This window comes from Paraburkholderia sp. SECH2, from assembly GCF_030464795.1.
GTDB classification, from domain to species: domain Bacteria; phylum Pseudomonadota; class Gammaproteobacteria; order Burkholderiales; family Burkholderiaceae; genus Paraburkholderia; species Paraburkholderia aspalathi.
On record NZ_JALPRH010000025.1, the window covers coordinates 454 to 57,943 of the forward strand.

Annotated in this window: 52 protein-coding genes (1 of these 52 cut by a window edge); 35 read left to right on the forward strand and 17 right to left on the reverse strand. The window is 62.1% G+C overall.

Annotated features, from left to right (window positions below):
• Positions 1-429: 429 nt before the first annotated feature.
• Positions 430-681, reverse strand: a complete 252-nt coding sequence (locus tag M0D66_RS30125; protein ID WP_093634903.1) for a hypothetical protein — start codon at positions 679-681, stop codon at positions 430-432.
• 177 nt (positions 682-858) lie between these two features.
• On the opposite strand from M0D66_RS30125, the gene M0D66_RS30130 reads away from it, so the two are divergent.
• Positions 859-1,383: a DUF6496 domain-containing protein gene (locus M0D66_RS30130; RefSeq protein WP_200653814.1), complete on the forward strand. Its 525-nt coding sequence runs from the start codon at positions 859-861 to the stop codon at positions 1,381-1,383.
• A 77-nt stretch (positions 1,384-1,460) separates the two neighbouring features.
• Here M0D66_RS30130 and M0D66_RS30135 read toward each other — a convergent pair whose 3' ends face one another.
• Positions 1,461-2,789 (reverse strand): aspartate aminotransferase family protein, encoded by a 1,329-nt coding sequence (locus M0D66_RS30135; protein WP_200619260.1) that lies wholly within the window; start codon positions 2,787-2,789, stop codon positions 1,461-1,463.
• A 224-nt stretch (positions 2,790-3,013) separates the two neighbouring features.
• Here M0D66_RS30135 and M0D66_RS30140 point away from each other — a divergent pair, with 224 nt between their 5' ends.
• Positions 3,014-4,429 (forward strand): PLP-dependent aminotransferase family protein, encoded by a 1,416-nt coding sequence (locus M0D66_RS30140; protein ID WP_211707473.1) that lies wholly within the window; start codon positions 3,014-3,016, stop codon positions 4,427-4,429.
• Positions 4,430-4,441: 12 nt separating this feature from the next.
• Here the strand turns inward: M0D66_RS30140 and M0D66_RS30145 are convergent, their stop codons facing one another.
• The 6 genes from M0D66_RS30145 to M0D66_RS30170 all read right to left on the reverse strand — a co-directional run bounded on the left by M0D66_RS30145 (position 4,442) and on the right by M0D66_RS30170 (position 11,166).
• Complete coding sequence (locus tag M0D66_RS30145; protein WP_054040326.1) at positions 4,442-5,065, reverse strand: LysE family translocator; 624 nt, start codon at positions 5,063-5,065, stop codon at positions 4,442-4,444.
• A gap of 124 nt (positions 5,066-5,189) precedes the next feature.
• Positions 5,190-6,746 (reverse strand): DHA2 family efflux MFS transporter permease subunit, encoded by a 1,557-nt coding sequence (locus M0D66_RS30150; RefSeq protein WP_093634900.1) that lies wholly within the window; start codon positions 6,744-6,746, stop codon positions 5,190-5,192.
• A 73-nt stretch (positions 6,747-6,819) separates the two neighbouring features.
• Complete coding sequence (locus M0D66_RS30155; protein WP_200619261.1) at positions 6,820-7,980, reverse strand: HlyD family efflux transporter periplasmic adaptor subunit; 1,161 nt, start codon at positions 7,978-7,980, stop codon at positions 6,820-6,822.
• A 65-nt stretch (positions 7,981-8,045) separates the two neighbouring features.
• The gene (locus M0D66_RS30160) at positions 8,046-9,554 is read right to left on the reverse strand and encodes an efflux transporter outer membrane subunit (protein WP_211707474.1); all 1,509 of its coding nucleotides are present in this window, start codon (positions 9,552-9,554) and stop codon (positions 8,046-8,048) included.
• Between the two features lie 129 nt (positions 9,555-9,683).
• Entirely contained in the window at positions 9,684-10,118 is a 435-nt protein-coding gene (locus M0D66_RS30165; protein ID WP_093634897.1) for a MarR family winged helix-turn-helix transcriptional regulator, read from the reverse strand.
• 139 nt (positions 10,119-10,257) lie between these two features.
• Positions 10,258-11,166, reverse strand: coding sequence for a LysR family transcriptional regulator (locus tag M0D66_RS30170; protein WP_200619310.1), 909 nt, complete (start codon positions 11,164-11,166; stop codon positions 10,258-10,260).
• A 245-nt stretch (positions 11,167-11,411) separates the two neighbouring features.
• Here M0D66_RS30170 and M0D66_RS30175 point away from each other — a divergent pair, with 245 nt between their 5' ends.
• The 4 genes from M0D66_RS30175 to M0D66_RS30190 all read left to right on the forward strand — a co-directional run bounded on the left by M0D66_RS30175 (position 11,412) and on the right by M0D66_RS30190 (position 14,573).
• Positions 11,412-11,978, forward strand: a complete 567-nt coding sequence (locus M0D66_RS30175; RefSeq protein ID WP_054040330.1) for a TetR/AcrR family transcriptional regulator — start codon at positions 11,412-11,414, stop codon at positions 11,976-11,978.
• Positions 11,979-12,197: 219 nt separating this feature from the next.
• Positions 12,198-12,623, forward strand: coding sequence for an organic hydroperoxide resistance protein (locus M0D66_RS30180; RefSeq protein WP_200653811.1), 426 nt, complete (start codon positions 12,198-12,200; stop codon positions 12,621-12,623).
• 37 nt (positions 12,624-12,660) lie between these two features.
• On the forward strand, positions 12,661-13,689 hold the full coding sequence (locus M0D66_RS30185; RefSeq protein ID WP_211707475.1) for an alpha/beta hydrolase: 1,029 nt from the start codon (positions 12,661-12,663) through the stop codon (positions 13,687-13,689).
• Between the two features lie 173 nt (positions 13,690-13,862).
• Entirely contained in the window at positions 13,863-14,573 is a 711-nt protein-coding gene (locus tag M0D66_RS30190; RefSeq protein WP_211707476.1) for a hypothetical protein, read from the forward strand.
• A 255-nt stretch (positions 14,574-14,828) separates the two neighbouring features.
• Here the strand turns inward: M0D66_RS30190 and M0D66_RS30195 are convergent, their stop codons facing one another.
• The gene (locus tag M0D66_RS30195) at positions 14,829-17,309 is read right to left on the reverse strand and encodes a phospholipase D-like domain-containing protein (protein WP_211707477.1); all 2,481 of its coding nucleotides are present in this window, start codon (positions 17,307-17,309) and stop codon (positions 14,829-14,831) included.
• 162 nt (positions 17,310-17,471) lie between these two features.
• On the opposite strand from M0D66_RS30195, the gene M0D66_RS30200 reads away from it, so the two are divergent.
• From M0D66_RS30200 to M0D66_RS30210, 3 genes are all read left to right on the forward strand, one after another.
• Positions 17,472-18,062: a TetR/AcrR family transcriptional regulator gene (locus M0D66_RS30200; protein ID WP_200619267.1), complete on the forward strand. Its 591-nt coding sequence runs from the start codon at positions 17,472-17,474 to the stop codon at positions 18,060-18,062.
• 176 nt (positions 18,063-18,238) lie between these two features.
• Entirely contained in the window at positions 18,239-19,216 is a 978-nt protein-coding gene (locus M0D66_RS30205) for a zinc-binding dehydrogenase (RefSeq protein ID WP_200619268.1), read from the forward strand.
• Between the two features lie 163 nt (positions 19,217-19,379).
• On the forward strand, positions 19,380-19,991 hold the full coding sequence (locus M0D66_RS30210; RefSeq protein WP_211707478.1) for a glutathione S-transferase family protein: 612 nt from the start codon (positions 19,380-19,382) through the stop codon (positions 19,989-19,991).
• A 53-nt stretch (positions 19,992-20,044) separates the two neighbouring features.
• Here the strand turns inward: M0D66_RS30210 and M0D66_RS30215 are convergent, their stop codons facing one another.
• Positions 20,045-20,386, reverse strand: coding sequence for a hypothetical protein (locus M0D66_RS30215; RefSeq protein ID WP_211707479.1), 342 nt, complete (start codon positions 20,384-20,386; stop codon positions 20,045-20,047).
• 222 nt (positions 20,387-20,608) lie between these two features.
• On the opposite strand from M0D66_RS30215, the gene M0D66_RS30220 reads away from it, so the two are divergent.
• The 3 genes from M0D66_RS30220 to M0D66_RS30230 are packed head-to-tail and all read left to right on the forward strand — an operon-like array spanning position 20,609 to position 23,522.
• Positions 20,609-21,436: a MipA/OmpV family protein gene (locus M0D66_RS30220; protein WP_200619271.1), complete on the forward strand. Its 828-nt coding sequence runs from the start codon at positions 20,609-20,611 to the stop codon at positions 21,434-21,436.
• 10 nt (positions 21,437-21,446) lie between these two features.
• On the forward strand, positions 21,447-22,142 hold the full coding sequence (locus M0D66_RS30225; protein ID WP_200653804.1) for a response regulator transcription factor: 696 nt from the start codon (positions 21,447-21,449) through the stop codon (positions 22,140-22,142).
• A gap of 21 nt (positions 22,143-22,163) precedes the next feature.
• The gene (locus tag M0D66_RS30230) at positions 22,164-23,522 is read left to right on the forward strand and encodes an ATP-binding protein (RefSeq protein WP_093634886.1); all 1,359 of its coding nucleotides are present in this window, start codon (positions 22,164-22,166) and stop codon (positions 23,520-23,522) included.
• 51 nt (positions 23,523-23,573) lie between these two features.
• On the opposite strand, the gene M0D66_RS30235 is transcribed toward M0D66_RS30230, so the two are convergent.
• The gene (locus tag M0D66_RS30235; protein WP_054040413.1) at positions 23,574-23,903 is read right to left on the reverse strand and encodes a helix-turn-helix transcriptional regulator; all 330 of its coding nucleotides are present in this window, start codon (positions 23,901-23,903) and stop codon (positions 23,574-23,576) included.
• Between the two features lie 87 nt (positions 23,904-23,990).
• Between M0D66_RS30235 and M0D66_RS30240 the strand changes: the two genes are divergently transcribed.
• A complete protein-coding gene (locus tag M0D66_RS30240) occupies positions 23,991-25,088 on the forward strand; it encodes an NADH:flavin oxidoreductase/NADH oxidase (protein WP_200653802.1) in 1,098 nt (365 codons plus the stop codon).
• A gap of 140 nt (positions 25,089-25,228) precedes the next feature.
• Here the strand turns inward: M0D66_RS30240 and M0D66_RS30245 are convergent, their stop codons facing one another.
• Both M0D66_RS30245 and M0D66_RS30250 read right to left on the reverse strand, forming a co-directional pair.
• A complete protein-coding gene (locus M0D66_RS30245) occupies positions 25,229-25,999 on the reverse strand; it encodes a DUF4410 domain-containing protein (protein ID WP_200653801.1) in 771 nt (256 codons plus the stop codon).
• Positions 26,000-26,591: 592 nt separating this feature from the next.
• Positions 26,592-27,038: a hypothetical protein gene (locus M0D66_RS30250; RefSeq protein WP_211707480.1), complete on the reverse strand. Its 447-nt coding sequence runs from the start codon at positions 27,036-27,038 to the stop codon at positions 26,592-26,594.
• Between the two features lie 354 nt (positions 27,039-27,392).
• Between M0D66_RS30250 and phaP the strand changes: the two genes are divergently transcribed.
• The 3 genes from phaP (at position 27,393) to M0D66_RS30265 (ending at position 30,139) form a co-directional block, all read left to right on the forward strand.
• Complete coding sequence (gene phaP, locus M0D66_RS30255; RefSeq protein WP_093634883.1) at positions 27,393-27,821, forward strand: phasin family protein; 429 nt, start codon at positions 27,393-27,395, stop codon at positions 27,819-27,821.
• Positions 27,822-28,403: 582 nt separating this feature from the next.
• Positions 28,404-28,853: a DUF2844 domain-containing protein gene (locus M0D66_RS30260; protein WP_093634882.1), complete on the forward strand. Its 450-nt coding sequence runs from the start codon at positions 28,404-28,406 to the stop codon at positions 28,851-28,853.
• 11 nt (positions 28,854-28,864) lie between these two features.
• Complete coding sequence (locus tag M0D66_RS30265; RefSeq protein ID WP_211707481.1) at positions 28,865-30,139, forward strand: DUF3443 domain-containing protein; 1,275 nt, start codon at positions 28,865-28,867, stop codon at positions 30,137-30,139.
• Between the two features lie 113 nt (positions 30,140-30,252).
• Here the strand turns inward: M0D66_RS30265 and M0D66_RS30270 are convergent, their stop codons facing one another.
• A complete protein-coding gene (locus tag M0D66_RS30270) occupies positions 30,253-31,503 on the reverse strand; it encodes a putative zinc-binding metallopeptidase (protein WP_211707482.1) in 1,251 nt (416 codons plus the stop codon).
• Between the two features lie 313 nt (positions 31,504-31,816).
• Here M0D66_RS30270 and M0D66_RS30275 point away from each other — a divergent pair, with 313 nt between their 5' ends.
• The 19 genes from M0D66_RS30275 to M0D66_RS30365 all read left to right on the forward strand — a co-directional run bounded on the left by M0D66_RS30275 (position 31,817) and on the right by M0D66_RS30365 (position 54,051).
• Complete coding sequence (locus tag M0D66_RS30275; RefSeq protein WP_093634878.1) at positions 31,817-35,290, forward strand: DUF2126 domain-containing protein; 3,474 nt, start codon at positions 31,817-31,819, stop codon at positions 35,288-35,290.
• Positions 35,291-35,335: 45 nt separating this feature from the next.
• Positions 35,336-38,002, forward strand: coding sequence for a circularly permuted type 2 ATP-grasp protein (locus M0D66_RS30280; protein ID WP_093634877.1), 2,667 nt, complete (start codon positions 35,336-35,338; stop codon positions 38,000-38,002).
• Positions 37,999-38,889, forward strand: a complete 891-nt coding sequence (locus tag M0D66_RS30285; RefSeq protein ID WP_093634876.1) for a transglutaminase family protein — start codon at positions 37,999-38,001, stop codon at positions 38,887-38,889. The genes M0D66_RS30280 and M0D66_RS30285 overlap by 4 nt, the downstream gene beginning before the upstream one ends.
• 213 nt (positions 38,890-39,102) lie before the next feature.
• A complete protein-coding gene (locus tag M0D66_RS30290; protein WP_200619279.1) occupies positions 39,103-39,852 on the forward strand; it encodes an IclR family transcriptional regulator in 750 nt (249 codons plus the stop codon).
• A gap of 82 nt (positions 39,853-39,934) precedes the next feature.
• Positions 39,935-40,690, forward strand: coding sequence for a transporter substrate-binding domain-containing protein (locus tag M0D66_RS30295; protein ID WP_211707483.1), 756 nt, complete (start codon positions 39,935-39,937; stop codon positions 40,688-40,690).
• 17 nt (positions 40,691-40,707) lie between these two features.
• Positions 40,708-41,376, forward strand: a complete 669-nt coding sequence (locus tag M0D66_RS30300; RefSeq protein ID WP_175048863.1) for an amino acid ABC transporter permease — start codon at positions 40,708-40,710, stop codon at positions 41,374-41,376.
• Positions 41,373-42,146 carry an amino acid ABC transporter ATP-binding protein gene (locus M0D66_RS30305; protein ID WP_244869818.1) on the forward strand — a complete coding sequence of 258 codons (774 nt, stop codon included), beginning with the start codon at positions 41,373-41,375 and terminating at the stop codon, positions 42,144-42,146. Before M0D66_RS30300 ends, M0D66_RS30305 begins: the two co-directional genes overlap by 4 nt.
• The gene (gene hutG / locus M0D66_RS30310) at positions 42,143-43,147 is read left to right on the forward strand and encodes a formimidoylglutamase (protein ID WP_211707484.1); all 1,005 of its coding nucleotides are present in this window, start codon (positions 42,143-42,145) and stop codon (positions 43,145-43,147) included. Before M0D66_RS30305 ends, hutG begins: the two co-directional genes overlap by 4 nt.
• A gap of 117 nt (positions 43,148-43,264) precedes the next feature.
• Entirely contained in the window at positions 43,265-43,687 is a 423-nt protein-coding gene (locus tag M0D66_RS30315; protein ID WP_054040360.1) for a MarR family winged helix-turn-helix transcriptional regulator, read from the forward strand.
• An 80-nt stretch (positions 43,688-43,767) separates the two neighbouring features.
• A complete protein-coding gene (locus tag M0D66_RS30320) occupies positions 43,768-44,190 on the forward strand; it encodes a MarR family winged helix-turn-helix transcriptional regulator (protein ID WP_093634869.1) in 423 nt (140 codons plus the stop codon).
• 87 nt (positions 44,191-44,277) lie between these two features.
• Positions 44,278-45,366, forward strand: coding sequence for an HlyD family secretion protein (locus M0D66_RS30325; protein ID WP_211707485.1), 1,089 nt, complete (start codon positions 44,278-44,280; stop codon positions 45,364-45,366).
• Between the two features lie 6 nt (positions 45,367-45,372).
• On the forward strand, positions 45,373-46,944 hold the full coding sequence (locus M0D66_RS30330) for a DHA2 family efflux MFS transporter permease subunit (protein ID WP_211707486.1): 1,572 nt from the start codon (positions 45,373-45,375) through the stop codon (positions 46,942-46,944).
• 10 nt (positions 46,945-46,954) lie between these two features.
• On the forward strand, positions 46,955-48,385 hold the full coding sequence (locus tag M0D66_RS30335) for an efflux transporter outer membrane subunit (RefSeq protein ID WP_211707487.1): 1,431 nt from the start codon (positions 46,955-46,957) through the stop codon (positions 48,383-48,385).
• 48 nt (positions 48,386-48,433) lie between these two features.
• The gene (locus tag M0D66_RS30340; protein ID WP_200619311.1) at positions 48,434-49,618 is read left to right on the forward strand and encodes a thiolase family protein; all 1,185 of its coding nucleotides are present in this window, start codon (positions 48,434-48,436) and stop codon (positions 49,616-49,618) included.
• A 199-nt stretch (positions 49,619-49,817) separates the two neighbouring features.
• A complete protein-coding gene (locus tag M0D66_RS30345; RefSeq protein WP_093634865.1) occupies positions 49,818-51,095 on the forward strand; it encodes a NupC/NupG family nucleoside CNT transporter in 1,278 nt (425 codons plus the stop codon).
• 20 nt (positions 51,096-51,115) lie between these two features.
• The gene (locus M0D66_RS30350; protein WP_054040364.1) at positions 51,116-51,505 is read left to right on the forward strand and encodes a cytidine deaminase; all 390 of its coding nucleotides are present in this window, start codon (positions 51,116-51,118) and stop codon (positions 51,503-51,505) included.
• Entirely contained in the window at positions 51,502-52,467 is a 966-nt protein-coding gene (locus M0D66_RS30355; protein ID WP_200652524.1) for a nucleoside hydrolase, read from the forward strand. Before M0D66_RS30350 ends, M0D66_RS30355 begins: the two co-directional genes overlap by 4 nt.
• Before the next feature lie 289 nt (positions 52,468-52,756).
• Entirely contained in the window at positions 52,757-53,692 is a 936-nt protein-coding gene (gene panE / locus M0D66_RS30360; RefSeq protein ID WP_200652523.1) for a 2-dehydropantoate 2-reductase, read from the forward strand.
• Positions 53,693-53,751: 59 nt separating this feature from the next.
• Positions 53,752-54,051, forward strand: a complete 300-nt coding sequence (locus M0D66_RS30365) for a hypothetical protein (RefSeq protein ID WP_093634862.1) — start codon at positions 53,752-53,754, stop codon at positions 54,049-54,051.
• Here M0D66_RS30365 and M0D66_RS30370 read toward each other — a convergent pair whose 3' ends face one another.
• The 3 genes from M0D66_RS30370 to M0D66_RS30380 form a co-directional block, all read right to left on the reverse strand.
• Complete coding sequence (locus M0D66_RS30370; protein ID WP_200652522.1) at positions 54,052-55,098, reverse strand: ABC transporter substrate-binding protein; 1,047 nt, start codon at positions 55,096-55,098, stop codon at positions 54,052-54,054.
• Positions 55,099-55,183: 85 nt separating this feature from the next.
• A complete protein-coding gene (locus tag M0D66_RS30375) occupies positions 55,184-56,311 on the reverse strand; it encodes an FAD-binding oxidoreductase (protein ID WP_211707488.1) in 1,128 nt (375 codons plus the stop codon).
• A protein-coding gene (locus tag M0D66_RS30380) for an NAD(P)/FAD-dependent oxidoreductase (protein ID WP_211707489.1) crosses the window boundary here: on the reverse strand, positions 56,304-57,490 show its 3' portion. It continues 247 nt past the right edge of the window; the window shows 1,187 of its 1,434 coding nt (coding positions 248-1,434); the start codon falls outside the window, past its right edge; it ends in the stop codon at positions 56,304-56,306. Before M0D66_RS30380 ends, M0D66_RS30375 begins: the two co-directional genes overlap by 8 nt.

Below are 57,490 nucleotides of genomic sequence, written 5' to 3' on the forward strand. Positions count from 1 at the left end.
ACACCCACACCCACACCCACAGCCACACCCACAGCCACACCCACAGCCACACCCACAGTTGCGGTTGCAATCACAGTGGCTGTGCAATAACGAGCCGCGGCTCGTTGGCAAGGCATGAGCGCCAAAACGCAGCGATCGGTTTTAAGAAGTACTCTTCGGCGCGCGCAGCGCCGCCGGAAGTATGACGCCCTTGTCACTGGCGTATGCACGGGCACGAACACAGATTCCAGATGCACCACTACCCGTAGCAAACCACGGTGCCCACTTAGCAGGGGCTTCTAGCCGCTTTCTTTGCTTATCTTTCTTTGCGGCGGCAAAGAAAGTAAGTGCCGCCCCGCACAGGGGCAACGCTAATAGACCACTAACAATTCAAGGAAAGGCCAAAGCCCCAGGAACACGGCCAAACAAGCGCCGCGCAGGCAAAAAAACCTACTCCTCCGCATCATGCTCAATCACAAACCGCCGCAAATAAGCCAGCACAGCGGCTTCCATCCCTCGATGATCAGCGGTGCTCTTAGACCCCGCATTTTCCTCATCGCCGAACAACGAGGATGGCGCATTATGCACATCCACTTCCTGGCCTTCGCGGAACACACGAATCTCGTGAACGTCTTCAGCGTACTCGGCAACCCAATGCACGCCTTCGATATGCGCGCCTGCGCGAACGGTAGGTATCTTCATGGACGTCTCCCGTCGGGCCGGACCAAGGCGCCAACCCTTGCTCTCACCATACGCCGTCCAGTTGCCAGGCGCGAGCCTTGTCGCCCAATTTCCTGAAGTTTCGCTGCGCCGCAGCAAACGCCCCCCGGCACACGCGTTGCTGCATGTCCAAAGCCAACAGCCAACCGGAGGACCGTCATGCCCGAACAGAAAACCATCAAGCGTGCCCAAGCCGACAAGCGTGCCGGCAAGGCATCGAGCACCCAGGCAGGGGAATTCGTCAAGGAACAGATCGATAAGGTGCGCGCCGGCAAGCACGGTGTCAGGTCGGCCAAGCAGGCGATTGCAATCGGCCTGTCCGAAGCGAGGCGTGCAGGCGTCGCCGTGAAGTCGCCAAAAAAGGGCGCCGCGAGTGAGGCGACCCGCAAGAAAGCGCAGAAGGACAACGCCGCGGGCCAGCACAAGAGCACGGCGAAGAAGAGCGCGAGCAGCGAATCGACAGCCAGGCGTTCACGTGCCGCGACCAATGCATTGAAGCGCGAAAGCACCGAGGGGGCATCGCACAAGGCTTTGTCGAAACAGACGAAATCGGCAGCGGCCAAACGGCCGGCGGCCAGTCGTTCTGCCGCTGCGAAGAAGGCCGCAGCGACCAAGGGTGCTTCAGGGCGCTCGGCCGCAGCTAAAAAGGCCGCACACACGAGAGTTTCGCGCGCGCATCGCTGACGCTATCGCTTGAGAGGGTGTGATACGGGCAACCAAAACGCGGCGCGCGCCACCCACGCGCGCCACATCTCTCAGTCTTACTGCACCGTCGCCAGCACGTCGCCCACCGTCTTGAAGATGTGCGCGATCTGCTCTTCATCGATGATGAGCGGCGGCGAAAACGCGAGGATGTCGCCGGTAAAGCGCACCAGCACACCCGCCTCGAAGCACTTCACGAACGCTTCGTAAGCACGCGCGCCCGGCGCACCGTCGCGCGGCTCGAGTTCGACGCCCGCGATCAAGCCGAGGTTGCGAACGTCCTTCACATGCTTCGCGCCGCGCAGCGAGTGAGCGGCGGCTTCGAACTTCGGCGCCATCGTTGCCGCGCGCTCGAACAGGCCTTCGCGGCGATACAGGTCGAGCGTCGCGACGGCGGCCGCGGCCGCAGCCGGGTGGGCCGAATACGTGTAGCCGTGGAACAGTTCGATCGCGCCCTGTGCGCCGGCGTTGACGATCGTGTCGTGGATCGTGCGGCTCGCAGCCACTGCGCCCATCGGGATCGCAGCGTTGTTGATTGCCTTGGCCATCGTGATCAGGTCCGGCGTCACGCCGAAGTATTCGCTTGCCGTTGCTTTGCCGACGCGGCCGAATGCGGTAATCACTTCGTCGAAAATCAGCAGGATGCCGTGCTTCGTGCAAATTTCGCGCAGCTTCTGCAGGTAGCCTTGCGGCGGAATCAGCACACCCGTCGAGCCGGCCACCGGTTCGACGATCACGGCGGCGATCGTCGATGCGTCGTGCAACGTGACGATGCGCTCGAGTTCGTCGGCGAGATGCGCGCCCCAGGCGGGCTGGCCCTTCGAAAACGCGTTGTGTTCGAGGTTATGCGTGTGCGGCATATGATCGATCGCCGGCAGCAGCGCGCCGGAGAACGTCTTGCGGTTGGGCGCGATGCCGCCGACCGAAATACCGCCGAAGCCCACGCCGTGATAGCCGCGCTCGCGGCCGATCAGACGCGTGCGCTGGCCTTCGCCGCGCGAACGGTGATACGCCAGCGCGATTTTCAGGGCGGTGTCGACCGATTCCGAACCGGAGTTCGTGAAGAAGATGCGGTCGAGGCCGTTCGGCATCAGTTCGGCGACTTTGGTGGCCGCTTCGAACGCCAACGGGTGGCCCATCTGGAAGGTCGGCGCGAAATCGAGCGTGGATAGTTGCTCGGTGATCGCGGCGACGATTTCGTCGCGGCCGTGGCCGGCGTTCACGCACCAGAGACCCGCGCAGCCGTCGAGCACTTCACGCCCGTCCGTTGTGCGGTAGTACATACCCTTGGCCGATTCCAGCAGGCGCGGCGCAGCCTTGAACTGGCGGTTGGCGGTGAAGGGCATCCAGAAAGACGACAGGTCGTCGATGACGGGGCGCGAAGTCATGATTTTCTCCTCGAAGTGATAGCGAAACTGTAGCGTCCGCGGTTTAATGGCGGCATAAACAGTTGACGCAGTGTGGTGCTAACTGTGTTGGTGGATTTGCGCTAACTGTGTCGATCGCGCGATGATGCAATTCGACGCTTAAATTCCACGCTAAGTCTGGCGCCTTCCGGGCCATCTTTCTGGCAACGCAGCCGGCCGTCGCGACCGGCCTTTCAGTCCGAACCATGATCGAACTACAACTTGAGCGCGACCGACGCGCCGCTCCCACGCTCGTCGAGCAGGTCGTGCAGGGCTTCGCGCGCGCCATCGAGGCGCAGTCGCTGCGTGCCGGCGCGCTGCTGCCCTCAGTGCGGCAGTTGGCGCAAAGCCACGAACTGAGTACTTTCACGGTGACCGAGGCCTACAACCGTCTCGTTTCGATGGGGCTCGTGGTAGCGCGGCGCGGTTCCGGTTATCGAGTGGCGGCGCGCGCGCAGTCCGCGCGGGCGGCCCCGACCGACTGGCAGCCGCCGAGCCTGACCGCGACCTGGCTGCTGTCGGACGTGTTCGCCGATCACTCGGTGCCGATCAAGGCAGGCGGCGGCTGGCTGCCGAACGAGTGGATCAACGAGACGGGTTTGCAGCACGCGCTGCGTGCAATGAGCCGCGTGCCGGCGGCGCGACTCGGCGACTACGGGCATCCATACGGCTTCGCGCCGCTGCGCGAACGGATCGCCGAGCAACTTGACCGGCGCGGTTTGCCTGTGGATGTCTCCAACGTACTGCTCACGCAGGGCGCGACGCAAGGGCTGGATCTGATCGTCCGCACGTTGCTGCGCGCGGGCGACGCCGTGATCGTCGAAGATCCCGGTTACTGCAATCTGCTGCAGATTCTCAAGCTGGCGGGGCTGGTGGTGCATGGCGTGCCGCGCACCCCGGCCGGCGTCGATACGGACGTGCTCGAAGCGCTGGTCGCGCAGCACAAGCCGAAAGCGATTTTCGTCAACACCACGCTGCAGAATCCGACCGGCGCGACCTTCGGCATGTCGGCGGCGTTCCGTCTGTTGCAGATCGCCGAGCGTCAACGCATGTGGGTGATCGAAGACGACGTCAGCCGCGAACTGGCGCCGTCGGGCGCGCCTTTGTTTGCCGCCATGGAAGGCTTGCAGCGCGTGCTCTACGTGGGCGGTTTTTCGAAAACGGTGACGCCGGGGTTGCGTTGCGGCTACGTGGTCGCCGAGCGGGCAGTCCTGCGCGAACTGGCGCGCACGAAGATGGCGGTGGGACTGACTTCGTCGGAAGCGATCGAGCGGATCGTCGACAAGGTGTTGCTCGAAGGGCGCTATGCGCGTCACGTGGAAGCCGTGAACGAGCGGCTCAAGCTCGCGCATGCGACCGTCGAAGAGAGGCTCGATTCGCTCGGCCTGGAACTGTTTCACCGGCCGCGAGCCGGTCTGTTCCTGTGGGCTCGCCTGCCGATCGAAGCGGAGCGTGCGGGCGAGGTGGCGACCGCCGCGCTCCAGCATGGCATCTGGCTCGCGCCTGGCTCCTATTTCCGTCCCGACGACGCCCCGAGCGCGTGGTTCCGCTTCAACGCGCCGCACTCGACCGACGACGCGTTGTGGCGCTTCATCGAGCGAGTCGGGCAGGGTGCGATCTAGCCGGGCTCGATCTTAAACGGACTGGCCTAGCAGCTTGAGCGCGATCGGATACAGCGAGAGCACCAGCAGCAGCGCCATCGCCACATTGAAGATGCGCAGCCGCTTCGGGTCCGACAGCACTTTGCGCATCGCGGTGCCGAAACCCGCCCACAGGCAGATGCACGGAAAGCCGATCACGTAGAAGATCACCGCCATCGCGATGGCATTCACGCTGGCGCTCTCGCTAAGGTGGATCGTGGTGGCGGCGGTCAGCACCATCATCCACGCTTTCGGGTTGACCCACTGGAAGGCAATGGCTTCATGAAACTTCATGGGCCGGCGCTCGCCTTTCTTGACCTTCAATTCACCCGACGTGCCGATTTTCCACGCGAGATACAACAGGTACGCGACGCTCGCGACTTCGAGCACCGTGTACAGCACGGGGAAGTGTACGAAGGCTTCGCCCAGACCAATCCCAACCGACAGCATCAGCAGCACGACCCCGGCGCTGATTCCCGAAAGATGCGGCAGCGTGCGGCGAAAGCCGAAGTTGACGCCCGAGGCGAGCAACATCGTGTTGTTCGGACCAGGCGTGATCGTGGTGACGAGCGCGAACAGAATGCCGGCGGGGAGCGCGCTGAGACTGAGGTAGGACATGGACATGGGTGGCTCCGAGGTTGGTCGACAAGACCCTCGGAGCATTCTAGCGAACCACGCCGGTACAGTACCTATACGGTTTGTGGGATGGTGCCCGGTACGGACGACGGTACCCAGCCGTCTTTCAATGCGCAGCCGCGGCCGCGTCGCTCGAACCGCCCGCCTTGCCTGGCTTCGTGATCCAGATGAGCGGAATAATGATGATCATGATGAGCGCGGCTCCGTAGAACACGTCATTCAGCCCTAACATGGCCGCCTGCGACTGCACCGTATGGTCGAACAGCGCATACGACGCTTGCTGGCTCAGGCCAAGCGCTGAGTGGTAGGTGTTCATTTGCGCATTGAATATCGGGTTGGTCGGACTCGACTGCTGCGTCAGGATTTCATGGTGCATGATCGTCCGGTTGTTCCACACGACGCCCGCGATCGATGTGCCGATGCCGCCAAAGAACATGCGTCCGAAGGTGGACAGGCCGGCAGCGGCTGGCACTTTTTCGGGCGGTTGCCCTGACAGGATGATCACGGTCAGCGGCGCGAAGAACAGTGCCATCGGAATACCCTGCAGGAGGGTCGGCAGAATGATGTACCCCTCGCTGAGATCCGTATAGAAATACGAGCGCATGTAGTAGACGATCGCGAAGCCAATGAACGCGAATGTGCCGATGATGCGCGCATCGGAGCGCGGCAGGATCTTACCCATGATCGGTGCACCGATCACCGCGAAAATGCCCAGCGGCGCCGTTGCGAGTCCCGCATCGACTGCCCGGTAACCCAGGTACTCCTGCATCCACTGCGGAAGCAACACCAGCGTGCCGAAGAAGATGCCATACGCGACAGCAATCGAAACCGTGCCTCCAAGAAAGTTGCGCTGCTTGAAGAGGGTAAGGTCGACGATAGGGTTTTTCTCTGTTAGCTCCCAGACAATGAAAAGCGCAAGGCCCACCGCGGCAACGATAGTCAGAACGATGATTGTGTTCGAAGAGAACCAGTCGAGATCTTTGCCCTTGTCCAGCATCACCTGAAGCGACGCGACCCAGACGATCAGCAGCACCAGCCCGACAACGTCGATCGGCAGCTTTCTGGCCGGCGTATCGCGCTTGCGATAGAGAAGCCAGACCATCGCGGCAGCGAATAGGCCGACCGGGATGTTGATATAGAAGATCCATGACCAGCTGTAGCTGTCCGTGACCCACCCGCCAAGTGCCGGACCCACAATCGGCCCGGTCACCACAATCATTGAGAATAGCGAAAGTGCCAGTGAAGATTTCGCTTTCGGCCACGAACTGAGCAGCAGTGCCTGGGACATTGGAATCAGCGGTCCGGCCACGGCGCCCTGCAACACACGCGCAAGAAGCAGGATCGGCAAGGTTGGCGCGATGCCACACAGCCAGGATGCGAACACGAACAGCAGTATCGAGCCGACGAACAGCCGGACCTGCCCCAGCCTCTGCGTCAGCCAGCCAGTCAAGGGAATCGCGATTGCATTCGCAGCGGCAAAGACGGTGATGACCCACGTGCCTTCGTCGACTGATACGCCGAGGTTGCCGGAAATGGTTGGAATGGCGACGTTGGCGATCGACGAATCGAGCACGGTCATGAAGCCCGCGAGACCAACGCTCAGGGAACCCAGAGCGAGTGTCGCCCCGGTCAGCGGCGGGTGATTGGGATGGTTGGTGGTCATGGTGATACGGCTGTCCTGTGTCTGGCGAGAAAGGCGCGGCATCTTTCACGTGCCGCGGTCCAATGAGCGGCGGTCATTCGTTTTCGGCGATGATTCGTGCGATCGCGGCATCGGCCTCGTCGCCGTACTTCGCGAAAACGTCGGTCTTATAGGCGGACGTAGACTGCGTACCGAGTTGGGCGCCGGCAGGGTCCTTGACGTTGACATCCACGTTCATAGAAAGACCCACACGCAGCGGATGCTTTTCCAGTTCCGCAGGCGGAATCTCGATGCGTACCGGGAGCCGCTGCACGACCTTGATCCAGTTACCGGTCGCGTTCTGCGCAGGCAACAGCGCCAGTGCCGATCCGGTGCCCGGCGTAAAGCCCGCCACCTTGCCGTGATAAACGACGGAGGAGCCGTAGACATCGGCTGTCAGCTCAACAGGCTGGCCAACCCGGATGTGACGAAGCTGCCATTCCTTGAAGTTCGCATCGACCCAGACCTGTTCCAGCGGCACTACCGACATCAGCGCTGCGCCGGGTGACACGCGCTGCCCGACCTGAACCGAGCGCTGTGCGATATATCCGGTCACGGGGGCCGGCAACGTGGTGCGCGCATAAGCCAGGTAGGCGTCGCGAACGTGGGCGGCGCTTGCCAGTACGTCCGGATGCTTCTCGACCGACGTGTTGGCCGTCAGCGCGCGATTGGCGCCAAGCTGCTGCCGGGCTGCTTCAAGCGAGGCCTGAGCCGAGCGGACCGCGTCACGTGCGTGTGAGATTTCCTCGTCCGACACCGCCCCCGTCATGCCAGTGGCAAGCCGGCGCTTCAGATCGTCCTGCGCTTTCGAAAGATCCGATTGGCGTTCAGCGATATCGGCGCGGTATCTGTCGTCGTCGGCATACAGGCCATGCACTCTGCGAACGGTTTGGCCCAGATTCGCCTCGGCCTGTTGCAACGCAATCCTGGCGTCCGCGGGATCGATCTGGACGATCGGTTCGCCCTTCCTGACGATTTGCGTGTTATCCGCATTGACCCCGATGACGGTTCCCGTGACCTGCGGCGTAATTTGGACGACGTTGCCGTTGACGTAGGCGTCGTCCGTATCCACGTGATGACGGGCTTCGACGAAATAGAAAGCGCCATACGCAGCGCCTGCGATCGCGAGCGAAGCGGCAAGCAGCGAGAGCAGGAGTTTGCGTTTGCCGGGCTTCTTTTCCGGCTCTTTATCCGACGATGACTGAGGTGCGTTCATGGGTAGCTCCAATAAAGTTTGATGGTCGCGCTCAGGCCGATACGCCCGAGTGCCGATCTGGTCGTTCAGTGAGTTGCCGTGCTGCCGGACGGCGCAGGAATCGGTGTCTCCGTGTTTGCGGCAAGGCCAGCCTGCGAAGCATCGAATCCGCCGCCTAGTGCCTTGATCAGCCCGATTTGCATGCCGCGGCGATTCATTTCGAGGTTCACGACAGCTGTTTCGGCTGCGAGCCGGTTGTCGTCGGCGTTCAGTACCTGCAGTTGCTGATTCAAGCCAGCCTTGTATCGAACGAGCGCCAGTTGGTAGGCTTTGGTCTGTGCATCCAGGGCCTGCTGCGCATCGACCAGTTGACGGTCGGCCGAGTGGATCTGCGTGACCTGCGTGGCAACATCGGATAAAGCGCTGATCAACGTCTGGTTGTACGTCGCGACGTCGTAATCGAAGTCCGCGTAGCGGCCCTTCAGTTGGGCGCGCAGCGCACCAGCGTCGAAGATAGGAAGATGAATCGCGGGTCCTGCCTGAAGTTGGCCGCTTCCAGCCGTCAGGAATCGCCCCCAGCCAAACGCGTCCAGTGCAGCTGATGCGGAAAGATTGACGTCCGGAAAGAACTCGGCCTTTTTTTCCTTTACATCGTGGATTGCTCCATCCACCTGCCAATAGGCCGCAACGATGTCCGGGCGCCGCGAAATCAGGTCGGCGGGCAGGTTGTCGGGAAGCGCGACGCCGGCGCCCTCTCCAAGCGATGGGTTGGCGATCTTGAGGCCGCCATCCGGTCCTTCGCCGAGCAGGGCACCCAATTGGTAGCGGACGGTTGTGATCTGTCCATCGAGGTCACTGACGCTGGAGCGGCTCGTTGCGGTTTCGCCGTTTGCGGTCTGCCGCTCAACGTTGGTGTCGAGCCCCGCACCCACGCGCCCATCCGTGATTCGGCCGATATCCTCGCGATTCTTCACTTCGCGAGCCTCGATATCACGCAACGCATAGAGCTGCGCAAGATGGTTGTAGGTGCTGGCCACCGACGCGGCCAAAGAGATGCGCACCTGCTCGGCTTCGGCTTCGGCGACCTTCTCCTGCGAGACAGACTGACGAAGCCGTTCGCGATTCTTGCCCCACAGGTCGAGATCAAACGAAGCACTGGCGAGCACGTTGTTCTCGCTCTGCCAGGTGCCGTTGACCGGCGGTGGAGCGGACCCATTGTCGCTATAGCGCTCGCGCGTCCATGAATAGCTTCCCGTCACGTTTGGATAGAGTGCGGAATGGGCCGTGCCGACTGAGGCAGAGGCTTTCTCAATGCGTGCACGTGCCTGATCGATCGTTGGATTGCCGGCCAGTGCCTCGTCGATCAGCCTGGGCAACTGCGCATCGCCGAACTGCTTGGCCCAATCCATTGCAGGCCACTGTCCGCCCTCGGCAGGCAAGCTCTCCTTCGTTTCATACTGGGTGGGCGGGGCAATCTGCTTGTCGCTCTTGATGCCGGCGTAGTTGACGCATCCGGCGAGGCCAAGCGCCGCCACCGCCGAGGCTATCGTGGCAGCCCATGCGCTCGTTCGGAGCTGGGGTCGGTCGTGGTTCATGATGGTTTCCGTTTTCCTTTGGCTGATCTGGGTTGTATGGCTTTGCATTGCTTAAAGTGCATATGCACACAATAGCGTTCAAATATTTGCGTATCGATCTACGAGGTGAATAAGTCTGTTGCGTTGTGGTTATCTTTCGGACAGGTAGCTCGTCATGCGAAACAGTTCACTTCGCAGATGCGCTGCCTGTTGCTGGCCAAAACTACGTTCGAAGCTGGCCTGCGCTGTTGCCCAATGAGCGGCCGCTTCGTCGAGCTTCGTCAGTCCTCTTCGGGTGAGTACGACTCGCAGTCGCCGATTGCTTTGCGGTTCGGCAGGAGCAAGCACGAGGCCGCGCCGGAGCAGGGGTTTAAGCGCTCGAACGAGAGTCGTTCTGTCCATCACCATCGCTTTGGCCAACTCGGCCATCGTCAGATTCGTACAACGACTCAGTGTTCTGAGGACGCTGAACTGCGTGGGCGTGATGCCGGCCTCAGACAAATGACGCTCGTAAAGCTTCGAAATATGTCGGGAGGCTTGACGAAGAGCAAAGCAGTCGTCGTCCGGAAGATCGTTTGAGTGCATACGCACAGAGTAATGCGGCCCCCGTCTGGAAGCGATGCTGGCCGGATTATCAGTTTGTTGTCGTTTCGTGCACCAATCGACTCATCCCGCCCTTTTATTCTTCCGGCGCGCTTCGCCGGTTGTTTTCGTCGGCGCTGAATTAGCGCGATGTCGCCAGCGTTTCGAAGAAGGCAGCCGCATAGTCAATAAACGCACGCACTTTGGCAGGCAGCAGGGTCCGGTTGCTATAAGCGAGCTGGATTTCGACGCTGTCGTCGACAAGCTGCGAACCGGTGAGCAACTGGACGAGCTTTCCCGAGGCCAATTCGTTCTCTACAAGGGCCGCCGGCACGACACCGATTCCGAAACCCTGCAGCACCATTTCCAGGTTGAAGGCGGGGCTGTTCGACGAAACATCGAAACGAAGCGGAACGCTCAGCTCGTCCTCGCCAAGCCGGAAGCCGATGGCGGGGCGACGAATGGACGGCGACATCGGCACGAAAAGGTGGCTGGCCAGTTCCGACGGATCTCCCGGCGTTGACGACGCCTGCAGATACTGCGGCGTCGCGACGATGACAACCGGAATGCGTTCGAGCAGACGCACGACCGTCGTTTCGCTCGTCAGCATGTACGGAAGAATGAGGCCAAGGTCGAACCCGTCGCCGACCAGGTCGACGGGCCGTTCAGTCAGCGTCACGTCGAGCGTGACCTTCGGATGGGCCCGCTTGAATCCGGCGATCAGGGGAACCAGCCGGCTTACCGTCGCCGTCGTATGAGCGACGAGGCGTAAGACACCACCCGCTTCGCGTGTCTGGTTGGCCACGTCCGCTTCGAGTACATCCAGGTCGTCCAGGATACGCACGCAGCCTTCGTAGAATCGTTCCGCGGCTTCGGTGAGTGAGACCTGCCGGGTCGTCCGGTTTAACAGCCGGCATCCGATCCTCTCTTCCAGCCCCGCGATTGCCCGCGACACTGCCGGCCGGGCCAGCCCATGAATATCCGCCGCGCGGGTGAAACTCTTCAGTTCGACCACCGACCGGAAAATGCGTAGGCTTTCGATATATTCCATGATGAGATCTCGTCGACCAACTGGAACAAAGGATGGACGGAATGCCGTTTTCGACGCCACCGGCGGCGCCGGTGGCGGGCTCTGTCTCCCACGGTGCTTCGCAGGATAGGCAACGGTTGAGCCGGCGACAGAAAACAGTCTATGCCACAGCGGCTCTGCCTTCATGTCTGATAACCACGTCGCATCGACTGAAAAAAGTGCGAAGTCGCTTGACAGTCTATCTACGAGTAGATAAAGTTCAGTCCATGGAACCGACAACGACAGTGCGCGAACAGATCCTCGACCACGCAATCACGCTCATCATGCTGCGTGGTTACAACGGGTTCAGTTACCGTGATCTGTCCAGTCTGGTCGGCGTCAAGACCTCGAGCATCCATTACTACTTTCCGTCGAAAGACGATCTGGTTCTGGAGGCGGTGAACGCGTACAGCAACGAGGTATTGGGCGCGCTCCATGGCATTAACGCTTCATTGGCAGCGGACACAAAGCTGAGCAAGTACGCGAAGCTGTTCGGCAGGACTCTCGGTGATGGCAATCAGATCTGCCTGTGCGGCATGCTGGCTGCAGACATCGAATCACTGCCCGACAACATCCGCCAAGCCGTGCAGGCGTTTTTTAAAGCGAACGAAAACTGGCTCGCCAAGGTTCTCGCGCAAGGCGTGCAGGAAGGGACGCTGGCGGTGAACGGCAAACCGGAAAACGCGGCGCGGGCGTTGTACGCGGCTTTTCAGGGCAGTGTGCTCGCAAGCCGTCTGTTTCACACCAAGGCCCGGCTCGAAGACGTCGAGGCAACGGTGCGGATCGCGAAGTGAAGCTCACACCGCGATAGTCAGGTAATCAGGTATGAGGCGGTACGCCGCCTCTTTGTTTGACCCACTTATCTATCTTCAAGTAGATAGATGGATGGGGAATAAAGCGGGGAATATGAAGTAGCCAGGAAAAGCCTGGTTTGTCTGTTTAATTTTTTGCGGATGAATCTATCTAGTAGTAGATAGCAAGTCCAGTCACTCACTCTTGTAAGGAGCCTCACCATGTCACTCGAAAAAGTCCTCTACCGTGCCCACGCTCATGCCACCGGTGGCCGCGATGGCCGCGCCGTGGTGCCCGCAGGCAACCTCGATTTCAAGCTGACCACGCCGAAAGAACTGGGCGGTGCGGGCGGCGAGGGCGCCAATCCGGAACAGCTCTTCGCGGCCGGCTATAGCGCCTGTTTCCTCGGCGCGATGAAATTCGTCGCCGCCCGCGACAAGATCGCCATCCCCGCGGACGTCTCGATTGATGGCAGCGTCGGCATCGGCCAGATCCCGAATGGCTTTGGCATTGAAGTGGAACTGAAGATCTCGCTGCCCGGCATGCCGCGCGATGCGGCACAAACGCTGGTCGACAAGGCGCACGTCGTTTGCCCGTACTCGAACGCGACCCGCGGCAACATCGACGTCACCCTGACGATCGTCTAAGCCTCAGCCTCTCACCGTCACGAACCTGGAAAACATCATGAAGACCCTCAAGCCTTTGCTGCTGGCCACTGTACTTGCAATCAGCGCGACCCTCGCCGTTGCCGCAAGCCCGGCAACACCCGCCTCGCCCGATCTGGTGACCAGCCAGTTCCTGCATGCGTTGAACAGCGGCACAGGACCGGCAATCAACACGTTGACACCAGCGCAGGCGCGTCAGGTGCTGGTCGGTGCGCAGAACAGTGTGAAAGTTGATCTTTCCGGCATCGATGTGTCGAACAAGACCATCGAGCAGGACGGCATCAGCGTGCCGATCACGATCGTACGGCCGCAAGGCGCAACGGGCACGTTGCCGGTGTTCATGTTCTTCCACGGCGGCGGTTGGATCCTTGGGGACTTCCAGACGCACGAGAGGCTGGTGCGCGACCTCGTCGTGCAATCCGGGGCTGTGGCGGTGTTTGTCAATTACACGCCGTCGCCCGAAGCGCGTTACCCGGTAGCGATCAATCAGGCGTACGCGGCCACCAAATGGGTCGCGGAACATGGCAATGAAATCGGTGTGGACGGCAGCCGCCTTGCAGTAGTGGGCAACAGCGTCGGCGGCAACATGGCCGCGGTTGTATCCCTGATGGCGAAGAACAAGCAGGGCCCTGCAATCCGCTTTCAAGGCCTGATGTGGCCCGTGACGGACAACAATTTCAGCGACGGCTCGTACAACGCCTATCCGGAAGGCCACTTCCTGACCCGGCCGATGATGAAGTGGTTCTGGGACGCGTACACCAAGGATCCGAAGCAGCGCAATGAGATCTACGCGTCGCCGCTGCGCGCGTCAGTGGAGCAGTTGAAGGGTCTGCCGCCGGCGCTCATCCAGGTCGCGCAATTCGACGTACTGCGCGATGAAGGCGAGGCCTATGGTCGCAAGCTCGATACAGCGGGCGACGAAGTCACGACGGTTCGCTACAACGGCACGATCCACGACTTTGGCTTGCTCAACGCGCTCGCCAACGACGCGCCGACCAAGGCTGCAACGAGACAGCTTGCCAACGAATTGCAAGCGCGTCTGAAGTAAGCCGTCCCGCCTTGATCGCGGCGTGTTGCATGACAGCACCGCGCCGCGGTTACCAGCGGTATTTCCCACCGTATGCAAGTCGATTGCCGAACCGGCAGCCTATGGCGCTCCATGTTCGATAGCAAAATAAACGGTATATACTGTTTATACGGTTATCAACACGGAGAGACCACATGACAACACCCGTTACGAAAGAGCACACCAAGAAGGCGTTCCACTTCCCCAAGAGTTCGTCCAGGCACGCAGTAGATGGCGCCGAGCCGGTAGTCGCGGCGGAGCAGCCGGCGCAAGCGGCGCCTGCCGTCGAAAAGGCGCCCAAAGCGAAGCGCGCGGCCGCCGCGGAAGCAACGCCTGTCGTCAAGAAAGCAGTCAAAAAGGTGAAACGCGCGGCGACTGCGGAAGCGAAGCCCGCTGTCAAGAAGCCGGCCAAAGCAAAGCGCTCGGCAACTGCGGAAGCGGCCCCTGTCGTCAAGAAGGCGGCTAAAGCGAAGTCCTCGGCAGCGGCGGAAGCAAAGCCTGTCGTCGAGAAAGCAGCTAAAACCAAGCCCGCGGCAACTGCGGAAGCGGCGCAAACCACCAGGAAAGCAGCCAAGCCGAAGCGCTCCGCAACTGCGGAAGCCGCGCCTGCCAGCGCTCCGGAAGCCAAGAAAGCCAAGCAGCCGAAGAAAGAAAAAGTCGTGCGCGACAGCTTCACGATGCCGAAATCGGACTACGACATGATCGCGTCGCTCAAGCAGAAGTGTCTCGACGCTGGCGTGCCGGTGAAGAAGAGCGAGTTGTTGCGAGCAGGCCTGATGATGCTGGAGTCGGCTTCGCCGCAGCGCCTGCTTGCCGCGGTGTCGTCGCTCGAGACGGTGAAGACGGGGCGTCCCGCGAAGGGTTAAACCCTGCCGATGCAGGGTTTAGAAGAAAGCGTGCCCGCCCGGGCGGTGTCGGACTGCAGCACATCCGGCTGCAAGTTCTCGAGCCGCAGGGGCGGGTACGAAGCATCATCATGCCATCGCCAAATTGTTGGTAGGTGACGGACAAATTACGTCGAATCGCCAGCAGCTTGCCACCGAATCCGCCTGGCACGTTGTGCCGCCTCCGTTTTACAGAGCCGGTTTCCAGAACCGCATAGGCGTGCGTCGCCAGTCTCCTCAGCTCCCCACCGGCGAAGCCAGATAATTCCAGTCGTGCAGGAAAATCTGCTCGAAGTAAGCCGCGGCATCGGCGCTATGAATGATCAGGCCCGCATCGCGATTGCGCAGCGTGCCGTCCGCCGACCAGTTCTGGCTGCTGACCATGACGACATTTCCATCGACCACGATTCCCTTGTTGTGAACGTTCGCCTGCCGGCGCAGCACCGACGACGGGACGCCCGCCGCGACCAGCTTTTCGACCCATGCGTCGTTCTGAAACTGACTGGTGATGAGACGCACGTCGAGTTTGCGGTCGATGAGCGCCTTCACCGCCGCAATCAACGCATCATGTTGTGCATCGTCCGGGCGTCCGCTCGGATGGATATATTGGGTCTGCATGTAGAAGCGCTGCTGGGTGGACTCGATGAGCGCCTGAACATGCGGCTGATAGTTATCGGGCGTGAGTAGCGGCTGGATTTGTACGGTATCGCTCAACGTTCTGGGCGCGAAGAACTGGCGCGGGGCTTTGCCGGCTGCAAACGCTTCGATCGGAACGTCGAGAGCGGCGTTTCCGGCTCCCGGAATATCCAGCCCCTGTGCCTTGGCATCAGTTATCGCGTCGTGGGAGACCGCATAGTCGTGCTGCAGGAATGCGCGGAACGTGCTGGCCAACGCCTTGCTCGTGACAATCACATGCCAGTCGCGATCGCTTTTCTCGGCGAGCTTGCGCGCGGCTGCCACGTCCGACAGATCGATCTCCGGCTGATTGCTGTTGTTCCAGTTGCCCGAGGAGAGCCAGAAGGTATCGTCTTCGCGCACAGCGACCTTAATGTGATACGCGTTTGGATAGATCCAGACAGGTGCCTTCGGGTCGGCATTGGTGAGCGCCCATGTGCCGGCGAAGCGTTCGCCGAGCTTCTTCGATAGATCGGTCTGGGTTTGCTCGTCGGTCTGGTCGGCGGTGGGATTCTTCGCGGGATGATCGAGCGTGAGCGTCAGCTTCTGGTCCCCGGCAAACGCGGACTCGACTGCGGTAAGAATGTGCTCGGACGTGAAGTCGTACATTCCCACCACCAGTTCTTCGCGAACGCCGGCGATGAAATTCGATAGCTCCGCCCATCCGGCATCGGGACTCGCGTGCAGGACCAGGGAGACCTGCTCCGTCACCGCATCGAGATTCGCATCGGGCGCCGGTGTGTACGGAATCTCCACCTTGCGCGCGCGGGCAGCGACGAACGCCTGGAGCGGCGCAGGCGGACTCGCGAGTGCGTTGCCTTGTCTATCGAAGAACACCTGGTCCGCGAAATCGGGTTGCCGCAGTTCATGGCGGGCTTCAGCTAGTGCGCAATATCGCGACGGATCTAGCGTCTGCATCGATTCCATGGTGTCGGCTGCGCGTACATCGACGGGTACGCCGTCGATCTGCTTCGGCAGTGCGGCTTGTAGCGCTGTAAGCTTGTCCGCCGACACGGTGACGACAATGGCACGCATCACAGCGCGCCCAGGCGTCGCCCATTGCAAGCCGCTACGCACGGACAGCACGCCCTCTTGCCGGAACGACTCGGCGTGCGTGTCGAGCATGGTCCGGATGTTGATCGCTGGGGTTTCCCGCGCAGAAACGGTGGTGTCGGCAGGGTCCGTCTTGAGGCGAGCGAGCGCCGCCGAGAAAAGAGCCGCGCCGGTTGGCAACGCACTGGCGAATATCATGCGGCGCGCGTCCCGCCGTTCCACCGCCGGTGCGCTGGCTTTCAATTGCGAGAGCGGCTGGGGCAACTGTGTGAGGCCGTCGACGAAGCTGCGCAACGACCGTCCCCCCGTCAGCGATCCGCCACCGGGTTGCCCGGATGCGAGATCGATAATTTCGGGCGCGCCGAAATGCCTGACCTGCTGCAACTTGTTGTGCTGCGGGTTGAACCAGGTGAGATAGCCATTAGGCAGCACCTGACGGGGCCGCGTGATCTTGCCACTGAAACTGTAGCGTGCGCCCGACGTGCCGGCAGGGTCGAAATAATTGGGCGTGTAGAAGTCCGAGACCAGCACGTCGTCGATCAGATAGGCGCAGGTTGCGTCTTCGGGCGGATCGCAAATCTCGACCAGGTATTCGACCTTGCCGTCACCGTCCTGCACTTCGTTGTCGATGATCGTCACCGCATTGGCCGCGGTGAGGCGGTTGCCGCCCGGATCGACCAGCATTTCAAGTATCTCGTGACTCGCCGATAGCGACCACGTATTGCCGGCCAGGACAACCGCGAACGGCTGGTTGTGTTCGGTCAGGTGAAAGCCGGCGGCCCCCGCTTGAACCTCGTCCACTACGTAAACCGGCCAGACGCCTGGATCGAGATGGTCAGTGGACTCGAGCGCGACGACCGTGCCCGACACGTTCCAGATCGGGGCGAGATCGCGGCTGATCTGCAGGTTGAGTGCCTGCGCGACACGGACGACATCGGTGTAAGGTACGGCGGCGGATTGCGATACGATTCCAACGCGGGCGGTCAACATGGCATGTCTCCTGGGTGAGGACGGAACAGCTCATGCCCAGCGTGACGCGTTGTTATGGCGTGGCCATGACAGCAGTGTGTCCGTCCCGCAAAGCGGACACGAACGAGTCACACATTTTGCGCTCTAGACGACTGGTCTAATTGAGGCCATAATCCGGTTCCTATGAGAGCTAGCCACCCCCACATTCGCCGCCACATCCTCGACGCCGGGCGCGCGCTGATCGCGCGCAAGGGCTTTGTCGCGGTCGGGTTGAACGAGATTCTGACGACTGCCGAGATCCCGAAGGGCTCGTTCTATCACTACTTCGGCTCGAAGGAATCGTTCGGCAGCGAGTTGCTGCAGCAATACGTTGCCGACTACGCGGTGCGTCTCGACGAGCTGTTCGGTCGGCCGGGCGTCAACGGTCGTGACAAGCTGCTGAGCTACTGGGCTGCCTGGCAGCAGGAGCAACTGGATCAGGACGGCGACGAAAAGTGCCTGGTGGTGAAGCTGAGCGCGGAAGTCGGCGACCTGTCCGATGAGATGCGCGTGGTGCTGCGCGACGGCGTCGACCGCCTGATGGTGCGTCTTGCTTCCGTGATCGAAGAAGGCCAGGCAGACGGCTCGCTTTCGCCGGAGATCCGGGCTCGGGAGGCGGCGGAACTCCTGTATCACATGTGGCTCGGCGCGGCGCTCGTCACCAAGCTGCGGCAGGATGGAAGCGCGATGGCGCAAGCCATGGCGGTCACGCAGAGCGTCCTGCGCGCCGCATGACATGGTCGCGGCCGAGGCGGTGATGTTGATTAGGTTCTTCGAACAGCAGCATCAACCGAAGCACTCAGAAAACCATTTGCAGAAGCACCCAGAGAAGCACCCAAACAAGCACTCGCAGAACCCCTCACTCCGCGCAGAACGGAGCCCTCATCGTTGCACATTCCAGGAGATCGACTTTGCGTAGCGTTATCTATTCCTCTTTCGGCAATCCCGCCGAGGTACTGCAGGTCGCGGAACGTCCCACGCCGAATCCCGGCGCGGGCCAGGTGCGCATCAAATCGACCTTGTCGCCGATTCACAATCACGACCTCTGGACGATTCGCGGTCAGTACGGCTACAAGCCGAAATTGCCGGCCGTGGGCGGCACGGAAGTCGCCGGCGTGATCGACTCGATCGGCGAAGGTGTCGAACACCTGAAGCCCGGTCAACGCGTGGTGGTGGCCGGCATCTACGAGGGCTGGGCCGATTACGTTCTGGCCCCGGCGGCAGCGGTGGTCCCGCTGCCTGACGCGATCAGCGACGAAGTAGGTTGCCAACTGATCGCCATGCCGTTGAGCGCGGTCATGTTGCTCGAATATCTGCACCTCGAACCCGGTCAGTGGTTCATCCAGAACACGGCGAACGGTGCGGTCGGTAAGACTCTGGCGATGCTCGCCAACGCGCGTGGCATCAATGGGGTCAATCTGGTCAGGCGTGAGGCGGGCATTGCGGAATTGGCGGAGGTCGGCATCGGCAATGCAGTGTCGACCGAAAGCGACGGCTGGAAGAAGCGGGTTCGCGAGATCGTCGGCGATGCACCGATTATGGCGGGTGTCGATTCGGTGGGCGGCGACGCCAGCGGTGACATCTTCGGTCTGCTTGGCGAAAACGGCACTTTGGTGTCGTTCGGCGCGATGTCCAATGAACCGATGCGCCTCAGTTCCGGCGATGCGATCTTCAAACAGGCGACCGTCAAGGGTTTCTGGGCGAGCAAGATTTTCGAGGTCACTTCGGGGGCGGATAAAGCGCGAATGATCGGCGAATTGCTGAGGCTCGCTGCGTCGGGTGAACTGAAGCTGCCGGTGGAAGCCGTCTTCGACGTCGAGAACGTGGCGCAAGCTGCAGCGGAGAGCGGGAAGAGCGCTCGCAAGGGCAAAGTGCTGTTGCGGTTCTAACGAGCAGAGGCGTGTTGCTGCATCGACGCACAAGTTTATGCCGTGCAGTGTCACGCTGATGCCCGTTCGCAAGATCCTTCCAATGCCTGCCCACGTGAATCGTCGAACGGTTTCGGGGCAGGCGTTGTCCGCGCTTTCTCTCACCGACTCAACAACCCACTCCATGATCGAAGTCCATCACCTCAACGAATCCCGTTCGCGCCGCATTACCTGGTTGCTGGAAGAACTCGGCCTCGACTACACGCTCGTTCAATACCAGCGGAATCCGCAGACCCGTCTCGCTCCGCCGGAACTGATGGCGATCCATCCGCTGGGCAAGGCCCCTGTGATTCGCGACGGCGAGAAAGTGATTTTCGAGTCGGGTGCGATCGTAGACTATCTGATTCGCCGCCATGGCAACGGCCGCCTCGCCCCTGCATACGGAACCGACGAGTACGATCGTTACGCGCAGTTTCTGCACTATGCCGAAGGCTCGGCCATGCTGCCGCTGATGCTGAAGGTGTACACGGCGCGTCTTGGCGAAGGTGCGGCTCCGTTGCAACCGAGAATCGAAAGTGAGTTGCAGAATCACCTCGGTTTTCTGAATCAGGAATTGGCCGGCCGCGATTACCTGATGGGCGATGAATTGACGGGTGTCGATATCCAGCTCTCGTTCGTCGCGCAAACGTGCCTCAAGTTTTGCGGACGCGACGCGTTCCCGAATATCACTGCGTTTGTCGATCGCATCGAGGCGCGCCCCGCGTACCGGCGTGCGATGGAGAAGGGCGGCGCGTAAGTGATTGAGGGCTGCCGCGGCGCCATCGCTCGCCCGGCGCAGTCCCAGATCAATCAATCGGTGCAGTGACGCCCCTGCAGTTCCACATGTAACTGGACGAGCCACGCACGCGCGCAGTACGCGTCGATCGATGCCTGGTCGGCGGGCTCGTCGAGCAATCTGACCTGGTGTGCCGCTAAAGCCGCATCGAACGCGCGGCGTGCGCCCCATCGCAACGAAAACATGACGAGCAGTGCGAGTGCGATCGTGGCCCCGTGGTAGGGCAGCGAGGGCGGGTTGTCGTCGAACAGGCCGAACAGCACCGAAAGGGTCAGGCTCGGTATGATGGCGACGCACGTCGAGAGGCAGAGGAGCACGGCGTTTGCGCGCAGTGCGGTCGTAGTGGTGAGTTTCATCGAGTGAGATCCCGCAATCGGATAGCGGTCTCGATGCTGAACTCGCATGACTTACCTGATACTTACGGCCGGCGGGCTTTTCTGAGGCATGTGCTGCCGCGATCGTTCCCTATCCCGTGTGCTGCAACCCAATACGTCCGTTCCCACCGCTTCGAGTAAGTAACGAGTAAGTCCAGTGGTTCTAGAGTCGATGCCGCCTCATCCATCAACTCAGGACTCGACGTGAAAAAAACTCTTCGCCGTGAGCGCAGGCTGTTACTGGCTATCGCATCGTTCGCATCATTCTGGGCGTATTCGGGCACGGCCTGGGCCGACGGCCAGAGTCCGGAGCCGCCCACGGCGGACGACACAGGTTTCACCGTGCTGAACAATTCCACCAACGTGACGCATTGGGGTCTGGGCGTGGGCGCGGGCATCGAGCAGGCGCCTTACAAAGGCTACGGCACGAAATACACACCGATTCCGCTGATTTCGTTCGACAACAAATGGGTGCATGCATTTGGCACGGCTGTCGATCTGAAGATCGGCAAGTGGAGCAACGTGAGCCTCGCCTTGCGCGGACAATACGCCATCGGCGACGGCTACAAGGCGTCGGATGCACCGATCCTGAGCGGCATGCAGAACCGCAACGGCGCGTTCTGGTACGGCCCGGCGCTTGCATGGCACACCGCATACGGCACACTCTCGGGCGATTTTCTGGAGGGCGGCAACAAGGGCCAGAAAGCCACGATCGATTTCAGCAAGACCTTCGAGTACGGCAAATTCGAGTTCGAACCGCACGCCGGCGTGGATTGGTTGAGCAGCAAATATGTCGATTACTATTACGGCGTACGCTCGTCCGAAGCGCGCGCCGGGCGCCCGGAATATGCCGGCAAGGCGACCTACGACATCTCGGTCGGAACGCGTATCGACTACAAGTTCACGCGTCATCAGATCCTGATTCTCGACGTCGGCGTCGCGCACCTGGGCAGCGGCATCACCGACAGTCCGCTGGTGGGCAAACGCTATATTCCGCAAGCCAGGGTCGGCTACCTTTACGAATTCAACTGAGCACCACCGCATGTCGCGTGTCGCACTGATCGAAGACCACGAGCGCCTGGCCGGCATGATCCGTCAGGCGCTTTCCGCTGCAGGCATCGAGACCGATGTGTTCGGCACCATTTCGGAGGCGCATTATGGTGTGAGCCGTGCCGACTATGCGGTGCTCATCATCGATCGCGGGTTGCCGGATGGCGACGGCCTGACTTTTCTGCGGACGTTGCGCACGGCAGGGCAGATGACGCCCTCGCTCATGCTGACCGCGCGCGACGCGCTGCATGACCGCGTCGACGGATTGGAAAACGGTGCGGACGACTACGTGACCAAGCCCTTCGCCATGAGTGAACTGGTCGCGCGGGTGCGTACGCTGATGCGCCGGCCGGTAGCGCTGACGGATCTGGTGATTTCGTTCGGCGACGTCACGGTCGATCCGCAGCAACGCGCCATGCGCTGCGGCGCGCAGTCTGTTCTGCTGGCGCCTGCCGAGTTGCAGATCGTGCTGTGCCTCGTGAAGGCGGCGGGCGCCACCGTCCGGCACGCGGCGCTCGAACATGCCGCATGGGGACTCGGCGAAGCCGTCACGCCCAATGCGCTCGAAGTCACGCTGCATCGCCTGCGTAAAAAGCTGACCACGCTCGGCGCGACGACACGGCTCGCCAATATTCGCGGCGCGGGCTTCGCGCTTCAGGTTGCGGCCGGCTCCACCGCGCAGCACTAAATCAACGGCCCATTGCTCACCATGCTCAAACACTGGATTCGCAGTTTGTCCGCGCGGCTTTGGGTGACCAGCATTGTTGCTCTCGCGATCAGCCTGACCGTGCTGGCGACGGCCGCTACCTATGCGTTCAGTCACTTCCCTCAGCAGATGCTCGGGTTGCACGAGGAAATGGAAAGCGCCACGGCGATTACCAGTGGACTCCGGTTCGACGGTGCCGGCCGTCTGGTTTCCGTGGCGCTTCCTTCGCAGAAGGCCTGGCTTTTCGAGGTTGCGCCGACTGAACTGAAGTACCGGGTACTCGACGAACGCGGCAACGTGTTGCTGGCGTCGGAAGGTGCCCAGGGGAGTGAAGCATGGATTGCGGGTGATCTGTCCAGGGCCGTTGGCAATGTTCGGCGGGCGGAGATAGGGGCGAAGCCATTCGAAGTCCTGACGCTGCGGGTTGTGCGCGGCCCGGCAGTTTTCTATACCCAGACCGCAACGTCGGAGCGCTTCGTCGACGCGCTTATCGACGCCAAGGTCAGGCCGATGCCGGCGATCATCAAGACGATCATTGTCGTGGCCACGATCATTTTTGGCCTGACTTTCCCATTTACCGTGCATCGGGTGCTCAAGCCGCTCAGAGAGGCGTCGCGCGCGGCTGCGCGGATTACGCCGCGTAACCTCACGACGCGGCTCTCCGTCGAGGGCGTTCCGAGTGAAATCAAGCCGTTGATCCATGCCTTCAATGAAGCGCTCGACCGACTCGAAAACGGCTTCGCCGTGCAGCAGCAGTTTCTCGCGTCAGCCGCGCATGAATTGCAGACGCCGCTCACCTTGATCCGCGGCCAGATCGAACTGCAGCCAGGGATCAACGACAAGGAATTGCTGTTTCGCGAAATCGATCTGATGGCGCGTCAGGTTCGGCAACTGCTGCATCTCGCCGAAGTTAGCGAGTCGCAGAATTTCAGTTTCGGCGAGGTGAATATCGTCGACGTGGTGCAGGACGTTGTGGCTTATCTTGCGCGCAAGGCCGACCGCAAGCACGTGACGCTCCGGCTCGAAACCACGGTCGCGTCGCCGTCGATCTGGGCGGATCGAAGCGCGTTGTTCATTCTGCTCAAGAACATCGTTGAAAACGCGATCAACGCCTCGCCGGCACATAGCTCGGTCGTGCTGATCGTCGATGCCGTCTCGGTGCAGGTTCAGGACGAAGGACCGGGCATCAGGCAGGAGTATCTGCCGTTTCTCTTCAAGCGGTTCTGGCGCGCGCCGGATGCACGGCATGACGGCGCCGGACTCGGTCTCGCGATCTGCAAGGAGATCGCGACGGCTCACGAATGGCGCCTGACCGTGAGCAGTCTGATGTCAGGCACACGCTTCGCAGTGTGGTTCTCGTAGCGCCGCGCTTGTTGCGCTTGTATCGATCTTCAGCCGATTTTCAACCGGCCATCAAGCCGGTTCGCTCAACGCCGGTTCATTAGCGATCTGTTTGATGATCGCCTCCATCAAGCCCGGAAAGCGGGCATCCAACTCGTCACGCCTCAGCGAATTCTGATGCACGGTGCCGGCAACGCGCGTGCGCACCAGTCCCGCCTCACGCAGGATCCGGAAGTGATGGGAGACGCTCGACTTGGGGCGGCCGCCGTCAAGGTCGCCGCAGGTGGCCTCGTCGACCGTTGAAAGCTGACGGACGATCTCGAGGCGCACGGGGTCGCTAAGAGCATGAAAGAGCCGTCCGAGCGTGAAATCCTCGGCGGCAGGATGGGTATAGGTGCGCATTGTGCAGATGATAAAGGTTTCTGCCATACTCCATAGTTCGATGTTTGTCGAACTACCGTACAAGCATGTTCACAGGAGTTTAGCCCGATGTCAGCATTATTTCAGCCCTACAAGCTCAAGGACGTTTCCTTGCGCAACCGGATCGCCATTCCGCCGATGTGCCAGTACACCGCCGAAGACGGCCTGATCAACGACTGGCACCGCGTCCACCTCGCCGGTCTGGCGCGCGGCGGTGCGGGGCTGGTGATCGTCGAGGCGACGGCGGTGTCGCCCGAGGGCCGTATCACGCCGGGCTGCGCGGGCATCTGGACCGACGAGCAGGCGCAGGCTTTCGCGCCGGTCGTTGCGTCGATCAAGGCTGCGGGCGCCGTGCCGGGCATCCAGATCGGTCACGCGGGCCGTAAAGCCAGCGCCAACCGCCCGTGGGAAGGCGACGACCACATCGCAGAAAGCGACTCCCGCGGCTGGCAGACCATCGCACCGTCGGCGATCGCCTTCGGCGGCGGGCTGCCGAAAGTACCGAAAGCGATGACGCTTGACGACATCGCCCGCGTGCGCGAAGACTTCGTCGCCGCTGCCAAGCGGGCCCGTGATGCGGGTTTTGAATGGCTCGAACTGCACTTCGCACACGGCTACCTCGGCCAGAGCTTTTTCTCGACGCACTCCAATCAACGCGATGACGCGTACGGCGGCAGCCTCGAAAACCGCAGCCGCTTCCTGCTGGAAACCCTGGCCGCTGTGCGCAAGGTGTGGCCTGAGCATCTGCCGTTGACGGCGCGTTTCGGCGTGATCGAGTACGACGGACGCGACGAGGAAACACTCGCCGAATCGATCGAGCTCGCGAAGAATTTCAAGCGCGAAGGGCTGGATATGTTGAGCGTCAGCGTGGGCTTCTCCACGCCTGCCGCACGTATTCCATGGGCGCCGGCGTTCCTCGCGCCGATCGCAGAGCGTGTGCGCCGCGAAGCCGGTATCGCCGTTTCGTCCGCGTGGGGCATCGATACGCCGGAACTGGCGGACCGCTCCATCAAGAACGAGCAACTGGACCTGGTGATGGTCGGCCGCGCGCATCTGGCCGATCCGCACTGGCCGTACCATGCGGCGCGCAAGCTGGGTATCGAACGTCCTTCGTGGACGCTGCCGGCACCGTACGCGCATTGGCTCGAACGTTACGCTGTCGCCTGAACGTTGCGGGACGCGTACGCTAAGCGAAGGCTCTGAAAACGTAAAAAGCGCGTAAAAAGCGCGTAAAAAGCGCGTGGCAGGGTGTGAATTTCATTCACTCTGCTACGCGCTTTTTGTCGTTCAGCCCTGCTGCGGATTGCTTATCCTTTGACGTGCTCCGTCGAGAGCCAGCCGCCGCTGACACCGATCTGCGCCACCTGTTTTGCCACCGCGTCGGCGAGGCGTTTTGCGTCCGCTGAAACGCCAGCCTTCTTGGTTTCGGAGACAGCGTGCAAGCTGCCGCCCACAGCAGCCGAAGTCGCGATGCTTCCGGCGGCTGCACCCACGCCGGCTGTTTCGACCATGCCAGGTGCTTTGCCGCTGTCGCCGGTGGCATTGAAACTTTGCACCAGCCGCGCGGTGCCGCCAGCCGGCTTGTAGAGAATCTGCACGGAGCTGCTTACCTCGCTCTTGCCGGCGCCGAGTCCAATCAGCACGCGGCGGCGGCGATTGCCCGCGTCGATCGTGTCGAAGCTGCCTTGCACGAGCAGGACGTTCTGGTCGGCCGGGGCGGGGATGTCCGAACGAATCGCGCGCAACCCCATCGATTGCAATTGATGCACGATTTCGTTAGCCACCTGCTCACGCACGGCGATCGCATCGGCTGATTGTTTTTCCGCGGCGGACGAACCGTCGAGTTGCGCCTTCAATTTCTTCAGTATGCCGCCGTTGTCCAGTTTCACCTGATCCGGATTGGAGTCGAAGGTGTAGACATAAATATTGTCCGGACGCACTTGCGGCTGTGCGCTGGTCTGGGTCGCGTTGTTGATGCTGCCGCCGGCGCAACCGGTCAGGAGCGCGCTACCGCAGACCATCGCAACGCATGCAAAACGGGCGGCATTCTTTTTGAGGAAACTCACTGAAGTGAACATGTTCATCCTGTCGTCGGCACGCGGTGCCGTTAGCTTCGAATGCATCTTCCGATGATCGGGCAACCGTGGGATCGTTGATCATCGGGGTTGCATTCGCACACGCGTTTTCACGCAAAGCACCCTTGATCTCATGCGTCTTTTTTCGTACGCACCGGCAGCGAAACGAAGTATGGGCGAGTCACTTCCCGAACTCCATTCAACAATTATTTCGCGCAATGTCACGGCGAAACATGCAGCCGTGGGGCAGGTTTGGCATGGGGTGAATGCGACGGCAGAGTGTCAACTCAAGGCAAGTTTGACGATGCAGCAAAGAACGAAGACAAGAAGAATGGCGGCGACGGCCATATTGAGCGGATAGCGCATTGTTCACCAGGCACTAGCGTTACGGTGCTCTCATCCTAATCACCTGAGGGAAGATGAAAAGTGGGCAGTGAGGCGGCAATGTGCGACAGCTAACGCAGCGCGCCGATCGGCTGCGCTGCTTTTCGACGGAAGCGCTTCCAACCGATTTTCTATCGGGACGAATTGCCGTGTCCCTTGCTTTGGGTTGGAATTACCGGCCGTTCGACTGCGTGATAATCGAGTCCGCGCTTTATTGCTGAGCAGCCGGTTGCACCTCTGCCGGCATGCCATGCGGCTGCCTGTTCGTCGCAACGAGATCTTCCGACAGACTGGTGCGCAGCGTCGCAATCGCCTGGTCAGGATTGGCCGGCTTCAATTGCTCGCGGGCCAACGAGTCGTACACGTAGTGACGCAGCATCGGATCTTGCGTCTTGCTCAACACCTCGTGATACACGGCGACGATCTCGCCTTCACGCCCGCTCATCGCATACAGGCGGCGCAACTGTTCCAGATCGTTGACTACCGCGAAACCCGGACCCATTGGCCCATGCGGGAAAGATGGCCCGTCGCCGTGATGCGGCTCGCCGTGCGCGGGGGCTGAAGCGGGCGGCGGTGCGGCCGCTTCCTGTGCCAGCGCGCCAGTGGCGGCTGCGGTCAAAACGGCGGCCAGTGCCGCGCTCAGCATTCCTTTTTTCATGATGTCGCTCCCATTGAGACAGCACCGGGGCAACGTGCGCCGGTACATGGGAAACGATAGTCGACATGCCGTTTTGCCGGGTTACTGAAGCTATCTTGTAACTTACAGGGCCTTGCATGCTTCGTGGCCTAAACCCGTCGAACGTTCCGGCAAAGAGACGCCCGACGCCAGGGTGTGCCCGCTGGCGCAATGTGGCCGGATGGCGCATGATTGACGCAATGTGCCGTCCGACCCCAGAAGCAGCACGCCTCGACGGGAGACGCGGCGCACGCGACGCCACTGCTGCCTATGCCGGAGAAACCTGTCGCGGCGAGGCACCGCGGGCGAATATTTAACCGTTAAGGAGGATTTCGCATGAGCCAACCTGACGCCACCAATCCGTTTGGCGACTTCACCAAAATGCTGGAGCAGTTCAAGCTTCCCGGCTTCGACGTACCCGCCATCATGGAAGCGCGACGCAAGGACGTGGAAGCACTGGTTCAGGCGAATCAGACGGCATTCCAGGGTATGCAGTCACTTGCGCAGAAACAGACCGAGATGCTGCGCACCACGTTGGGCGAATTGCAGTCGCTCACCGGGCAGTTGTCGGCCGGCGGCGCCGCGCCTCCGGCGAAAGCTGCTGAACTGATCCAGCAAAGCCTGCATAAGTCGCTCGCCGACATGCAGCAGTTGGCGCAAGCCGCGTATCAGACGCAGGCTGAGTCGTATGCGGTGATCGCAAAACGCGTAGAAGAAAATGTGCAGGAGCTTAAATCGCTCTTGCAACAGCAGCAGAAAAAGTAACGGACGCGGCTTACTGAAGCCGCAATGAATTAGCACCGAAGTACCCGATGCCGCGGATGACCATCAAGTTATCCGCGGCATTTTTTTGCCGCTTCGAACCGTATAAGTACGCGATTTTCTCTTCACACAAAAGCAGTCCGCACGTGCCGCAATGATCAGATGAAACAGGTCCGCAGACGCGAATTATTCTGCGAACGCTTACATTATTGGTGACATGCGACACGCATTAATATTTTTCTACTGTGGCCCCGTTATTTAATGCGTGTGTTCGCTTTAAACAGGACGTGTCGGCAAAATCTGCGCTCAAGCGACGTCCCTTGGTGATCCTGTCCTCAAATATCAAACAGGTTCAAACGGCGTCGAGCAAGCAGAAGGTTTAAATCATCCCGCAAACGATTGCCATGCCCTTGCGCGGTCACTAAAGTTTCGCGCAGCCACTCCGTAGACGCATTCACGCAACCCAACCGGTGTGAATGCAGAACCGGCACCGCCGGTCAGGAGTGCGCCCCTGGATTCCCCGTTCGTGATCGGCTCATCCGCTGGCCACGAGCGTTTCACCTCGAAGGAAATCTCTTGAAACCGATGCTTTCTACAAGCATTGCTCGCGCAATGCTCGGGGCAGGCTGCGCGCTGTCGTTTGCCGCGCACGCCACGCTCGGCCAGAACGTCAGTTCTGTCGACAGCGATCAGACGAGCCTTCACGCCGTGGCTCATACGGTCACTACGCAAAGCGCGTATTCGGTGCACCTGGTGACGATGCCGTCCGGCACGCTGGTGCGCGAGTACGTCGCGCCCAACGGCATCGTCTTCGGTGTCGCGTGGCAGGGCCCGACGCTGCCGGATCTGAAAACCATGCTGGGCGCGTCGTTCGACCAGTACGTCGCCGCTACCGCAACCCGGCGTGGCACGCCGCTCGCGGTGTCCGGCAGCGATCTGGTGGTGTTCTCCGGCGGGCACCTGCGCGCGTTTGCCGGCTACGCCTATCTGCCGCAAGCGGTGCCTGCGGGCGTCGATGTCGGCGTCATTCAATAACGGAGCGAATCATGCGTCATACGTCTTCGTTCGTTACCCTCCTGTGCGCGGCGCTGCTCGCGTTGCTCGTCAGTGCCTGCGGCGGTGGAGGCGGCGGCTCCGGCGGTTCCAGCTCCTCATCGAGTTCCGGCACAACGAGCCTTTCAGCTGGTCCCACCGTCACCAATACCTCGCCTTCGCCGCAAGTGGTGGCCGCCAACGCGGTGCGCGTAACGGTCGACGCCGGCGTGAGCAATGTGCCGAACATGCCGTTCGTCAGCATCACGATTTGTGCGCCCGGCACCAGCCAGTGTCAAACCATTGATCACATCCTGGTGGATACCGGTTCGTGGGGCGTGCGCGTGTTCGCCTCGCAACTGCCCGCCTCGATGGCGCTGCCGCAACAGAAGGACGCCGCGGGCCATCTGGTTGCCGAATGCATGCAGTTCTTCGACGGCTACACATGGGGTTCGGTGAAGCTCGCCGACCTGCAGATCGCCGGTGAAAAAGCGGCCTCGCTGCCGATCCAGGTGATCGACCCGAACTACGCTTCGGTGCCGTCGGATTGCGCGAGCGTCGGCGCGTCGCGCAACACGCCGGGTACGTTGCAGGCCAACGGCATTCTGGGCATCGGCGTGTTCAAGCACGACTGCGGCGCGAATTGTGTGCAACAGGCAGTGGCCGGCACGTATTACGGCTGCAGCGGCACGACCTGCACGTCGATTCCGCTTGCTGAAGCGCTGCAAGTCGCCAATCCGATTCCGTACTTCGCCACCGACAACAACGGTTCGATGTTGAGCTTGCCGACGGTGTCGGGCGGCGCGCAGTCGGTCAGCGGGCAACTGGTGTTCGGCATCGGTACGCAGACCAACAATGCGCTGGGCAGCGCGCAGGTGATCGGCGTGAGTCCGTCGAACGGCACCTTTACGACGGTACAGAACGGCACGACGTATTCGAGCAGTATTCTGGACAGCGGCTCGACGGGTCTGTTCTTCCAGACCAGTGTGATGCCGGCATGCGCGAGCCCCAATAGCGCCTACTACTGCCCGGCGTCGACCGAGTCGTTGAGCGCGATGATCCAGGGGGTGAACGGCACGACGAGCGCGGTGAGCTTCAGCGTCGGCAATGCCACGACGATCTCGCAGACGTATAGCGGCGATTCAGCGTTGCCGCTGCTGGCGGGGCCGGCATTTGTAACGTCGTCGATTTTCGACTGGGGCCTGCCGTTCTTCTACGGGCGTAACGTGTACGCCGCCGTCGAGCAGCAGACGACGCCTGGCGGTACGGGGCCTTATGTCGCGTATTGAGTGATCGGCCAGGTTTGGCTCCGATGAAAAAAACCCGCTGCCGGTTGATCCTGCAGCGGGTTTTTTTATAGATTCTCGAAGCGGTCCACGTGCGGGGGGTGTGACTGACTGGACTAACGCCGGCGTGCGGCCCGCTTGGCGGGTGCTGCTTTGACGGCGGCGGGTTCGGATTGCAAGGGCGGCGCTGACGGCGCGGCTGTCTGCATGACGGGCGCCTGCATGGGTTCTTGCGACGTGACAGGTTGAGCGACGGGTTGTGGCGCAGACAGCGGCGCCGGCTTCGCCGCTTCACGCGGTTGCGTTTTATCACCGGCTGCCGCAATCACCCGATGCACGAATCGCAGCTTATCCACGACCGGCGAGGCCAGCGTGAACGGATACCCGTCGGGCATGCCGAGACTGCGATTCAGGCTGTTCAACGCATACGTGAGCGGAAACCAGCGTTTCATCAGATTCTCGAAGCTCGCGTCTTCGATGGGCGTGCGGTCGGTCAGCGTCGGCTCGCTCGGGTCGTCGGGCAGCAAGGCGAGGCCATATGAGGTCGACGTATCCAGTACGTCGACGATCAGCATGTAGTGCGCCCACGTCTCTGCCCAATCTTCCCAAGGATGCATCGTCGCATAGGCGCTGATATACGAACCCTGCCAGTCTTTTGGCGCGCCGTCGCGGTAGTAGGCCGTCAGCGCTTCGCCGTAGTCGGCGCGCTCATCGCCGAACAGCTTGCGGTAGGGCTCGAGCCAGCGCGGGTCGTTCTCGACCAGCTGGCTGAAGTAGTAGTGGCCCGTCTCGTGGCGGAAGTGCCCGAGCAGCGTGCGGTAGGGCTCGCCCATCGCGCTGCGCACCTTTTCGCGGTAGGCGTCTTCGGCTTCGGCGATGTTCAGCGTGATCAGGCCGTTGTCGTGGCCGGTCATGACGCGCTTGCCGTCGCCGCCGTCCTCGAGGAATTCGAATGCCAGGCCGGATTCGGGATCGTCCTTGCGCGAAGGCACGTCGAGGCCGAGCGCGGCCAGCGTGTACAGCAGACGCCGCTTCGCCATCTCCAGCCGGTACCAGTAGAGCCGGTTGTCCGGCGCGCTCAGATTCGGAATCGTGCGCGTGAGCTGGCAGGCGCGGCACAGCGTGTCGGGCGAGTCGGCGGGGATCATCCAGTTGCAGACATTTTCGACCGCGTAGTTGTGGCATTGCCGGAACAATGCACCCTCGCCACGCGGGTGCAGGCTGCGCCAGCGGCCTTCACCGGCGTCTTCGAAAGCGCTGATTTCGGCCAGTTCAGGCACATATCCGAGCAATGCCTCGCAGCGTTCGCAACGAACGTTTTCATAGAACACAAGGTGCGAGCAGCGATTGCAGTGGAAGGTTTTCATTGATCGAACCTGGGTGGTGGGTGGCAGTCTTGGGGCGAAGCTAACGCGCAATCTTCATGCCGCATTTGCCAGACGTCACTGGTTTAACGCACATTACGTGCATGATCGTGCATCGGCGCTGCGCCGCTTTGGTGCGCGGCTGCTGAAAAGGTAAGGGAAAGGCGCGCTGATCGATCGACCGGACGGTCGACAGATGCGGCAAACTTCGCAGCAGGCGGTAATCCGGGCAGTACAGCCAGTTCTCGCGGTTTTTCGATCCACGGCATGAAGCTTGCTTTTTGGCGGGCTGCCATCCCTTGTCCAGGAGTCCGGTGTGTCCATTCGCGTCGCGTTGAATCATGTCACACATTACCGCTACGACAGGCTGGTTGCGCTGTCGCCCCAGGTCGTGCGTCTCAGGCCTGCGCCGCATTGCCGGACCCCCATCCTGTCTTATTCGATGCGGGTCGAACCGGCTGAACACTTCATCAACTGGCAGCAGGACGCGTTTGCCAACTATCAGGCGCGCCTCGTCTTCCCCGAGAAGACGCGCGAATTCAAGGTGACCGTGGATCTGGTCGCCGAGATGGCGGTCTACAACCCGTTCGATTTCTTTCTCGAACCGTCGGCGGAACGGTTTCCGTTCGAGTATGCGCCCGGCCTCGCGCTGGAGCTCGCCCCGTACCTCGTCAAGCGGCCGATGACGCCGCGCTTCGCCGAGTTCGTCGCGAGTATTGACCGCAAGCCGATGGTCACCGCCGACTTCCTCGTCGGACTGAATCAGCGGCTGCAACGCGAGATCCGCTACCTGATCCGCATGGAGCCCGGCGTGCAGACGCCCGAGGAAACGCTGGTCAGCGCCGCGGGTTCGTGCCGCGATTCGGGCTGGCTGCTGGTCGAGACGCTCCGGCAACTGGGGCTGGCGGCGCGCTTTGTCTCCGGCTACCTGCTGCAACTTGCCCCCGACGTCAAATCCATCGACGGCCCGAGCGGCACCGAAGTCGACTTCACCGACCTGCACGCATGGTGCGAGGTCTACCTGCCGGGCGCGGGCTGGATCGGCCTCGACCCGACCTCCGGCCTGCTGGCCGGGGAGGGCCATATTCCGGTCGCCTGCACGCCCGAACCCGGCAGCGCGGCGCCGATCTCCGGCGCGGTCGACGAGTCCGAAGTCGAGTTCGAGCACACCATGTCGATCGAACGGGTCCTGGAGACGCCGCGCGTCACCAAGCCCTTCACCGAAGAAGTGTGGAGCGACGTCGTTAAAATGGGCGAGCAGGTCGACCAGCGCCTGACCGAGATGGACGTGCGCCTGACGATGGGCGGCGAGCCGACCTTCGTGTCGGTGCGCGATCGCGACGCCGCCGAATGGAACACCGACGCCCTCGGCCCCACTAAGCGCGGCTACGCGGTCGCGCTGATGGACAAGCTGCGCTCGCGCTACGGCGCAAACGGCTTTCTGCATATCGGCCAGGGCAAGTGGTATCCGGGCGAACAGTTGCCGCGCTGGGCGATGTCGCTCTACTGGCGCGCCGATGGCGAGCCGTGCTGGCAAGACCCCACGCTCTTCGCCGACGAACGCGAGCCGGGCACCTACACGGCTGCAGACGCCCAGCGTTTCCTCGCTCATCTGGCGACCAAGCTAGCGCTCGACACGGACTGCATCCAGCCCGGCTTCGAAGACGTCTGGTACTACCTGTGGCGCGAGCGCCGTCTGCCGGTCAACGTCGATCCGCTCGACGCGCGTCTGGATGACGAGCTGGAGCGTGTGCGCCTGCGGCGTGTGTTCGACGCGGGCCTGGGCGGCGCGACCGGTTTTGTCCTGCCGCTCGCACGCGAACGCGACGTGCCGAACGAGCCGCCGAAGTGGGTCAGCGGCCGCTGGTTCTTCCGCGACGAACGTATGTTCCTGATTCCCGGCGATTCGCCGATGGGTTATCGCTTGCCGCTCGATTCGCTGCCCTGGGTGTCGAAGACCGACTATCCGTATCAGCACGCGCACGATCCGTTTGCGCCACCGGTGCCGTTGCGTCCGGCCGCGCAATTGCGCATGCAATACGACGGCGAACAGCGCACCTTGAGCGCCGCCGATGCGCGGCGTGCAGCGGCGTTGTCGTCGTCAGCGGCGGATTTGTTGAGCGGCATGGCGGGCAGCGGCGTGGTGGCCTTTGCGCCTCAGTCAGGCGACCAGCAGCCGCCGGAGCGTGGGCAGTCGTCGAAGGAAACGCTGCGTACGGCGATCTGCGTCGAAGCACGCGACCCGAAACGGGCCGCTGGTCCAAAGGCGGAAACCGAAGCGTTCGGCAGCGGCCGCTCGCTGCTGCATGTGTTCATGCCGCCGCTCACCGAACTGGACGACTATCTCGACCTGCTCGCGGCGATCGAAGCGACGGCCGCCGAATTGCAGATGCAGGTGGTGCTCGAAGGCTATCCGCCGCCGCGCGATGCGCGCCTGAAGGTCCTGCAGGTGACGCCGGACCCGGGTGTGATCGAGGTGAACATTCATCCGGCTTCGAGCTGGGAGCAACTGGTCGACAACACGGAGTACCTGTATCAGTCCGCGGCCGAGAGCTATCTGAGCAGCGAGAAGTTCATGACCGACGGCCGGCATACGGGGACCGGCGGGGGCAATCACTTCGTGCTCGGCGGCGCGACGCCTGCCGATAGTCCGTTCCTGCGCCGTCCGGATCTGCTGGCCAGCCTGATCGCGTATTGGCACAACCATCCGTCGCTGTCGTATCTGTTTTCCGGGCTCTTTATCGGGCCGACGAGCCAGGCGCCGCGCGTCGACGAGGCACGCAACGACCAGGTGTACGAGTTGGAGGTGGCGTTCCGCGAGCTGCAGCGGCAGATCGATCTGCTCGGCGGACGCGACAGCGCGAACCTGCCGGCGTGGATGATCGACCGCTCGTTGCGCAACATCCTGATCGATGTGACGGGCAATACGCACCGCGCCGAGTTCTGCATCGACAAGCTCTATTCGCCCGATGGTCCGACCGGCCGCCTCGGTCTGCTGGAATTGCGCGGCTTCGAAATGCCGCCGCATGCGCGTATGAGTCTCGTGCAGCAGTTGCTGCTGCGCGCGCTGGTGGCGCGCTTCTGGCACACGCCGTACACGCAGCGGCTGACGCGCTGGGGCACGGAACTGCATGACCGCTTCCTGCTCGGCACCTTCGCGAAGATGGATTTCGACGACGTGCTCGGCGAACTCAACCAGGCGGGCTTCGCCTTCGAGAGCAGCTGGTTCGCGCCGCACTTCGAATTCCGCTTCCCGCTGGTCGGCGAGACCACGGTGAACGGCGTCTCGCTGACGATCCGCAACGCGCTCGAACCGTGGCACGTGATGGGCGAGGAGGGCTCGCCGGGCGGCACGGTGCGTTACGTGGATTCGTCCGTGGAAAGGCTCGAAGTGCGCGCGCTCGGTTTGAACGACAACCGCCATGTGGTGACGGTCAACGGCGTGCCGGTGCCGCTTCAGCCGACGGGCCGCGTCAGCGAATATGTGGCCGGCGTGCGCTTTCGCGCCTGGGCGCAACCGTCGGCGCTGCATCCGACCATCGGTGTGGATGCGCCGCTCACTTTCGACCTGGTCGATACATGGACTGGCCGCTCGGTCGGCGGATGCCAGTATCATGTCGCACATCCGGGCGGGCGCAACTATCAGACCTTCCCGGTCAACGCCTACGAGGCCGAAAGCCGGCGGCGCGCACGCTTCTTCGCATCCGGTCATACGCCGGGGCCGCTTACGGTCGGTGTACCGCAGCGCAGCCTCGAGTTTCCGTTTACGTTGGACCTGCGCTACTGGTAACCTGGTAGACTGAAGCGGCAGCATACTTTTAAGAACGACACGACCTTGGCCTTTCAATCGACTTTTCCTTTCGAAACGTCCGCGGCACGCGCGGACGCTTCGTCCTTATTACGGCTGTTGCCGGCCTACGAAGGACATTGGGACGAGTTACGCGATGCCTCGGGCGTGTTGCGCGAGCCGTGGCGGCAATTCTTCGAGCGGCTCGGCGAAGACGGCATCGCGCGATTGGAAGATCACCGCGCCTCGGTCGCGCAGCAGATCCGCGACAACGACATCAGCTACAACGTCTACGCGGATAACGGCGAGCCGCGACCGTGGGCGCTTGACCTGCTGCCGTTCCTGATCAGCGAGGCCGAGTGGGCGCATATCGAGCGCGGCGTGACGCAGCGCGCGCATCTGCTCAATGCCATCGTCGCTGATATTTACGGGCCGCAGACCTTGCTCGAGCGTGGGCAGTTGCCGCCTGCGCTGGTGTTCGGGCATCCGGGTTACCTGCGCTCCGTGAAGGGCTTCACGCCGCCTGGCGGGCAGTATCTGCAGGTGGTCGCCGTCGATCTGGCGCGTACGCCCGCCGGCAATTGGACCGTCATGGCGCATCGCACCGAGGCGCCATCCGGTTTGGGGTATGCGCTGGAAAACCGGCTGATCGTGTCGACGCTGTTCGCCGAACCGTTCCGTGCGATGCGCGTGAGCCGCCTCGCGCCGACCTATTCACAGCTGATCGCGACGCTCGCGCAGGCCGCCCAGGCCACCATGTCGCCCGACAGTTCGGGCGCCGATGGTTTGCCCCATATCGCGCTGCTCACACCTGGACCGTTTAGCGAAACCTACTTCGAGCACGTGTTTCTCGCGCGCTATCTCGGCGTGACGCTGGTCGAAGGCAAAGACCTGACCGTGCGTGACGACATGCTGTATCTGAAGACGCTCGCCGGTCTCGAGCGCGTGCACGTCGTGCTGCGCCGTCTGGACGATGCGTTCTGCGATCCGGTCGAACTGCGCGCAGATTCGAGCATCGGCGTGCCGGGCCTGTTGCAGGTGATGCGCGCGGGCAATGTGATCGTCTCGAACGTGCCGGGTTCGGGCTTTGTCGAATCGCCTGCCTTGCATGGCTTTCTGCCGGGCATCGCCGAAGTTTTACTCGACGAAGACCTCGTGCTGCCGAGCGTGGCCACCTGGTGGTGCGGCGAAAAGGCGGCCCGCGTCCACGCATTCGGGCGTCTGGAGGAAGCGTTCATCGTACCGACGTGGCCCGTCGCGGCACGCGATGCGCCACCGGGAATCGAGCAGGGCAGGCAACGGCTGTCGACATGGCGCGAGCGCATCGAAGCGATGCCGGACACCTATACGATCCAGCAGGCACAGCGCTTTTCCTGCACGCCGCGTTACGAAGACGGCACCATCGGCCGCCGCCCGTCGGTCCTGCGTGTCTATGCGATTGCCGACGTGAACGGTGGTTGGCACGTGATGCCAGGCGGCTTCACGCGGATGGCCGCCGAGCGCCAGGCGACGGTGTCGATGCAGTACGGCGGCAGTAGCGTCGACACGTGGGTGCTGTCGAGCCAGCCGACGTCGACCTTCACGCTGCTGCCTTCGCCGATGCAACCCGCCGACCTCGCGCGCAAGCATCGCACCGTGTCGAGCCGGGCGGCGGAAAACCTGTTCTGGGCCGGACGCTATGGCGAACGTGCCGAAAACAACGTGCGGCTGTTGCGCCTGATTCTTGGTTCGCTGGAAGGCAACGACGCCGACGCGATGTTCCCCACGCTGGTCGAGCTCGCCACGCATTGCGGTCTCGTGCAATCCGGCGACATGTTTGCGCCGAACTCGCCGCAAGTGTTCGAACGCGCGTTGGTCGCGAATCTGAGCGAGAGCACCGGCCCCACTAGCATTGGCCAGAACCTCGCATGGCAAGCACGTTCGAACGGCGAGGTGCGTGGGCGTTTATCGAACGACCACTGGCGCACGATTCTCGCGGCGCGCAACGATTTCCGCGATGCATTGCAGACCTTGATGCCGGCTGCGGTGGGCAATGGCAACGGCAATGGCGGCGGTAGTGGTTCAGCGCCGGGCGGCGCGAATGGTAACGGTCGCGCTGAGCGCAGCGAACGCTACGATCGTTATGACCGCGTGACGCTGATGAACGCGCTTGAACGTTTGTCGGTGCAGCTATCGGCGATCAGCGGTGCGCAAGGCGACCGCATGACACGCGACGAAGCGTGGCGTCTGCTATTCGTGGGGCGGCACATCGAACGCGTGTCGGCGATGACGTCGTTTTTGCGGGTGGTCGCCGATAAGGGCCAACTCTCCACACCAGCCGGATTCGATCTGTTGCTGCAATTGTTCGACAGCACGCTGACCTACCGCTCGCTGTATCCGGGCCGTTTCGAAGTGCCCGCCTTGCTCGATCTGCTGGTGATCGAGCCCACTAATCCGCGCGGCGTCTATGGCGTCTATGAGCGCCTGCGCAAGAAGCTCGATGAGATCGCCGTGGCGGCAGGCAGCATGCGGCATCGTCCGTTTGCGGAATTGATGCCGCCCGCCGCTTCCTTGCCCGCGCTCGAATCGGTGTGCGCCATCGACGAAAACGATTCATACGCCGACCTGATTGCGGTGTGCGATCAGATTGGCGGCTACGTCGGCGCGGCGGCGCATGAGATCAGCGCGCGCTATTTCAGTCATGCCAGTACGGTGGCTTCGCAGGTGTGGTCATGAAGAACGCGCCGACAGTCTTGTCCGTCTCCCATCGCACGACCTACCACTACTCCACGTATGTGGAGACCGCCCAGCATCTCGCGACGATCCGGCCGATCGCCTGTGCGTGGCAGCGCGTGGTCTCGCACAGCGAAAAGATCGAACCGGAGCCGTCGTATCAAACCAGCCGGATGGACGCATTCGGCAACGACGTCCTGTACTTCGCGCTGGACGCCCCGCACGAGCGCTTGCAACTCGTCAGCGAAACCACGGTGGCGCTCATGCCGCGCTGGACCGACCTCGACCCCGAGGAAACGCCGGAATGGGAGTGCGTCGCGGACGAGTTGCGGTTTTGGGTGGGCGGCGAGTTCCGGCCTGAGGTGGAGTTCTGCTTTGCATCGCCGAACATCGTGCCGCGGCCGTCGTTGCGCGCTTATGCCCTGCCGAGTTTTCCGCCCGGCATGCCGATTGTGGCGGGGGCGATCGATCTGATGCACCGGATTCACAAGGACTTCGCGTACAAACCTTCGGCGACGATGTTCGACACGCCTGCCGAGCGCGCCTTCGAATTGAAGAGCGGGGTATGCCAGGACTTCGCGCAGGTGATGATCGGTTGTTTGCGCTCGCTAGGTTTGCCGGCGCGCTACGTGAGCGGTTATCTGCGCAACGATCCGCCGCCTGGGCAGCCGCGCTTGATCGGTGCGGATGCCTCGCATGCTTGGGTGTCCGTGTATTGCCCGGAGAGTGGCTGGATCGATCTCGATCCTACCAACGACGTGCTCGCCGATATGGATCATGTGACGCTCGCGATCGGCCGCGATTACAGCGACGTGTCCTTGCTGCGCGGCATGATCCTGGGGGGCGGGGCGCATCGGGTTGAAGTGGGCGTGACGGTGCTCGCGCTCTAAGCGGCTGCTTTTACTCGTTTTACCCCTTCAGCAAGCCACTTTCTGGTTGAACGAATCCGCCATACGTGCCGCACGTCCGCTGCGGCACGCTCTTTTATCCCGCTTTCGGGGAAAACCCTCTCTCTTCATTCCCACTCAGCGGGAATCCAATTTTTGAAATCCGAGAATGTTCTGGCATTCTGATTCCGTTATTCATTATGGGTAGTTTTCATCGTGAACGCGGAACAGGGTGTGACAGGAGCTGAACGGGTGCTGCTGGTGCTAGCCGCACTCGCCAGTCATGGCAAGGCCATGTCGGTCAAGGATCTGCTCGCTGTCACCGGTCTCGCGCAAAGCACGCTGTACCGGCAAATCGCGTTGCTCAAGCGCTGGGGTTTCGTCGCTGAAAACGCGGGGCACTACGCGCCGGGTCCGATCAGCCTGCAGCTCGCGCTCGGCTTCGACGTGAATTCGCTGCTCGTCGAAGCGAGCCGTACGGAGATGCAGCAACTGGCGCGCGCTTCGCAGGAAAGCATCGGGTTGGTGGTCGCGGTCAAGCATCAGGTGATGTGCCTGGAAATGGTCGACAGCCAGCACTCGTTGCGCTGCTCATTCGAAAAAGGCCGCGCCGTGCCGCTGAAAGCTGGGGCTTCGGCGAAATCGCTGCTGGCGTTCATGGCCGACAAGGCACGCACCGAAGTACTCGACAACCTGTTCGACAACGACCCTGCCGGCCGCGCCGCAATCGAAGCCGAACTCGAACAGATTCGCGCTCAGGGCTACGCCGTCAGCGACAGCGAAGTCGATCCGGGCGTGTGGGGCGTGAGTGCCCCGATATTTCATCGCAGCGGACGCGGCGCCGGAAGCAGCGCCTCGATCACGCTGATGGCGCCGTCCACGCGCGCCATCGGCCGCGAAAGCCAATTCATCGACGGGACGCTACGTACGGCCCGCGCTATTTCCGAGCATATGCAAACCGATTGATCGGGCAGGGCCGCTCGCGGCCGTATTCGATCTGGATACCGAACGAACTGAACTAACCGAACGAACCACAAGGAGCCCTCCCATGAAACTGAATCGACTGTTGTCCCTCGCATGCGTTACGTTTGCGGTGACGTTCGCCGGGTTTTCCGGTGCAGCGTCCGCACAGACGCCGGACGTGCTGAACGTCGCCACGGATGCGACCTTCCCGCCGATGGAGTACACCGACAACGGCGCGCGCACCGGCTTCGACGTCGACATGATGAATGCGCTCGCGAAAGCCATGGGCAAGCGTGTGCAATGGACGGATATCGACTTCAAAGGCCTGATTCCGGGCTTGATCGCACATCGTTTCGACGCGGCGATCTCCGCTATCTACATCACCGATGAGCGCGCGAAAGTGGTCGACTTCACCGATTCGTACTATGCAGGCGGTCTTGTCGCGCTGGTGAAAAGCGATTCGCCGATCAAGTCGGTGACCGACCTGAACGGCAAGAAAGTCTCGGTCCAGGTGGGCACGAAGTCGGTCAACTTCCTGCGCGACAACTACCCGCAGATCAACCGCGTCGAAGTCGAAAAGAATCAGGAAATGTTCGACCTGGTGGGTATTGGCCGTGCTGACGCGGCCGTGACCGGCAAGCCGGCCGCCTATCAGCTGGTGAAGACGCGCGGCGGTTTCCGCGTGCTCGAGAAGCCGCTGACGACCGAAGCCTACGGTATCGCCGTGCGCAAGGACGAACCGCAACTGAAGGCGGCATTCAACACGGCGCTGGCGAAGATCAAGGCCGACGGCACGTACGCGGCGATCGTCAAGAAGTGGTTCGGCGCCACCGCGCAATAACCGGCTGAGCAGACACAATGGAACTCGATTTTTCGCCGGTGATTGCCGGCTGGCCGGACATCATGCACGGCGCGCTGGTGACGGTCGAAGTGACCGCCGCCGCGCTCGCGCTGAGCTGTGTGCTGGGCCTGCTGATCGGTATCGGCCGGCTTACGCCGAAGCGGCGCATCGTCTACGCCTTCTGTACGGCCTACCTCACGTTTTTCCGCGGCACGCCGTTGCTCGTGCAACTTTTCTTGCTGTTCTTCGGCTTGCCGCAATTCGGCATTCTGTTGCCGGCCTTCGTGTGCGGGATGCTTGGGCTTGGCCTGTATTCGGCGGCTTACGTGTCGGAGATTGTGCGCGGTGCGATTCAGTCGGTGGATCGCGGGCAAATGGAAGCGGCACGCTCGATCGGCATGTCGTCCGGTCAGGCCATGCGCGCAATCATTCTGCCGCAGGCGATCGTGCGGATGATCCCGCCGCTCGGCAACGAGTTCATCGCGTTGATCAAGAATTCGGCGCTGGTGTCGCTGCTGACGATCGACGATCTGATGCATGAAGGCCAGAAGATCATCAGCGTGTCGTACCGTTCGCTCGAAGTGTATCTGGCCATCGCGCTGGTGTATCTGGTGTTGACGCAGGTGACGAACTACGCGCTGCATCGTGTGGAGCGCCGCTTGCGTGCAGGAGGGATGGTGCAATGAACACCGCAAAAGTAGATGAACCTATCGTCAGCATTCGTGGGCTGACCAAATCGTTCGGTTCGCATACCGTGCTCAACGGCATCGACTTCGACATTCAACCGCAGCAGGTGGTGGTCGTGATCGGGCCGAGCGGCTCGGGCAAGAGTACGTTCCTGCGTTGCTGCAACGGGCTTGAACAGGCCGAAGGCGGCACGATCGATATCTGCGGGCATCGGCTGGTCGATCATGGTGAGATGCTCAAGGAACGCTCGCTGAATGCGCTGCGCACTGAAGTGGGCATGGTGTTTCAGTCGTTCAATCTGTTTCCGCATCTGTCCGTGCTGCATAACATCACGGTCGGTCCGCGGATGTTGCGCGGCGCCAGCAAGGCCGAAGCCGAAGCGGCTGCAACCGCGTTGCTGGAAAAAGTCGGTCTGGCTCCCAAGGCGCATGTGATGCCGGCGAGCCTGTCGGGTGGTCAGAAGCAGCGCGTTGCCATTGCTCGCGCGTTGGCGATGCAACCGCGCGTGATGTTGTTCGACGAGCCGACTTCCGCACTCGATCCCGAGCTGGTCGGCGAAGTGCTGCAAGTGATGAAGCTGCTCGCGAGCGAAGGCATGACGATGGTCGTCGTCACGCACGAAATGGGTTTCGCGAAGGAAGTCGCCGACGTGGTGGTGGTGATGGACGGTGGCGTGATTGTCGAGGCGGGGCCGCCGGCTGAGATTTTCTCGGCACCGTCGCAGCCGCGCACGCGGGCTTTCCTGCAGGCGGTGTTGTCGCGCGCATGAGAGTTCTGTTCGACGACAAGGTGTGGAGCGGCCGTTCCGATGAGGGTGAACCGGGCGACACCCGGCGCATTTTCAATCAGGTGGTGCCGTTTGGTGGTGCGCGGCGGCATGAGGATGGTTTACGCGCCGCGCCGTCCGTTGAAAGCGATGCGGCTGTGATCGTCGGCTTTGGCTCTGACGAAGGCGTGCGTCGCAATCAGGGGCGTGTTGGCGCGGCGCATGCGCCAAAGGAGTTGCGCCGTGTGCTGGCCGGTCTGCCGGCGAAGACGTCGATGGCGACGCTCGCCGATGCGGGCGATGTGGTGTGCGATGACGGCGATCTCGAAGGCGCGCAGGCGGAACTCGCGAGCCTGGTGAGCGACGTGCTCGCGAGCGGCGGCCGGCCGTTGGTGTTCGGCGGCGGTCACGAGGTTGCGTGGGGGACGTATAGCGGTTTGCGCTTGCATCAGGATCGCGTGGATGGGGCTCGAGCTGAGGCCGTGGCCGCCACAACCCGCAAGCTACTCATCATCAACTTCGACGCCCACTTCGATCTGCGTCAGAAGCGGCCGGCTAATTCAGGCACGCCATTCGATCAGATTGCGAACGACTGCACCGAGCGGGGCGTGCCGTTCAACTACGCCTGCTTCGGCGTCAGCGATCTGGGCAACACCGCTTCGCTGTTCGCGCATGCGGAGGAACTCGGCGTGCGCTACGTGCTCGACGTCGATATGCAGGAACCGCAATTGCCGCAGCGTCTGGACGACCTTCAGCAATTGCTGGATTCGGCGGACGACGTTTACATGACTATCGATCTCGACGTGCTCCCGGCCGCTACCGCGCCGGGTGTATCGGCACCTGCCGCGTTGGGCGTGCCCTTGTCGGTAGTCGAAGCGATGGTGCAGCGTGTGCGGGCATCGGGCAAGCTGCGCGCGGCGGATATTGCGGAGTACAACCCGTCGCTCGATCAGGACAAGCGCACGGCGAGGGCGGCGGCGCGGTTGGCATATCGGTTGCTTTAGCACTCCCTTACTCCGCGAACGCCCCCGGACCGCAAACCGGCCTGTCGAACCGTCCGAGGTACTGTCTGAGCGAAAGCGGCCTTGACATAGTGCGTATGCACATATACACTCCGCAACATGACCCGTCCTCTCTCTTACGACGAATGCAACTGTTTCGCGCTGCGCCAGGCGGCCCGGCACGTCACGCAAATCTACGAGCGCCATCTTGGCGAGGTAGGGCTGACGGCTGCGCAGTTCACGATTCTCGCCAAGCTCGCGCGCACACCGAACCTGCCGATGGTGGACCTCGCAGACGCCATGGTCATGGAGCGCACCACGTTGGTCCGCGCCATGAAACCGTTGCAGCGTGACGGGCTGGTGGTCGCCGAATCGGCGGAGCATGACGGTCGCACGTTTCTGTTCAGTCTCACGGAGAAGGGCGAAACAACCTTCGATCAGGCGGCAATCGCATGGCGTGCCGCACAGGACGAATTCGAGGAAAAATTCGGCCACGCACGTGCCAAGGCGCTGCGCTCCGAGCTCTTCGGCATCACCGGATAAACAAAGCGTATGAGCTCGTTTCGGCGAGCTTTTTTACGCCTGATTATGTGCATACGCACTCACGAAAAGGAAGCGTAGCGATGGACGGGCTTTTCGACGACGACTGCTTTGCGATCCGCCAGGCCGCACGCTATGTGTCGCAGATTTACGATCGTCACCTGGAGAACGTCGGCCTCACCATCACGCAGTTTTCGCTGATGGGGCGCTTAAAGCGCGTGGGTCCGATGACCATGAAGCAACTGACCGAAGCCATGCGCATGCAGCGCACCACGCTGGTTCGCACGATCCAGCCGCTGCGGCGCAACGGGCTGGTGTCGAGCGAGACGCTTGGGGCGGATGCGCGGGCGTTGTCGATCGCACTGACGGCGGCCGGCGAGGAACGTTTGCAAGCCGGGCGCAAGCATTGGTATGCGGCGCAAGCCGAATTCGAAGATCGCTTCGGCGAGCAGCGCGCGGCGGCACTGCGTACTGAGTTGTTCGCCATTACAAAAGACCCCGTTTGAATCTGCCCCGCGTGAAGCGGGTCAAGCCGGCGCAGCACAACGCGCTTTTTTTCAAGCTTAACGAGTGCATACACACATACAGACATCATGTCCACTACACCCTCGACTATTGCTCCGCCCAGCGCGGCGAACGCCGCCAAACCGGCACGGCGCATTCCGTGGATGCTGCTCGCGGTCATCACTGTGCTCGCGGTGCTGGCGCTTGCGGCGTCGTACTGGTTCTTCGTCGGCCGTTTTGTCGAAACGACCGACGACGCGTACGTCGGCGGTGACGTGACCGTGATGTCGCCGAAAGTGAACGGTTTCGTGACGGACGTGCTGGTGCGGGACAACCAGTTCGTCCATGCGAATCAGGTGCTGATCCGGCTTGATGCACGCGATTACGACGCTCGTCTCGCGCAAGCCAGTGCGGAAGTGGAGAGTGCACAGGCGGCTGTTACCGAGTTGCAGGCGAAGAAGTCCCTGCAGCTTGCCACCATCAACGAGCAGGCCGCCGAAGTTCGCGCCTCGGGCGCCGAGCTGACGCGCAGCACCGCCGATCAGGCGCGCTATCGTGAACTCGTGAAGGACGATGCGGTATCGAACCAGGTCGTGGAACGCGCGGATGCCGATCTGACCAAAGCGCATGCCGCGGTCGACCGCAGCAGCGCAGCCCTGATCGCGGCGCAACGGCAGATCGCCGTGCTCGACGCGCAGATCGGTGACGCAGAGGCGCGCATCGCCACCGCGCAGGCGGCGCAGCGGGTCGCGGCATTGAATGTGGAGTACACCACGATCCGGTCGCCGATCGACGGTTACGTCGGCAATCGCACCGCGCGCGTCGGCTTGCTGGCGAACGTTGGCGTGTCGCTGCTGACGGTGGTGCCGTCGAGCGGACTGTGGATCGACGCCAACTTCAAGGAAGATCAGTTGAAGAAGATGCACGTTGGCGACGGTGTCGACGTCGATCTCGATGCATCGAGCAAACGGATTCACGGCGTGGTTGAGAGTCTCGCACCCGCGACCGGCGCGACCTTCAGCGTGCTGCCGGCGGAAAACGCGACCGGCAACTTTACGAAAATCGTGCAACGGGTGCCGGTGCGCGTGCGCCTCGAGGTGCCGAAGGACATGGAGGGCGTATTGCGTCCAGGCCTGTCGGCGACGGTGAAAGTGCATCTCGACGCTGCTCACGGTTAAACGATCATGACTCAGGTCCTTGCCAATCCCGCCGACCTGCCGACACGCACCAAAGTGTTCGCGTTCGTGCTGATGTGCCTCGGTTTTTTCATGGCGACACTCGATATCCAGATCGTGGCGTCTTCGCTCAAGGATATCGGCGGCGGCTTGTCCGCGAGCCAGGATGAGCTCTCGTGGGTGCAGACCGCGTACCTGATCGCGGAGATTCTCGTGATCCCGATGTCCGGCTGGCTCACGCGTGTGTTCTCGACGCGCTGGGTGTTCGCGTTCTCCGCGCTGGGCTTTACGGTCACCAGTATGTTGTGCGGCCTGGCATGGGACATCAACTCGATGATCCTGTTTCGCGGTCTGCAGGGCGCGCTCGGTGCCGCGATGATTCCGACCGTGTTCACGACGGCATTCGTGCTGTTCCCCGGCAAGCAGCGCCTGATTGCGTCCACCACCATCAGCGCGCTCGCCACGCTCGCACCGACGGTCGGTCCGGTGATCGGCGGCTGGATCACATCGCAATGGTCGTGGCACTGGCTGTTCTATCTGAATCTCGTGCCGGGCCTCGCCGTCACGCTGTTGGTGCCGAAGTACGTGCACTTCGACAACGTCGATCTCTCACTGCTGAAAAAGGGCGACTATCTCGGCATCCTGCTGATGTCCGGTTTTCTGGGTTGCCTTGAATACGTCCTGGAAGAAGGGCCACGCAAGAACTGGTTCGGCGACGACGTGATCCTCACGTGTACCTGGGTAGCGGCGATCTGCGGATTCCTGTTCATCGTGCACGCGTTCACCGCAAAAGAGCCGATCGTCGATTTGCGCGCGCTTGCGATCCGCAACTTCGGAATCGGCAGTCTGCTGTCCTTCATCACAGGGATCGGGATTTTCTGCGCGGTATTCCTGACACCGGTGTTCCTGTCGCGAGTGCGCGGCTTCGATTCGTTGCAGATCGGCGTGGCGTTGCTGTCAGTGGGATGTTTTCAACTGGTCGCGATGGTCGCGTATTCGATAGTCGCGCGTTTTGTCGATATGCGCCTGTTGCTGGTGTTCGGCCTGGTGCTGTTCGGCGTCGGCTGTTATCTGTATGTGCCGCTGACCAATCAGTGGGGCTGGCAGGAATTGCTGATCCCGCAGGCGTTGCGCGGCATTGGCCAGCAATTCTGCATTCCGCCCATCGTCACGATGGCGCTTGGTTCATTGCCGATGTCGAGGCTTCGATCCGCCAGCGGGCTCTTCAATCTGATGCGCAATCTCGGCGGCGCGATTGGCATTGCCGTGAGCAGCACCATGCTCAACGATCGTTTGAATCTCCACTACGAGCGGCTCGACGAACATTTGAGCACGGGCCGTCCGGCGATCGAGTCGATCTTGCAGCAGCAAAGTGCGCACTTCGCGGCCGTCGGCGGCGATGCGCTGAATGCGGCCAATGCGGGCCTTGGGGCGTTGCATGGGCTGCTGATGCGCGAAGCGCTCGTGCTCACGTTCTCCGACACGTTCTTTGCGCTGTCGCTCTGTTTCGTCGTCGGTTTGCTGAGCGTGCTGTTCTCGCGCCCGTTTGGCAATACCGCGCCACCGCCCGATGCTCATTGAGGAAATCAGCATGAAACCAATCGTTATGAAAGTACTCGCGAGCGCGGCACTGCTGACTCTGGCGGCATGCGCGGTGCAGCCTGAAACGCACGCGGACCTGCCGCATACGGTTCAGACCGTCGCCCCGACCGCGTGGAATGTCGATGCTCCTCAAGACAGCATCAACGCCAATACATGGTGGACGCAATTTGGCGATGCCGTCATGCATCAACTGGTGGAATCGGTGCTGACGGGCAATCTCGACGTGCAGGCCGCGGTGGAACGCGTCAAGCAGGCGCAGGATCTCGCGAAGCAGAATCGCGCGGCCTTGCTGCCTGAATTGAACGCTAGCGCGACGGCATCGGACTCTCGCCAGAACACGCCACCACCGCTGGGCTATGTGCGTCAGGCCGGCGTCGGCGTGACGGCCAGCTGGCAGCCGGACGTTTTCGGTGGCGAACGTCTCGCTGTTCTCGCAGCCGAAGCGCAAGTGTCGGGTCGGCAGGCCGCCCTGAATCAACTGCGCCTGGCACTCGCGGCGAACACAGCGGCGGCGTACATCGATCTGCGCTGGGCGCAATCGCAATTGCAGATTCTCAGCGACAACGAACAGATCCGCGCCCGTGCGCTGAAACTTACGCAGCAGCGTTTGCATTACGGATTGTCGACGCAACTCGACGTCGCGCGTGCACAGAATCAGTTGGAAGACTTGCAGGCGCAGATCCCGCGCATCCAGTCGACGGTGCAGCATCAACTGAGTCTGATCGCGGTGTATTCGGGGCGCACGCCGGAGAGCGTCGACGGCTTGCTGCTCGCCAATGCACGCGACATTCCAGTGCCCGCGCAAAGCGTGCCGCAAACTCTGCCGTCGGAAGCGCTGTTGCAGCGCCCGGACGTGCGTAATGCCTACGCCACGGTCGAACAGCGCGCGGCGGAAGTGGGCGTGTCCAAAGCGCAGCGCTATCCGCAGTTCAGGCTCAATCTCGCCGATGGTCTGCTGGCCTCGTCGTACCTCGGCTTGCCGACGCTGACCGACAACCTCTTTAGCGCCGCCTTGAACGCAACGAGTCCGATCTTCAACGCCGGCCGCATCACCGCGAATATCGATGCGAGCGAGAGCCGGATGCGCGAGTCGCAACTCGGCCTGCAGCAAACCATGCTGCAGGCGCTCAAGGAAATCGAAGACAACCGCAGTGACCTGGTGAGCGGCGCGGTGCAGGTGCAACGCCTGGGCGGCGCGCTCGATGCCTCGAACCACGCGCTGCGTCTGTCGAGTGAGCTCTACAAGGGTGGTGCGACGGACTTCCTCGATGTGCTCACCGCGCAGGAGGCGTATCTGCGCGATGCCGAATCGTTGAATCAGGCCAAACGCGAGCATGCGCTCGCAGCGGTCGCGCTGTACCGCTCGCTCGGCGGCGGCTGGGATGTCCCCGAAACGGTCACGGCCGCATCGGCGAATTGATGCGCGTGAATGTGACGGTGAAAGTTGTAGTCCAACTGGAGATGAATGATGAGTACGCGTGAAGTAGTGATCTGCAATCCGGTGAGAACGCCGATCGGCGCATTCGGCGGATCGTTGAAAGAAGTACCCGCAACCGAACTCGGCGCGGTCGCGGTGCGTGAAACGCTGCGGCGCAGCGGTCTCGATCCGGCCGCGTTGGCCTCGGTGGTGCTGGGCAACGTGATTCAGGCGGGCAACCGGATGAATCCGGCGCGTCAGGCGTCGATTGGCGGCGGCGTGCCGGTGGCCGTGCCTGCGTTGACGGTCAATCGTGTGTGCGGCTCGGGCGCGCAGGCGATTGCATCCGCGGCCCAGGAAATCTGGCTTGGTCTCGGCGATGCAGCCGTGGCCGGCGGCATGGAAAACATGGACCGCGCACCGTATCTGCTGGACGGCGGTCGCTGGGGCTACCGGATGGGCAACGCGCAAATCCACGACAGCCTGCTGCGCGACGGCCTGAACGACGCGTTCTCCGGCGAGCATTCGGGCTGGCATACCGAAGACCTCGTCGCGCAGTTCGACCTCACGCGCGAAACGCAGGACCGTTGGGCCGCGCGTTCGCAACAGCGTTTTGCCGAAGCACAGGCGCGCGGCGATTTCGACGCTGAACTGGTCGCCGTCGAAATCCCGGGGCGCAAAGGTCCGCAGCAATTCACGAGCGATGAACAGCCGCGCCCGGATACCACGGTTGAAACGCTCGCCAAACTGCGTCCGGCATTCCGTCCGGACGGCACGATTACCGCAGGCAACGCGCCGGGCCTGAACAGCGGCGCAGCAGCCATGCTGGTCGCTGATCGTGGGTTCGCCGAGTCGCGTGGCATCGAGCCGTTTGCGCGGCTGGTGGCGTTTGGCGTCGCGGCCGTCGAACCGGGTATGTTCGGCCTCGGTCCGGTGCCAGCCGTGCAAATGGCCCTGGCCCGTGCGGGCTGGCAACTCAATGACGTTGAACGCTTCGAGATCAATGAAGCGTTCGCTGCCGTGCCGATCGCAGTGGCACGCAGACTCGGCATCGCGGATGAACTGATCAATGTACAGGGCGGCGCGATCGCGCACGGTCATCCGATCGGTGCGACCGGTGCGGTGTTGACGACACGCCTGCTTCATTCGATGCGCCGCGACGGCCTGAAACGCGGCATCGTCACGTTGTGTATCGGCGGCGGGCAGGGGATTGCGCTGGCATTGGAAGTGATTTGAGATCGGTGGCTGCGGCGCGTCGCGATGGCGGTGTCACGAACCGCGATCGCGCCGTGGCCGTTTTGATGCCGTTTAGATGCAACGTGCATCAATCGCCCAGTGCCGTGCAGCAAACAGTCGTTACGCGATGTTGAAAGTTTTTTCTCCAGCATCAGTTTCGTTTAGCATCATTGCCACTTTCACAAGAACACCAAGAGACATGGCACTGATCGCTCGAAACATCCTCGGTATTGCCGTACTGCTACTCATCGCTTTTATCTTTTCAACCAACCGGCGCGCCATCCGCTTACGGACTGTAATCGCGGCGCTGCTTGCGCAGATCGGTATCGGCGCTTTCATTCTCTTCGTCCCATTTGGTAAGACGGTCCTGGCTGCCGCTGCGTCCGGCGTCAATCACGTACTCGGCTATGGCAACGCGGGCATCGAGTTCCTGTTCGGCGGCCTCGTGCAGGCGAAGATGTTCCAGGTCTTCGGCGACGGCGGCTTCGTTTTCGCCGTGCGGGTGTTGCCGGCCATCATCTTCGTGACCGCGCTCATTTCCGTGCTGTACTACCTCGGCGTGATGCGCTGGATCGTGATCGTGCTCGGCACGATATTCCAGAAACTGCTCGGCGTATCGAAGCTCGAATCCTTCTCAGCCGTTACAACGATCTTCCTTGGCCAAAGCGAAATGCCTGCGGTGGTCAAACCGTTCACGCGCGATATGACCGGTGCCGAACTGTTCGCGGTGATGTCGAGTGGCATGGCGGCGGTTGCCGGTTCGGTGCTGGCGGGTTATGCGGGCCTTGGCGTGCGGGTTGAATATTTGCTCGCCGCGTCGTTCATGGCGGTGCCTGGCGGCTTGCTGTTCGCCAAGATCATTCACCCGACCACCGAGCCGAGCCGTGTACATCTCGAGGACCTCAGCTTCGATGAAAAACGCCCCGCAAATGTGATTGAAGCCGCGAGTTCCGGCGCGACCGTGGGCCTGAAAATCGCCGTGATGGTAGGCGCGATGCTGATCGCGTTCGTCAGCCTGATCGCATTGCTCAACGGCATTGTGGGCGGCATAGGGGGTTGGTTCGGCCATCCGCAACTGTCGATGCAATCGGTGCTCGGCACGGTATTCGCGCCGCTCGCGTATCTGATTGGTGTGCCGTGGAGCGAAGCCGCAATCGCCGGCAATTTCCTCGGGCAGAAGATCATTCTCAATGAATTCGTCGCATATGCGTCGCTGTCGCCGTATCTGAAAGATGCCGCAAGCGTAAGCGCCGCCGGCCTGCAGGCCCTCGACCCGCGAACCCTTGCTATTCTGTCGTTTGCGTTGTGCGGCTTCGCGAACTTTGCGTCGATCGCGGTGCTGACGGGCGGCTTTAGCGCCGTCGCGCCGGAACGCCGCGCCGAAGTCGCACGCTACGGCCTGCGTGTCGTGCTCGCCGCGACGCTCTCGAACCTGATGAGCGCTACGATTGCGGGCATGTTCCTGACGCTGAATTGAATCGAATTGAGGATCGTTGCATGAACATGGAACAACTGCTGGAACGCGCGGGTGTCGCGCGAGAGAAGGCCTATGCGCCTTATTCGAAGTTCAAGGTCGGCGCTGCGCTCCTGACCAAAGACGGCACCGTATTCGACGGCTGCAATGTCGAGAACGCCTCGTACGGATTGTGCAATTGCGCTGAACGTACGGCGTTTTTCAGCGCGATCGCAGCGGGCTATCAGCGCGACCAGTTCGCCGCGCTCGCCGTGATCGGCGATACGGATGGACCGATTGCTCCATGTGGCGCGTGCCGCCAGGTGATCATCGAACTGGGCGGCCCCGAATTGCCGATCCGGCTCGGCAATCTGCATGGCGCCACCCGCGACACCACTGCGCGTGAACAATTGCCGGACGCGTTTTATCTATGAGTAAGCACAAGGTTATCTACGACACCGATCCCGGTGTGGACGATGCGATGGCGCTCGTTTTTCAGGCGCTTCATCCGGACATCGAATTGCTGGGTCTGACAAGCGTATTCGGCAACGCCACGATCGAAACCACTACGCGCAATGCGCGGTTCCTGGCTGGGCGGTTCGCGCCGGGCGTGCCGGTTGCGCAGGGTGCCGCGGCACCGCTCAAGCGTGCGGCACCCGAACCGCTCGCCTGGATTCACGGCGACAACGGGCTTGGCAACATCGCGATCGAAACCGATGCTGAAGCAGCGCTCGACGCGCGCCCCGCATACCGCTTCATTATCGACACGGTGCGCGCTCATCCCGGCGAAGTCACGTTGATCGCGGTGGGCCCGCTCACGAACCTGGCATTGGCGCTGGCCGACGATCCGCAGATCGCGCCGCTCGTCAAACAGGTGGTCATCATGGGCGGCGCGTTCGGCACGGACGGCGTGCTCGGCAACGTGACGCCGGCGGCAGAAGCTAACATCCTCGGCGACCCCGATGCTGCCGACATCGTGTTCGGCGCACCGTGGCCGGTTGTGGTCGTCGGGCTCGACGTTACGCAGCGCACCATCATGAGCCGGGATTATCTGGCGTCGCTGCGCGAGCGCGGCGGTGCAGCAGGGCAGTTCGTGTGGGACGTGTCGCGGCACTACGAAGCCTTTCATGAGCAAAGCGCGCAACTTGAAGGCATTTACGTGCACGACTCGTCGGCAGTCACTTATGTGCTGGCGCCGCATCTTTATACGACTCGCAGTGGTCCCGTACGGGTGCTGACGGACGGTATTGCCGTGGGCCAAACCATCCAGAAGCCTTCCACGATGCCGGTGCCCGCGCCGGACTGGGACAGTCGGCCCGACAGCACGGTCTGCCTGGGCGTGGATGTGCCCGGGATGCTCGCGCTTTACGAGCGCACTATCTGCGGTACGTTGTAGGGCGATCTTGCGAAGCTGCCGCCGTTTGGTAGGGGCGTCGCCTCTTCAAGTGCCGCTCTTCACGTAACCCGGCGCGAGCAAACGCCTGGCGGCGCGGCGATTGATCTGACGTAAGGAATAAAGCGGAAACATCGAAGCCGCTGTGCAATGCAGCAAACCGGCCCGCCATTGTGGCCGATGCATATCGTCAATCTTTGCTACATTTCTGCAGACGTGCTGCGCAGGCGGTTTTCGAGGCCTTGGCATACCGACCCGGCGCGCGTGACCCAAATCTATCAAGAGGCAAAAGATGCGAATTCTAGTAGTAGGGGCGGGCGCCGTGGGCGGCTACTTCGGCGGACGTCTCGCAGCGGCCGGACAGGACGTGACCTTCCTCGTGCGTCCCGGCCGCGCGGAAAAGCTTGCGCGTGACGGCCTCATCATCAACAGCGCGCGCGGCAATCTCGCCTTGCGCGACGTCAAGACGATACTCGCCGGTGTCGCCGCGGAGCCGTTCGACCTGGTGCTGCTCAGTTGCAAAGCCTACAGTCTCGACGACGCGATTGATTCATTCGCACCGCTGGTCGGCGAATCCACGCTGATTCTGCCGATGCTCAACGGCATGCGCCATATCGACGTGCTCAAGGAAAAGTTCGGTGCGTCACGCGTACTGGGCGGCCAATGCGTCATCGCCGCAACGCTCAGCCCCGAGCAGCACATCATGCATCTGAACGAAACGCACGCGATCACCTTCGGTGAACTGGAAGGCGGCACGTCCGAGCGCGTAGAGGCAATTGCGGACGCGATGGCCGACGCGAATTTCGATGCCGTGGTCAGCGACAACATCTTGCTGCGCATGTGGGAAAAGTGGGTGTTCCTGGCCACACTCGCGGCGAGTACGTGCTTGATGCGCGGTTCGGTCGGCGATATTCTGGCTGCGCCGGATGGCAAGCGCATCATCGAAAACCTGCTCGGCGAGTGCCGTGGCGTCGCGGAGCACACGGGCTTTACGATGGGCCCGGACTTCGACGCTCGAGCTACCCAAACACTCTTTACACCTTCGCCGCTAACAGCTTCGATGTTGCGCGACGTCGAAAATCACTCGCACACCGAGGCGGACCACATTCTTGGCGATCTGATCTCGCGCGGCGGCGATGCGCAGAAGGGCGAGCACGGCCTATCGTTGCTGCGTATCGCCTATAGTCATCTAAAGACGTATGAAGCAAGGCAGGCCCGTACATCCTGAGTGACGGGAACGCGGGCGACGGGGACGGCAACAGCAGCCTAACGTTTCGGAGGTGAAGCATGCCGAGTCCAACCGGATCCGTACCCGCGCTCAGTGCCGCTTCGGCGACGATCTTCTCGATCGGCATCGTCTTTCTCGGCTACTGGGGCTTGTACGACCAGACGAAATGGCACGTGTCCGACGTCTTCGTCTTCGTGTTTGCGATGATCGGCTTCGGCTGCCTCGGGCTCGTGCCATGGATGGCGACGAGCCCCGTTGAACCGGAAAACAGCGACGTCCGCATCCGGGTTGCGCGGCACATGTTCCTTATCGGCGTGCTGTCAATCTGGCTGGGCGTGGCGATTTCGGTGATCTTCTGATTAACGCTCGATCTGCCTGTTCCAGCGCGTATCCCACTGCGCGCGATGCGCATTGATCGTGTCCCAATCCACCACGGTCAGCTTCTTCACCATATCGTCGACGTTACCCAGGCTTTGCTGCATCGGCGGCGTCATCTTCGCAAGACGATTGGTCGGAATCTGCTTGCCGGCCTCGGCGGCTTTGGTCTGCGCCGGCGCGGACAGCAGGAACTGCGCGAGTTTCTGCGCCAATTGCGGGTCCGGGTTGTTGTTGACCACGCACAAGTCGACCAGCAGCAACACCGGACCTTCCTTCGGACTCACATAGCCGACCGGAATGCCCTTGTCCTGCAGATCGCTGACGGCAGTCGGCGTCAACGGGAACAGGCCCGCTTCGCCCGTCTGGACCATTTCGGAAATCTTCGCTGAGTTCGGCACGTACTCCACCACGTTCGGGCCAACTGTCGTGGCCCATTTCGTGAAGCCCGGTTCGACGTTCTGCTCGCTGCCGCCCATCAAGCGATTGATCGCCAGAAAGCCGTGCAGCCCGAAGGTGCTGCTCGACGCGGACTGGAACACCACCTTGCCTTTGTACTTCGGATCGGCAAAGTCCATCCACGAAGTCGGCGGCGCCCAGCCTTTTTCAGCAAACAGCTTCTTGTTGTACGCGATGCCGGTCATACCGAGTTGCACGCCCGCGCCCATGTCGTCCTTCATGCGCGCGAATGGGTAGAGCTCCTTGAGCACCGGTGAATCGTCGAGCTTCTTGCACACGCCCATGCTGACCGCGCGCGCCATCACGCCGTCGTCGAGAAACACCACGTGGATTTGCGGATTGGCCTTGTTGGCGAGCAGCTTGGCGAGAATATCCGACGAGGTGCCGGGCACCACGACCACTTTGACGTTGTTGGCTTTCTCGAAGTCGGGCAGGACCTGGCTCGTATAGGCCTTTTCCATCGGACCGCCGTTCATGCCGATGTAAATGGTCTTGGTCTCCGACCATGCCGGCGCGGCTGCACTGAATGCGCACAATGCGGCCAGCGCCGCGATCGTCTTGAACAGTTTCATTGAGGGGCTCCTGAGTTTCATTAATCGATAACGAGGCGATGACTGGGCGATAGCAAAGCGGTAAGCGGTAGGCAATAAGCGACAACTAGGCGACGGATGGCGCAGCAACAGCAGCGAAGCGATTGATCGAAAAAGCGTCGAGCGGGGTGGCTGTGGCGCCGTCGATCACGAGATCCGCGAGTATTTCGCCGACCCCTGGCGCCAGCAAAAAACCGCCGCCCGAAAAGCCGAATGCATGCAGCAAACGCGGTATCGTGCGGCTCGCACCGATGATCGGATTGCTGTCGGGCGTCTCGCCTTCCACGCCGCTCCATGTGCGAATCAGCAGCGCCTCGCGTAGCGGCGGCAGCAGGGCGCACGCATCGCGCATCACGGCGCGGGTGGTTTCCGTCGACGGTTGACCGTATTCGCCGTCGCCATGTCCGCGCCCGCCGCCGATCACGCAATTGCCACGCGCCACTTGCCGTGCGTAAATGCCGCCGCCGTACACGCCGAGGTTGTGCGTGATGAAATGCGGCAGCGGCTCGGTAACCCACATGTTCGGGTAGATCGGTTTCATCGGTGCGGTTTCGCCGAAGTACCCGGCAACCGTATTCGCCCATGCGCCGGCGGAATTGATCAGCCAGTCGGCGCTGATGCGCGTGTCGCCGGCACGTAACTGGAAGCGTGTGCCGTCGTGATGGATATCGGTCAGTTCGGTTTGCTCGCGCACGTCCGCGCCTGCGGCGCGCGCGGCACGTGCGAACGCGGGTGAGACCAGACGCGGATTCGCATGGCCATCGGTCGCACAAAGCGAGCCGCCGACGGCTGCCGCGCCCAGCCACGGATAACGTTGCCGGAACATGGCGCCGCCGATGACCTGCGCTTGCAGTCCGTGGCCGCGCGCCATGTCCGCCCATGCTTCGAGCGCGGCAAGATCGGCTTCGCTGCGCGCGAGCCGCAAATGTCCTGACACGGTGAATTCTCCGTCGATGCCGATCAGCTCCGGCAAGCCGTCCCAGATGCGCCGTGCACGCATGGCGAGCGGCATCTGTTCGGCCGGTCGTCCCTGGACGCGCACGCCGCCGTAGTTCACGCCGCTTGCCTGTGCGCCGCAATAGCGCCGCTCGAACAGGCCCACGCGCAAGCCGCGTCGCGCGAGCGCCAATGCTGCCGATGAGCCGACCAGTCCGCCGCCCGCAATCGCCACGTCGTAGTGCAGGGTGTCACTCATCGCGCGCCTCCTCGGGAATCTCGGCGACGTCGTCGGCATACATAGCGGGCGATAGCGGAATCGGTTTGACAGGCGGCTGGCTGCGCAAACGGCCAACGGCTTCGAGGGGTTTGCCGGTTTCTTCGGCCAGCAGCGTCAATGCTGCTTCACCGCACATGCGGCCCTGGCAACGGCCCATGCCGACACGCGTGAGCGCTTTCAGTCGATTGATCTCGTTCGCTTCGCCTCCGCGAATGCAGCGCCGCAAGGTGCCTGCATCGATTTCCTCGCAGCGGCACACGGTCATGTCGTCGGGCCACTGCGCTGCGCATTTTGCGGGCGGCGCAAATGCCGCTTCGATACCTTGGCGAAACACAGCGATACGTTGAAGGCTTCGCTCGAGGGCCGCTGCGTCGCGCATGCCTGGACCACGCGGATGCGCGATGCCGAGGTCGTCGAGTAGCGCCAATGCCGTGCGACGCCCGGCGAGTTCGGCAGCGTCGGCGCCCGCGATGCCAGCACCGTCGCCAGCCAAATAGATGCCTCGCACGGTGCTGCGGCCGGCCGGGTCGAGCTCGGGCAGCCAGCAACGGTTGTGCGTATCGAAGCGGAAGCGGCACCCGGCGAGATCGGCAAGCTGGGTTTCAGGCTTCAGGCCGAAGCTGATGCCGACGGCGTCGCATGCGAGGGTTTCGGTCTTCGAGCCAACGGTTGAAGAGCGCCATTCAATCGCACTCACGCCTTGGTCGCCATGAATACCGATCAGGTTCACATCGCGTTCGATCCGCACGCCGTGCATCTTTAGCCAGCCGACGTAGTACAGCCCTTTGGCGAACGTAGCAGGTTGCCGCGCGAGTTTCGGCGCCGCGGCAATCTGCTGCGATAGGGGACTCGCGTCGAGCACGGCCACCACTTGTACGCCTGCCTTCACGTACTGATAGGCCACGAGGTAGAGCAGCGGCCCGGTGCCAGCGAGCACCACGCGCTGGCCGATCGCACAGCCTTGCGCCTTCAAAGCGACTTGCGCCGCGCCCAGCGTGTAGACGCCTGGCAGTGTCCAGCCCGGCACCGGCAGCACGCGATCGGTGGCGCCGCTTGCGATGATCAGATGCGAAAACGGCACGCTGATTTCGCGTCCTGCGTGCAACGTATCGAGGCGACCCGGTGCACAAGCCCAGGCGAGTGTGTCGGGGCGATAGT

Bases quoted from the DNA above. Each gene is read 5' to 3' on its own strand.
- M0D66_RS30185 (WP_211707475.1), top strand. From the start codon at position 12,661: ATGAAGACCCTCAAGCCTTTGCTGCTGGCCACTGTACTTGCAATCAGC.
- M0D66_RS30305 (WP_244869818.1), top strand. From the start codon at position 41,373: ATGAACACCGCAAAAGTAGATGAACCTATCGTCAGCATTCGTGGGCTG.
- M0D66_RS30190 (WP_211707476.1), top strand. From the start codon at position 13,863: ATGACAACACCCGTTACGAAAGAGCACACCAAGAAGGCGTTCCACTTC.
- M0D66_RS30335 (WP_211707487.1), top strand. From the start codon at position 46,955: ATGAAACCAATCGTTATGAAAGTACTCGCGAGCGCGGCACTGCTGACT.
- M0D66_RS30300 (WP_175048863.1), top strand. From the start codon at position 40,708: ATGGAACTCGATTTTTCGCCGGTGATTGCCGGCTGGCCGGACATCATG.
- M0D66_RS30145 (WP_054040326.1), bottom strand. From the start codon at position 5,065: ATGTCCTACCTCAGTCTCAGCGCGCTCCCCGCCGGCATTCTGTTCGCG.
- hutG (WP_211707484.1), top strand. From the start codon at position 42,143: ATGAGAGTTCTGTTCGACGACAAGGTGTGGAGCGGCCGTTCCGATGAG.
- M0D66_RS30265 (WP_211707481.1), top strand. From the start codon at position 28,865: ATGCGTCATACGTCTTCGTTCGTTACCCTCCTGTGCGCGGCGCTGCTC.
- M0D66_RS30355 (WP_200652524.1), top strand. From the start codon at position 51,502: ATGAGTAAGCACAAGGTTATCTACGACACCGATCCCGGTGTGGACGAT.
- M0D66_RS30130 (WP_200653814.1), top strand. From the start codon at position 859: ATGCCCGAACAGAAAACCATCAAGCGTGCCCAAGCCGACAAGCGTGCC.
- panE (WP_200652523.1), top strand. From the start codon at position 52,757: ATGCGAATTCTAGTAGTAGGGGCGGGCGCCGTGGGCGGCTACTTCGGC.
- M0D66_RS30150 (WP_093634900.1), bottom strand. From the start codon at position 6,746: ATGACCACCAACCATCCCAATCACCCGCCGCTGACCGGGGCGACACTC.
- M0D66_RS30375 (WP_211707488.1), bottom strand. From the start codon at position 56,311: ATGAGTGACACCCTGCACTACGACGTGGCGATTGCGGGCGGCGGACTG.
- M0D66_RS30235 (WP_054040413.1), bottom strand. From the start codon at position 23,903: ATGCGCACCTATACCCATCCTGCCGCCGAGGATTTCACGCTCGGACGG.
- M0D66_RS30165 (WP_093634897.1), bottom strand. From the start codon at position 10,118: ATGCACTCAAACGATCTTCCGGACGACGACTGCTTTGCTCTTCGTCAA.
- M0D66_RS30260 (WP_093634882.1), top strand. From the start codon at position 28,404: ATGCTTTCTACAAGCATTGCTCGCGCAATGCTCGGGGCAGGCTGCGCG.
- M0D66_RS30350 (WP_054040364.1), top strand. From the start codon at position 51,116: ATGAACATGGAACAACTGCTGGAACGCGCGGGTGTCGCGCGAGAGAAG.
- M0D66_RS30200 (WP_200619267.1), top strand. From the start codon at position 17,472: ATGAGAGCTAGCCACCCCCACATTCGCCGCCACATCCTCGACGCCGGG.
- M0D66_RS30140 (WP_211707473.1), top strand. From the start codon at position 3,014: ATGATCGAACTACAACTTGAGCGCGACCGACGCGCCGCTCCCACGCTC.
- M0D66_RS30170 (WP_200619310.1), bottom strand. From the start codon at position 11,166: ATGGAATATATCGAAAGCCTACGCATTTTCCGGTCGGTGGTCGAACTG.
- M0D66_RS30345 (WP_093634865.1), top strand. From the start codon at position 49,818: ATGGCACTGATCGCTCGAAACATCCTCGGTATTGCCGTACTGCTACTC.
- M0D66_RS30370 (WP_200652522.1), bottom strand. From the start codon at position 55,098: ATGAAACTGTTCAAGACGATCGCGGCGCTGGCCGCATTGTGCGCATTC.
- M0D66_RS30210 (WP_211707478.1), top strand. From the start codon at position 19,380: ATGATCGAAGTCCATCACCTCAACGAATCCCGTTCGCGCCGCATTACC.
- M0D66_RS30160 (WP_211707474.1), bottom strand. From the start codon at position 9,554: ATGAACCACGACCGACCCCAGCTCCGAACGAGCGCATGGGCTGCCACG.
- phaP (WP_093634883.1), top strand. From the start codon at position 27,393: ATGAGCCAACCTGACGCCACCAATCCGTTTGGCGACTTCACCAAAATG.
- M0D66_RS30325 (WP_211707485.1), top strand. From the start codon at position 44,278: ATGTCCACTACACCCTCGACTATTGCTCCGCCCAGCGCGGCGAACGCC.
- M0D66_RS30285 (WP_093634876.1), top strand. From the start codon at position 37,999: ATGAAGAACGCGCCGACAGTCTTGTCCGTCTCCCATCGCACGACCTAC.
- M0D66_RS30175 (WP_054040330.1), top strand. From the start codon at position 11,412: ATGGAACCGACAACGACAGTGCGCGAACAGATCCTCGACCACGCAATC.
- M0D66_RS30315 (WP_054040360.1), top strand. From the start codon at position 43,265: ATGACCCGTCCTCTCTCTTACGACGAATGCAACTGTTTCGCGCTGCGC.
- M0D66_RS30295 (WP_211707483.1), top strand. From the start codon at position 39,935: ATGAAACTGAATCGACTGTTGTCCCTCGCATGCGTTACGTTTGCGGTG.
- M0D66_RS30215 (WP_211707479.1), bottom strand. From the start codon at position 20,386: ATGAAACTCACCACTACGACCGCACTGCGCGCAAACGCCGTGCTCCTC.
- M0D66_RS30270 (WP_211707482.1), bottom strand. From the start codon at position 31,503: ATGAAAACCTTCCACTGCAATCGCTGCTCGCACCTTGTGTTCTATGAA.
- M0D66_RS30365 (WP_093634862.1), top strand. From the start codon at position 53,752: ATGCCGAGTCCAACCGGATCCGTACCCGCGCTCAGTGCCGCTTCGGCG.
- M0D66_RS30225 (WP_200653804.1), top strand. From the start codon at position 21,447: ATGTCGCGTGTCGCACTGATCGAAGACCACGAGCGCCTGGCCGGCATG.
- M0D66_RS30155 (WP_200619261.1), bottom strand. From the start codon at position 7,980: ATGAACGCACCTCAGTCATCGTCGGATAAAGAGCCGGAAAAGAAGCCC.
- M0D66_RS30250 (WP_211707480.1), bottom strand. From the start codon at position 27,038: ATGAAAAAAGGAATGCTGAGCGCGGCACTGGCCGCCGTTTTGACCGCA.
- M0D66_RS30180 (WP_200653811.1), top strand. From the start codon at position 12,198: ATGTCACTCGAAAAAGTCCTCTACCGTGCCCACGCTCATGCCACCGGT.
- M0D66_RS30240 (WP_200653802.1), top strand. From the start codon at position 23,991: ATGTCAGCATTATTTCAGCCCTACAAGCTCAAGGACGTTTCCTTGCGC.
- M0D66_RS30230 (WP_093634886.1), top strand. From the start codon at position 22,164: ATGCTCAAACACTGGATTCGCAGTTTGTCCGCGCGGCTTTGGGTGACC.
- M0D66_RS30340 (WP_200619311.1), top strand. From the start codon at position 48,434: ATGAGTACGCGTGAAGTAGTGATCTGCAATCCGGTGAGAACGCCGATC.
- M0D66_RS30245 (WP_200653801.1), bottom strand. From the start codon at position 25,999: ATGTTCACTTCAGTGAGTTTCCTCAAAAAGAATGCCGCCCGTTTTGCA.
- M0D66_RS30330 (WP_211707486.1), top strand. From the start codon at position 45,373: ATGACTCAGGTCCTTGCCAATCCCGCCGACCTGCCGACACGCACCAAA.
- M0D66_RS30320 (WP_093634869.1), top strand. From the start codon at position 43,768: ATGGACGGGCTTTTCGACGACGACTGCTTTGCGATCCGCCAGGCCGCA.
- M0D66_RS30135 (WP_200619260.1), bottom strand. From the start codon at position 2,789: ATGACTTCGCGCCCCGTCATCGACGACCTGTCGTCTTTCTGGATGCCC.
- M0D66_RS30195 (WP_211707477.1), bottom strand. From the start codon at position 17,309: ATGTTGACCGCCCGCGTTGGAATCGTATCGCAATCCGCCGCCGTACCT.
- M0D66_RS30125 (WP_093634903.1), bottom strand. From the start codon at position 681: ATGAAGATACCTACCGTTCGCGCAGGCGCGCATATCGAAGGCGTGCAT.